Origin of the sequence: Rhodoferax ferrireducens (assembly GCF_049302455.1) — a bacterium.
GTDB classification, from domain to species: Bacteria; Pseudomonadota; Gammaproteobacteria; order Burkholderiales; family Burkholderiaceae_C; genus Rhodoferax; species Rhodoferax ferrireducens_B.
In genome coordinates this window covers 1-52,608 of sequence record NZ_JBAQMD010000057.1, presented here as the reverse complement: position 1 = coordinate 52,608, position 52,608 = coordinate 1, and the positions used below count along the sequence as shown (strand labels likewise).

Genomic DNA, 52,608 nt, shown 5'->3' with positions numbered 1-52,608 from the left:
GCCTTCATGATGAGCGTGATTGCGCTCTCCTTGCCCGAGATGATCATCCTGCGCAAGGTGCTCAAGGTGCGGCTGATTGCCACCTTTGTGGCGGTGGTGGCCAGCGGCATCCTGCTGGTGGGTTTTGTATTTAACGCGGTGCTGTAAAGCCACTGGCACGACGGCCTGTTTTTGACCTCGATTTCGTTTTAACTTCATGGCAACTTCAAGGAACTCTCATGGACATCAAAGTACTCGGCACCGGTTGTGCCAACTGCAAAGCCACCATCGCGCTCATCGACCAGATCGCCCAGGCCAAGGGCGTGACCGTCAAGCTTGAAAAGGTGGAAGAACTGCGTGACATCATGGCTTATGGCGTGATGAGCACCCCCGGCGTGGTGATCGACGGCAAAGTGGTGCATGCCGGCGGCATCCCCAGCCGTGACAAGATCGAGCACTGGCTGGCGGCAGCGTAATTTGACACAAGGAACAAGAACATGAATCCGCAAAAAAAATTTCATTTGGTGTTTTCACTGGTCATGGGCGCCATGATGATTTTCCTGATGACGCTGGTGATCACCTTCGTCAATGTCGGTTTGAATGAAAACTTTGTCCGGCTGTGGATGAAGGCCTTTGGCATTGCCTATGTGGTGGGTGTACCGGTGATCTTCTTCCTGGCACCGGTCGCGCGCAAAATGACCGGGCGGATGCTGGGTGTGCAGGGTTGATGCCCCGCTCTGGCCTCCAGCGCAGGCCGCGTTCCTGCGAGAATCACGCTGTCAAGATGCGCCATGGGCCGTACGGGCCGATCAACGGAATGCAGCCCTGCGCGGGCCAGAAGGAATAAAGTAATTGAGTAGCGGACACGACCACGACCATAGCCACGCTCCGGCCAACTTCAACCGCGCGTTTGCCATCGGCATCGTGCTCAATATCGTCTTTGTGGCCATTGAGGGCTTTTATGGCTGGCGCGTCAACTCGCTGGCCTTGCTGGCTGACGCCGGGCATAACCTGAGCGACGTGGCAGGCCTGGTGCTGGCCTGGGGCGGCGCGCTGGCGGGCAGACTGCGCCCGGATGCGCGCCACACCTACGGCTGGCAGCGGGCCTCGATTCTGGCCGCGTTTGCCAACGCCTTGCTGCTGCTGGTGGCGATGGGCGCGCTGGCGTGGGAGGCCATGGGGCGGCTGCTCTCATCCGAGGTTTCCCTGCAGGAACAAGGGGTCACCATCATGGCGGTGGCCGGCATTGGCATTGTCATCAACACGGCCACCGCGCTGCTGTTCATGCGCGGGCGTGAAAGTGACCTGAACATTCGTGGTGCCTTCCTGCACATGGCGGCCGACGCCCTGGTATCGGCTGGCGTGGTGGTGGCCGGTGCGCTGACACTCTGGATGGGCTGGAAATGGCTGGACCCGGTGGTGAGTCTGGGCATTGCCGCCGTCATTTTGTGGGGCACCTGGGATTTGTTCAAGCAGTCCCTGCACATGCTGTTTGATGGTGTACCGCGGGACATCGACCTGCTGGCGGTGCGCGACTGCCTGGCGGCCCTGCCCGGCGTGGCCCGGGTGCATGACCTGCACGTGTGGGCCATGGGCACGTCGCAAGTGGCGCTGACGGCGCAACTGGTCATGCCGCAAGGCCAGGCGGATGACGCGTTTCTGGCCGACGCCACCCGGCAGATGCATGACCGATTCGAGATCACGCACGTGACTTTGCAGGTCATGAAAGTACCGTTTACGCCACCCTGCTCGGACTTCTAGGCCGCAGCCGCCGCCACACGCGGCAGCTTGAGTGTGGCGCAGAGGCCGCCTTGCGCGCGGTTGGTCAGCACCAGGTCACCCCCGTGCAGCAGGGCAATGTCCTTGGCGATCGACAAGCCCAGCCCGACCCCACCGGTCGCACTGCTGCGCGACGCATCGGGACGGTAGTAGGGCTCGGTGACGCGGGCGAGTTCATGGGGCTCGATGCCCGGCCCCTCATCTTCGACCATGATGCGCAGTTCACCCGCATCATCGTCCACGCGCAGATGCGCACAAGTACCGTATTTGATGGCGTTGTCGATCAGGTTCTGCAGCGCGCGGCGCAAGGCCGACAGGCGCCCGGTGTAAGGCGCCAGCGCCTGGCCCTGGATGCTGATGCGCCGCCCGAGCACCAGCGCGTCTTCACTCATGCTGGCCAGCAGCGCATTGATGTCAATCGGGCGCACGGCCTCGCTGGTCTGCAAACCGCGCAGGTAATCCAGCGTGGCATCAATCATGGCGGCCATGGCATCCAGATCGGCGGCCATCTGGTCGCGCAGCGTTTCGTCGTCAACGAGCTCGGCACGCAGGCGCAGGCGGGTGAGCGGCGTGCGCAGGTCGTGCGACACCGCTGCCAGTGCGCGTGAGCGCTCGTTGACCAGGCGTTTGATACGTGCCTGCATCCGGTTAAAGGCCTGCGCGGCGCGGCGCGTCTCGGTCGGGCCCTCTTCCGCCAGGGCGGGCGCATCCAGGTCACGCCCGAGCGTGTCGGCGGCTTGGGCGAGTTGCTTGAGCGGCTGGGTCGCTTGCCGCACGGCCAGCATCACGACCGCCGTCACGATCATCAGCGTGACCGCCAGGCGCAGGATCAGATCGCGCGGCAAAGCGGGGGTGTCAAGCTGGCGTGCGCCCGAGAACCGCAGCCATTGACCGCCCTGCAAGCGCACATCAAAGCCGCGCGGCATATTGCCGTGCATCATGCCCATACCCATACCCGCGGCCCCACCCAGCGGGCGAACTTCACGCGCGCTGCCCAGGCGCGCGCTGAGCATGGCCCCAACCGGGCCGCGTGGCGGGTTTTGTGACACCTGGTTCTCGCTGATCAATGTCACTTGCCAATCGCCGTAGGGCAGCGTGGCGAGCGCAGCACTGCGCTCGGCGGGCGCAGTGGCCTCCAGCGCACGCACCACCTCCGCCATGCGATCGGCAAAATTTTGCCCGCGCGCCTGCGACACCACCGTGGCCCGCTCGCCCCATTGCAGCCAGAAGCTCAGCCCCTGCGCCACCAGCAGCCCCAGCAGCAGGATCAGCGCCATGCGCACGAACAGGCTGGACGGCCAGGCACGCCAACTCAAGCGCATGAAGCCTGCCTTTGCACGCTGGCGGCCAGCACATAGCCTTCGCCGCGCACGGTCTTGATCAGGTTCGGCTCGCGGCTGTCGTCGCGCAGGCGCTGGCGCAGCCGGCTGACCTGCACGTCAATCGCGCGGTCATAGGCCTCGGCTTCGCGGCCATGGATCATCTCGGTCAACTGGTCGCGGTTCAGCACCCGGTTCGGGTGGTCCAGCAAAATGTGCAACAGCCGGTATTCACCGCCCGACAAAGGCGTGGCAACACCGTCGGGCGCGGTCAGCAGGCGTTCCGCCGTATCCAGACACCAGCCGGCAAAGCACAGACAGCGCGCCGACTCGGGCCGCAGATTGGGTGGCAACGCGCGGGTGCGGCGCAAGACCGCTTTGATACGGGCCAGCAGTTCGCGCGGGCTGAAGGGCTTGACCAGGTAGTCGTCAGCGCCCATTTCGATCCCCACGATGCGGTCGGCTTCCTCGCCCAGGGCGGTCAACATCAGCACCGGCAGGTTGGACTTGGCGCGCAGCTCGCGGCACAGGCTCAAGCCATCGGTGTCGGGCAGCATCAGGTCCAGCACCACCAGGTCAATCGCGTGCCGGTCCAGCGCCTGCCACATCTCGCGGCCATCGCGAGCGGCCACGGCCTCGAAGTTGTTGCGCATCAGGTAGTCAACCAGCAGCCGACGAATTTCCGGCTCGTCATCAACAATCAGAATGCAATCACGTTTTTCCATGGGTTCGATCCTTGTGCGCGCGGTGCGCCGGTGCAAGCGGGCTCGAAGTCTATTTTCAGGGCGCGGGCGTTGTGCTTGTAACGCACTGTATCGCAAGGCCGATCTGCAACGCTGCGATGCAAATCAGCTCCGGCGCGCAACACGCTGCTTACATCCGCGCGCTCCAATCATTCTCAAGGGCGAAGGATTCGCCGACGTCCTGCCATCGTACAAAACCGAAGGAATCCATCATGAAAACGACAACCATCCTCAAGAGCATTTCCCTGGTCGCCGTGCTCGGCGCCGCCCTGGCCGCGCCGGTGCTGGCGCAGCCGGGCCCCGGCATGTGGGGGGGCATGGGCGGCATGGGCATGCAAAATGGTGGCCCCGGCGCTGGCCGCATGGGCCCCGGCATGGGCAACAGGGTCGGGGCAACGCTCATGACCGCTGAAGAGCGCACCGCCATGATGATCAAGATGCGTGCGGTCAAAACCTATGACGAATGCAAGCTGGTGCAGGACGAGCAGCACAAGGCTATGGAAGCACGCGCCAAAGAGAAAGGCATCACCCTGCCGGCACCGCGGCAAAACCGCTGCGACATGATGAAAGCCCGTGGTCTGATTAGCTGATCTGCCATGTCCACACCTTCCTTTAAAAACCGAAGGTGTGTTGCACTTCACTTTGAAGCGCACCCTGTCAATTGACAGGCAAGGTGCCGGCGCGTTTGACTTCCTTGAGCGAAAAGCTGGTGGAGATTTCTTTCACCCCCGGTAGGCTGCGAATTTTGACCCGCACCAGTTGCGAAAACGACTCCAGATCGGGGGCAATCGCCTCGATCTGGTAGTCATACCGGCCCGACAGGTTGTGGCAAGACAGCACTTGCGGCAACGCCACCACTTCACGCTCGAACGCAGCCATGATGTCGGGCGAGTGATTGTCCATTTGCAGATGCACAAAGCCGGTCACGCCGTAGCCCAGTTTTGCGCGACTCAGTTGCGCGTGGTAGCCCTCGATCACGCCGGCTTCTTCAAGCTGGCGCACGCGACGCCAGCAAGGCGAGGGTGAGAGCGACACCAATTGCGCCAGGTCTGCGACCGTCTGACGCGCATCGTGTTGCAGGGCATCGAGCAGTTTGCGGTCAGTGTTGTCGAGCGAATCAGAGCTCATGGATAAATTTACCCAATTTCTTGATGATCATAGATATATATTCCAATTCTAGCCAATATCAAATACTAAATAGCCAATTTTTTCCGCTGTGGTGGGCAAACAATTCCATGCATCGTCACCCGAAATCAACCCAGCAAGGAATCAAAATGAGCACGACAACAGCGGTCAAAGGCTTCAGCACCCGGGCCATTCACTTTGGCTACAACCCCGCCGACCATCTGGGTGCGCTGGTGCCGCCGATCTACACCTCGGCCACTTTTGCCTTTCCTGACGCGGCCTATGGCGCACGTTGTTTCACGGGTGAAGAAGCGGGCTACTTCTACACCCGCATTGCCAACCCCACGCTGGCTTTGCTGGAAGGCCGACTGGCCAGTCTGGAGCAAGGCGCGGGGGCGGTGGTGTTTGGTTCGGGCATGGGGGCCATCACGGCGACGTTGTGGTCGATGCTGGAGCCGGGTGATGAAGTGCTGGCCGACATGACACTGTACGGCTGCACCTACGCCTTCCTGACGCATGGCCTGAGCCGTTTCGGCGTGACCGTGCGCCATGTGGACATGACCGACCCGGCCAACGTGGCCCAGGCCATGGGTGCGAAGACCCGCGTGGTGTACTTCGAATCCCCGGCCAACCCCAATATGCGCCTGGTGGACATTGAAGCGGTCTCCCGCATCGCGCATCAGGGCGGTGCCAAAGTGGTGGTGGACAACACCTATTGCACGCCTTACCTGCAACAGCCCTTGCTGCTGGGGGCCGATGTCAGCGTGCACTCCATGACCAAGTACCTGGGCGGCCACGGCGACCTGACCGCCGGTGCCGCGATTTTTGCCGATGCCGAATTGGCCCAACGGGTGCGGCTGTTCGGTCTGAAAGACATGACGGGTGCGGTGATGTCGGCGCAGGATGCCCATCTGGTGATGCGCGGACTCAAGACACTGACCTTGCGCATGGACCGGCATTGCCAGAGCGCGCAAAAAGTGGCCGAGCTGCTGCAGCGCCACCCGGCGACCAGGGTGGTGCATTTCCCCGGCCTGCCCACCTTTGCCCAGCTTGCCCTGGCGAAGCGCCAGATGCGCCAGTTTGGCGGCATGATCGCATTCGAGCTCCATGGCGGGCTGACCGCGGGCATCTGCTTCATGGACGCCTTGCAACTGGTCACACGCGCCGTCAGCCTGGGCGATGCGGAATCACTGGCCCAGCACCCGGCCAGCATGACGCACTCCACCTACACGCCCGAGGAGCGCGCCAAGCATGGCATCAGCGACGGCCTGGTGCGCCTGTCGATCGGGCTGGAGGACATTGAAGATATCCTGGCTGACATTGCGCAGGCGCTCGATCAGGTGCAAGCTCCGGGCTATTCCCAACCGGCAGTCGCCGCCGCAAAACGCTGCCGTGAGCTGGCCTGAACACCTTGTTTCAAGGAACTTGTGATGAAGGACGATCTTCAACCCGACATGATGGCGCCCGATCCTGATCCGCTGGAAACGGCGGAATGGCGTGATGCTTTTTTGGCCCTGCTGCAACGCGAGGGTGCGCCGCGTGCGCGCCAGATGCTGGACCAGCTGGCCCAATTGGCACGCGGCCAGCGCGTGGGTTGGCAGCCCGAGCTGGCCACGCCCTACATCAACACCATTGGTGTGGATCAGCAACCGGTGTTTCCGGGCGATTTGGCGATGGAAGAGCGCCTGGCCTCCATGGTGCGCTGGAACGCCCTGGCGATGGTGGTGCGCGCCAATCAGGCTTACGGCGAGCTCGGTGGCCACATTGCCAGCTACGCCAGCGCGGCGGACTTGTTTGAGGTCGGGTTCAACCATTTCTTTCGCGCGCGCAGCGGGGAAGGTGCGGCGATCGACGCGTCTTTGGGCGACCTGGTGTTTTTCCAGCCGCACAGCGCGCCAGGGGTCTATGCGCGTGCCTTTCTGGAAGGGCGCCTCAGCGCCGAAGACTTGACGTATTACCGCCAGGAGTTGACGGCACCGGCGGCCAGCACCGGGCAAGGGGCGCGTGGCCTGTGCAGTTACCCGCACCCCTACCTGATGCCCGACTTCTGGCAGTTCCCGACCGGCTCCATGGGCATCGGCCCGATCAGCTCGATTTACCACGCGCGCTTCATGCGCTACCTGACGCACCGCCAGTTGCTGGACTGCTCGGCGCGCAAAGTGTGGGGCGTCTTCGGTGATGGCGAGATGGACGAGCCCGAGAGCATGTGCGCCCTCACACTGGCCGCGCGCGAGGGGCTGGACAACCTGGTGTGGGTGGTCAACTGCAACCTGCAGCGCCTTGATGGCCCGGTGCGCGGCAATGGCCGCATCATTGACGAGCTGGAAAAGCTCTTTGCCGGCGCCGGCTGGAACGTCATCAAACTGGTCTGGGGCAGCGATTGGGACGGCCTGTTTGCCCGCGACGTGACGGGAGCGCTGGTCAAGGCTTTTGCCAACACGGTCGACGGCCAGATGCAGACCTTTGCCGCCAAGGACGGGCGCTTTAACCGTGACACTTTTTTTGGCCAGAACGAAGAACTGGCGCGTCTGGCCCAGGGCATGACCGACGAACAGATCGACCGCCTCAAGCGCGGCGGCCACGACCTGGTGAAAATCCACGCCGCCTACGCCGCAGCCGCGCAGCACAAGGGCCAGCCGACCGTGATTCTGGCGCACACCAAGAAAGGCTTTGGCATGGGCAGCGCGGGTCAGGGCAAGATGACGACACACAGCCAGAAGACGTTTGATGCGGCTGACCTGATTGCGTTTCGCAACCGCTTTAACCTGCCCCTGACGGACGAACAAGTCAAAAGCCTGGCGTTCTACAGCCCCCCGGCCAGCAGCCCCGAGATGCAGTACCTGCAGGCGCAGCGCCAGCGCCTGGGCGGCTATTTGCCCCAACGTTATACGGACTGCGAAAAGGTGCCGGTGCCCGGCATCGAAACCTACGCCCAGTTTGCGCTCAAGGCCAATGGCAAGGTCATGAGCACCACGATGGCCGCTGTGCGCCTGCTGGGCAACCTGCTCAAGGACCGGGCGCTGAGCCCGCGCATCGTGCCGATCGTGGCGGACGAGGCCCGCACCTTCGGCATGGCCAGTCTGTTCATGCAAATCGGCATTTACTCCAGTGTCGGCCAGCGCTATGCGCCCGAAGACATTGGCTCGGTGCTGAGCTACCGTGAGGCGCTGGACGGTCAGATCATGGAAGAGGGCATTTCCGAAGCCGGTGCGCTGGCCAGCTGGACCGCCGCGGCCACCAGCTACAGCGTGCACGGCCTGGCCATGTTGCCCTTTTATATCTACTACTCGATGTTTGGCTTCCAGCGCGTGGGTGACCAGATCTGGGCGGCGGCCGATCAGCGGGCACGCGGTTTCTTGCTGGGCGCCACCTCGGGGCGCACCACGCTGGGCGGCGAGGGGCTGCAGCACCAGGACGGCAGCAGCCACCTGATGGCTGCCACCATCCCGAACTGCAAGGCGTACGACCCGGCGTTTGCGGGCGAGCTGGCCGTGATCATCGACCAGGGCATGCGCGAGATGTTGGTGGAGCAGAAGGACGTTTTCTACTACGTCACGCTGATGAACGAAAACTACGCCCAACCCGATCTGCCAGCCGGCGCGGCACCCGACGTGATTCGAGGTTGCTATAAATTTGCTAGCTACTCACGCATACCTGACGGGGACCAGAGCTCAAAAACATCAAAGCATGTGGCCCTGCTGGGTTCTGGCGCGATTTTGACCGAGGTTATTCAAGCGGCTGCGTTGCTGGCGCAGCAAGGCGTTGATGCAGAGGTATTCAGTGTGACCAGTTGGAGCGAGCTGGCGCGCGATGGTGCGGCGAATCCAGACGCGTTCATTGGGCGCCAATTGGCCCACAGCCAAGGTCCGATCATCGCTGCCACCGACTACGTGCGCGCAGTGCCTGAAAGTGTCCGGGCCTACCTGCCACCGGGGCGTCGCTACGTGACCCTGGGCACCGACGGTTTTGGTCGCAGTGACACGCGGGCTGCCTTGCGCGGCTTTTTTGGTGTGGATGCCGCCAGCATTGCGCGTGCAGCAATGCTCAGCCTGGACTGACCCCTTACGGCCAAGTCAGTCGCCCCGCTTGTCGTATGCTCATGTCATGAGCTCCAGCACACAAAATCCATTCACATCACCGAGCCAGCCGCCTGATTCAACGCCTGGCACAGCGCTTTTGCCGAGCCGCAGTGCGGCCGAGGCCCTGAACCAGGATTGCTTTTGCCGCACCCTGAACCAGGGCCGCTTGCGCGAGCAGATTGAGCGCGACCCCTGCCTCCAGGGTCTGATGCAAAGCATCACCCAAACGCGACCGCACCTGTTCTCGTCCACCGTTGTTTTTTTGGCCGGCGAGATGGCCAAAAAAATGGCAGCCACGATCGCCGCCATTGAGCGTGTGATCGACTTGCCGGGCTACCAGGCCCAGGCCCTGGCGCGTGCGCCGGCGATTGCCCAGCACGCTTTTGGTCCGATCGGGGCCTGCATGGGTTTTGACTTTCATCTGGGCGTGCAGGGGCCGCAGCTGATCGAGATCAACACCAATGCCGGTGGCGCCTTGCTCAATGTGGCACTGGCGCGGGCCCAGGAGGCTTGTTGCGAGGAAATGGACTGGGCCTTTGCCTCCAAGGCCTCGGCGGACAAGCTGGAGCAAACATTCTTTGACATGTTCGCGTCTGAGTGGCAGCACCAGCGCGGCAACGCTGCCTTGGGCTACGTCCTGATCGTGGACGACGACCCAGCCGCGCAGTACCTGGCGCCCGAGTTTGAGTTGTTCCGGCAATTGTTCATCCGCCACGGCGTGGCCGCCAGCGTGGCCGACCCGTCGGAACTGGCTTGGCGCGACGGCAAGCTCTGGCACGGGGATCGGGTGGTGGACCTGGTCTACAACCGCCTGACTGATTTCTACCTGGCCGAACCGGGACACCAGGCCCTGAAATGCGCCTATGAAGCGGGTGCCGTGGTATTGACGCCGCACCCGCGCTCGCACGCCCTGCATGCCGACAAGCGCAACCTGATCGCGCTCAGCCAGGATGATTTATTGGCCACCTGGGGCGCCTCCAGCGCCGACCGCCGCCTGCTGCAGGCGGGCGTGCCGCAGACCCAGCTGGTGACACCCGAGCGCGCCGATGCCTTGTGGGCCAGCCGCCGCCAGCTCTTTTTCAAGCCGGTTGGCAGCTTCGGCGGCAAGGCCGCTTACCGCGGCGACAAGCTGACGCGCCGGGTCTGGGGCGAGATTCTGGCCGGCGACTTTGTGGCGCAGGCCCTGGTGCCGCCCGGCCAGCGCCTGATTGAAGTCGATGGCGTGTTGACCGACCTGAAATTTGACCTTCGCGCCTACACCTACCAGGGGGCCGTCCAGTTGCTGGCGGCGCGCATGTACGCCGGGCAAACCACCAACTTCCGCACCGAGGGGGGCGGCTTTGCGCCGGTGATCGTGGTGCCGCCGCACAGCCAGGACGTGGAAGCGCGCTGATGTGCGGCATTTGCGGTGAGCTGCGTTTTGACGGCGCCGCACCGGATCTGGCAGCCATTGCGCGCATGTCAGAGCAACTGGCGCGCCGCGGGCCGGATGACGCGGGCACTTACCGGAATGGCCCGCTGGCGTTTGGCCACCGGCGCCTGTCCATCATTGACTTGTCAGCTGCGGCGCACCAGCCGATGGTGGACGCTGCGCTGCAGTTGGCGCTGGTTTTTAACGGCACGATTTACAACTACCGGGAGTTGCGCGACGAGTTGCTCACCCTGGGCTACACGTTTTTCTCGGATGGCGACAGCGAAGTCATCCTGAAGGCCTACCACGCCTGGGGCGACCAATGTGTCAAGCGCTTTATTGGCATGTTTGCCTTTGCCATCTGGGATCAGCGCAGCGGCCAGCTATTTCTGGCGCGGGACCGCTTTGGCATCAAACCCCTGTACCTGAACCAGACCGGTCAACGCCTGCGCTTTGCGTCGAGCCTGCCCGCGCTGCTGGCGGGCGGCGGGGTGGACACCACGCTGGATGCGGTGGCCTTGCACCACCATTTCACCCTGCACACGGTGGTGCCCGCGCCGCGCACAGTGCTCCAGGGCGTGCGCAAACTGCCACCCGCCTCGACCTTGCGGCTGGAGCCGGACGGCACCAGCACCCAGCAGGTTTACTGGACACTGGACGCCACGCGGCCTGAAAAAGCGCTGTCCGAGGCCCAATGGCTGGCCGCCACGCGCGAGCAACTCGCTCTTAGCGTCAAACGCCGCCTGCTGGCAGCGGACGTGCCGGTCGGTGTGCTGCTCTCGGGCGGGCTTGATTCCAGCCTGCTGGTGGGACTGCTGGCAACCCAAGTGCCTGATTTACGCACCTTCTCCATCGGTTTTGAAGACGTGGGCGCAGGTTCGGAAAAAGCCGACGAATTTGAATACTCCAACCAAATTGCCCGGCACTTTCACACCCGGCATCGCCAATTCAGCATTCCCAACCATGAGGTGATGCAGCGCCTGCCAGAAGCTGTTGCGCAAATGACCGAGCCGATGGTCAGCCATGACGTGATCGCGTTTTATCTGCTGGCGCAGCGCGTCTCCAAAGAAGTCAAAGTGGTGATGGCCGGCCAGGGCGCCGACGAGGTATTTGGCGGCTACTTCTGGTACCCCAAGATGGACGCGGCGCAAGGCTCGCCTTTGGCGCGCTTCAGCCAGCACTACTTTGACCGCGACCATGCTGAATATCTGCAAATGATCGCCCCGGCGTTTCAGGTCGGCGATGTCACATCCAAGCTGATTGCCGGCGAACTGAGCAAACCACAAGCCGACACTTTTCTGGACCAGGTCTGGCGGCTCGATGCCACCACGCTGATCGTGGACGACCCGGTCAAGCGTGTGGACAACATGCCGATGGCCTGGGGCCTGGAGGTGCGCGTGCCGTTTCTGGACCACGAACTGGTGGAACTGGCGGCGCACATGCCGCCCGAACTCAAACTCAGGGAAGGCGGCAAGTTTCCGCTCAAAGCGATCTCGCGCGGGCTGATTCCGGACGCGGTGATTGACCGGCCCAAAGGCTACTTTCCGGTGCCCGCGCTCAAATACGTGCGCGGACCCTTTCTGGAACTGATGCGCGGCATTCTGATGTCCGACGCCTGCATCCAGCGCGGGCTGTACCAGCGCGAGTACGTGGACAAACTGCTGGCCGATCCGGAAGCACCCGAGCACTTCACCCGCATCCAGGGCAGCAAGCTATGGCATCTGGCGCTGCTGGAGTGGTGGCTGCAGGTGCATGTGGACAATTTATAAGGATTTTTGGCCTCTAGCCCTTACAGAAAGGGCATAATACGCTATCTTATTAATAGCAATTGTGAGATTAAACACGCATGCACACGCCGCCGCCCGAGCCCGTTGACTGGCAAGACGACACCCCGCGCAGCCGCCGCTTTGATGATATTTACCGCGCCCGCTCAAACGCGCTGGCCCAATCTCGCTCGGTTTTTCTGGCCGGTTGCGGACTGCCCGAGCGCTGGCGCGACCGGGGTCAATTCACCGTGCTGGAGACCGGATTTGGCCTGGGGCTCAATTTTTTGACCACCTGGGCCACGTGGCTGGCTGACCCGCAAGCCTGCCACAGGCTCAACTTCGTCTCGGTTGAAGCCTATCCGGTCAGTTTTGAAGACATTTTGCGCAGCACTCGGGCGCTCGCAACGGCTGCTGACGCCGCCAGCGACCTGGCCGCACAAATGCCCTTGCTCGCGCAACAACTCGCTCTATTTTGGCCAGGCATCCAGCCCGGCCTGAACCAGTGCTCGTTGGCGCAAGGTCGCGTTCAATTGACGCTGTGTGTCGGCGACGTACTGGCCATGCTGCAGCAGTGGCCGGGTCAAGCCGATGCCGTCTATCTGGACGGCTTCAGCCCCGCGGTGAATCCTGACATGTGGTCAAGCACCACCCTGGGCGCGGTGGCGCAGCACTGCCACAGCGGCAGCCGGCTGGCCACCTACACGGTGGCGGCTCAGGTTCGCCGCCGCTTCATCGAGCTCGGTTTCAGCGTTGAAAAGTGCCCCGGCGTGCCACCCAAACGCGACCGGCTGCAGGTGCATGGGGGCAATGCGCGCTCCAAAACAGACTAAAATTTTCGGCTGCGGCAAATAAGAAATAAATCAGCCGTGCTCCAACCAGGCCTGTGAACCCTGTCTTATGTTGACAAGGGAGGAAAAAATCAAAAACACCGATGAGCCGCTCGCGCGCCTTGGCAGCCGTACGGACCCGCTGATTGCCGGAGCGCCGTCGCTGACGCTGGCAAAGTATGCCGTCGCTGCAGTGCTGATCGGCGCGGTGGCTTCCATGATGGCGCTGGGTGTCGTACTGCCAGAGACGAGTGTGCGTACGGTCGGGCCGCTGCTGCTGTTCCTGATTGCGGCCTTGGCTTGGTATCTTCTCTCTCGCGGCAGGATCAATACCGCTGTCTGTGTGCTGACCTTCGGCGTCTGGGCCGTGATGACAGGAATCGCCGTCTTTGCGGGGGGTGTGCGGGCACCCGTGGTCATCATCTATCCCGTGCTCATTTTGATGTCGGGCTGGCTGCTCAACGCACGCGCAGCGATGCTGCTGGCCGCCATGACCGTGCTGGCAACTGTTGGTTTGTTCCTGGCCGAATCCTGGGGTTTTCTGCCGCCGCCGCTGGCCTCACCCGTTGTGATTTACTTCGGTGATCAAATTTTGATGTATCTCCTGTCGGCGGCACTGGTGGTTTTTGTCTTGCGCGCCTACCAAAATCGCTTGCGCGAACTGCGCCAAGCCAGCAGCGATCTTGAGCATCGCACGCTTGCCCTGCAGGAGAGAAAAGCGGAACTGCACCGCGCGCAAGCGGTCGCCAAAGTAGGAAGCTGGGTTTACGACATCGCGCAGGAAACAATGAGTCTGTCGGCCGAGGCCTGCCGCATCTTCGGGCTGGCCGAGGGCAGCAGCGTCAGTCTTGCCACCTACCTGTCGCGGGTACATCCCGCTGACCGCAACGAGCTGGAGCACGCCTGGCAGCGCGCACTGCAAGGCGATGCCATTGACCACACACACCGCATCCTGGTCGGCAAAACGGTGCGCTGGGTTCGTCAAAAGGCCGAATCAGGATTTGCCCCCGATGGGCTGAAGCGACGCGCCGTGGGCATCACGCAAGACATCACCGAGCTTAAAGAGGCGCAGGCGGCGCTGCAGGAGAGCGAGGAGCGCTACCGCACCATGATCGAATGGACGCCCGAATCGATTCTGGTGCACCGGATGGGAAAAATTCTTTATGCCAACCCGTCGGCGATCAAGCTGTTTGGCGCACCGGATGCCGCCAGCTTGTTGCGCAAATCAACGTCCGAGCTGATTCACCCGGACGATTTGAAATCACAGACCGAGCGCATGAAGAACATCAAGAACCATGTGCCCATCACACCCATGGTGGCGGCCAGGTTTCTCAAGCTCGATGGCCGTGTGTTTGATGTTGAGGTGCAGGGCACAGCCATCGTCTACGACGGCGAGCCCGCGATTCACGTTTGTATCCGCGACATCAGCACGCGCAAGCAGATGGAGGATCAAATTCGTCAATTGGCCTTTTTTGACCACCTCACCCAACTGCCCAACCGGCGTCTGCTCACCGACCGTTTGGGCCAGGCGGTGGCCGCCAGCAAGCGCAGCAGCTGCTTTGCGGCCTTGCTGTTTCTGGATCTGGACAACTTCAAGCCGCTCAATGACCAGTATGGGCATGCGGTGGGTGATTTGCTCTTGATGGAGGCGGCCACACGGCTGATGAATTGCGTGCGGGGGGTTGACACGGTGGCGCGCTTTGGCGGTGACGAATTTGTGGTGCTGCTCACTGAACTGGATACGGGGCACGCTGAGTCAGCAGAGCAAGCCGGAGTCGTGGCGGAAAAGATTCGTAGCAGCCTCTCAATACCCTATCAATTGACAGTCAGGACCAAAGAGCAAGTTGCCACACAAGTCGAACACCACTGCACCATCAGTGTTGGCGCGGTGGTTTTCCGGGGTCCAGAGAGCGACCCGGACGACGTGCTCAAGTGGGCCGATACCGCCATGTACCAAGCCAAGCAGGCGGGCCGTAATTCGATCCGGTTCTATGCCAGTACCGAACAAGTGAGCGGCCACCGGTTTTAGGCGTCTCGTTCAGGCTCCGGCCGCAGCACAAAACGCATCACCATCGCGCCGCCCAAGGTCAAACGCGCACTGTACGGCTGTATCGTTGGTGTAGTCCCAGGCACCGACCGGCACCGGCTGCGATGGCTGCACATAGGTACGCCCGGGAATTGAGGGCAACTTGGTGAAGTGCCGGGTCAGCAGCACCAGCGTTTCACCCGCATTGTTCGCCACCCCTTCAATCGGCACGTTGCTCACCAGGCTCCCATCCAATAGCGCGATGCCGTTGCGCCTGGCCTGGGGTGTCAGGGGGGGCACGCAAGAGGAAGCAATGATCAGGTCGGCCAGGTCGCCGGGTGTGACACACTCTTGCACCGAAATAAAAAGCGGCCGGAAACCGACACGCTGCCCCGTCAAAGAGTGAACCGCATCCTTGTTGCATGCCTTGAGGCCGTAAGCCAGCATTCCCAGCAACATCGCCATGTGCGCGCAGGCCCAGGGCGGTGGATACGAAATGAGGACGCTGATCTTCGGCCCCTGGTGCAAACGTGACAGCGCCTGCTCGTCGATGCTGCCGAGTATGGCGTCGCGGTAGATGTCGCCATGCGGAAATATCGGTTGCTCCCGCAACAAATTGCGCAGATAGAGATTGTGGACATTCTCGGCAACCGCCCGCTTGTAGCCCATAAAGCAGGCCTCGAAGGTGCCCGCAAACAGCGCGCAGGCAATCGCCGAACCTGCGCTGACCGCCACCACCCCGGAAGGCGCCAATTTCAACGCTGCCGCCGCGACCGACCAGAACCCGGCCTGCCAGAAACAGCGGTTGCCGCCACCCGCGAAAACAACGTTTTCAAAATGCAGGGATCTTGTTGCCGCGCAAGCTCGGTTCGCTTGGTGTTGACTGACAGATTCAATCGGCACGGTGATTCCTTCAATTGGAAGATGTGGTCTGCTGCTTGGCGCACGGCTCAAGGCTTTGCGGCCCCTTCATTCCTCATCGGCATGACGTTCAGGTCTGTGCCCCGTTCGATCAAACACCCGCAGTGCGCAAGCCCGCTTGCGAAATCGCAAGCGGCCGGGATCGCTCACGTTTTAAGCTGAAAGTGTTGTCTCGGTTAGCGAGCAAGGGCGGCATCACCAGGCCCCCTGAAGCTGCCCATGTTTTGTGAGAACAAGGCGTTCTGAGTGCTTGGAAAACGACCCGTTGCACGTTGTATTCGGGCCGGATCTTTTGGCACTCAGGAAAGGCAGGCAGAGCATGAAATATTTGACAAAAATCGGCGCTTTGGGCGCCCTTGCTATGGCAGCGGCAGCACTGGTCGTTTCCTGTGGCGGCGGCGGTGGCGGCGGTGGCGACGCCCCTGCGGCAACGGCCACCGTCATCGACACCGCCAGCGTGACCAAGGGTATTGCAGCGGTGTCCGCACTCATCCCTATTTGCAGCAGCCCCAGCGCGGCCCAACTCGCGCCTATCCAGAGCAATCAGGCATCGAGCAAGACCGTGTGGCTGGCGAAAAAGTTCGCGCTGAGCCAAAGCCCGCAACGACGGATACTGGCACTGAGCAGCACCAAGCCGGCGGACACACTGGGCAGTTGCGGCGGTCGCATGACCTATCCGGATTATTCCCATGCCAACGGCGTGACGACGGCAACCTTCGCGTTCGACAACTACTGCACGGTTGACACCAATACCAGCGAGCGTTTGGTCCTGAATGGCAGCATTGCCTTGGTGGACACCGGCACCCCAAGCGCGAGCGGCCCGATCAGGAGCAAGCTCGAAGCCAGCAGTCCCGCCGGTGTCACGCTTGCCATCCAGGACGCGACTGGCCGGCCGCTCGACGCCGTGCTCATCAGCTTCAGCAACTTCCTCTACACGGTCGGCGTTCCGGGCGGTGTTCCCACATCGGCCAGTCCGGACCGGGTCACCCTCGGTGAACTCAGGGCCACCACACAGGCCACCGCCCAGACCCCCAGCCAAACCTACCGGGCAACGGGCTTCAGCGCGGAGACGTTTACCACGGCTTCTGGGGGCCAGCAGCTCAGCGCGAGCGCACGGGGCTACCGGACCAACGGCGAGTATTACGACGTCGCGACCTCCGTCCCGCTGGTCCTGGATGCGACCGGTACACCAACGGCCGGTGCGGTGACGTTTACCGGCGCCAACGGTTCGACGGCTGTTGCGACCTTGCTGCCCGGCAGCGTGCTGCAGGCCACGATGACGGTCAACGGGACGCCACTGGCGGGGATGCCGGCTTGCAATTGACCCCATCGAGACCCGCCGGCGCGGGGGCCGGCGGGCACATTCACGGCACGAGAAGGCGCCCGGCGTGATCTTCCTGCGCAATGTCCTGCGGGCTCCGGCGCGCAGTCTCATGACCGCTCTGGGCATTGCCGCCGGGCTGGCGCTGTTCGTCGCCATCACCGCCATCACACTCGACCTGCGTGAACAAATCCAGGGCGCTGCCAACACCTACAGGCTTGAAATTGTCGTGTACGAACGGCGCGCCAGCTCGCCGCTGTCCTCTCATATCGGCACGCCGCAGATGGCGGACCTGCGGGCTCGCTACGGTGCCGCGCTGTCGCCGCTGGTGATTGGGAGTCTGAACGAAAAATGGAACCCGTATGCCCTGGTGGTGGGCGTAACGCCTGAGTTTTTGCGCAGCATTCCGCTGACCGCTGGCGAACACTACGCCGAGGGCTCCGGCGACGCCATGGTCGGCGAGATCGCCAGCCAGAAGCTGACCGTGCAGCCGGGCCAGCAGGTGACGCTCGATGGTCGGCCGGTGCACATCAGCGGGGGTTTTCGCTCCGGCAGCCGGATGCTCGATGGCGGCATCATGACGGGTATTGCACAAGCCCAGGCCATGCTCACGCGCGAAGGCGCGGAGCGCCAGTACACGCTGGCCCTGCTGCGCTCCGGACAACCGGACACGGTAGCGGCCCTGATCAGCGAGATCAATCGTCTGTATCCATCGCTGAAGGCGATTGCAGGCACCGAGTTCTCGGGTTCACTGCGGCTGCTGCGCGTCATCGAGGCGTTCGTCACCACCATTTCGGTCGTCGCGCTGGTCGGCACCTGCCTGGTCGTCAGCAATACCCTGCTGATGGCGATCGCCGAGCGCACGCGCGAGATCGGCATTCTCATGACCGTGGGCTGGACGCCCTGGCTGGTGCTGCGCATGCTGTTGGCGGAAAGCCTGGTGCTGTGCGCCATCGGGGCTGCGGCGGGCAACGCCTTTGCGCTCGTTCTGCTTCGGGTGGTCAATGGCATGGAGTCCGTCGGTTTCGGCTGGATTCCGCTGCGCTACCCGCTGTCGCTGGCCGCCGTGTCGTTCGCCCTGGCACTCGGGGTGGCACTGATCTCGCTGATCTGGCCCGCCGCCGTGCTGTACCGTATGCAACCGCTAACCGCCCTGCGCCATGAGTGACGCAGTCCCGCTGCTCACGGTCGAAGAGCTCAGTCGGCACCACGACGGCGGCGCCGTGAAGGCACTCGATGGCGTCACATTTGCAGCGCGGGCCGGCGAGGTGGTGGCGCTCACCGGCCCCTCCGGTTGCGGCAAGAGCACCCTGCTGTCACTGATTGGCCTGCTGGACCAGCCCACCCGAGGGCGCGTCTGCGTCGCCGGGCAGAGCCTGGCCACAGTGCGCCAACCCGGCAACTTCCGGCTGCAGTACATCGGATTCGTCTTCCAGTTCCATCACATGGTGGCCACCATGACGCTGCTGGAAAACGTGGAGGCGCCCTTGATCGCACTGAGCCTGCACCGCGCCGAGCGCCGCGAACGTGCCAGCGACATGCTCGCGCAGATGAATCTGTCCTCCCGGGCCGGCTTCCTGCCCGCCAACGTGTCAGGCGGGGAGCGCCAGCGCGCTGCCGTGGCACGCGCCCTCATCAACCGCCCCTCCATCATCCTCGCCGACGAACCCACCGGCAACCTCGACAGTCACAACAACACCATCGTGCTTAACCTGCTCTTGGCGCATGCCCGCTCACAAGGCGCGCTGGTGCTGATCGCCACCCACAACCCCGAGATTGCCCGCGCCGCGGACCGGCACATCGAACTGTGCGACGGCCGCCTGCTTGCCTGACTCCACGCAAGACCGATTTCTTGCTGCGCGCTCTCGGTGCGTCAAACCCGCTCAGCGCTTGCGCAGCAAGTTGACGCGCATGGGTCGCACGAAGTCTGCGCCTTGTGCCGTCATGTGCGGCTCAAAGCGCTCACGCACCATCTGCACAGTGGTTTTATCAAGCTGATGATTCAGGAATGTTACGTTTAACATGCGCTGTTCGAACTCGGCAAAGTCGCGGTAGTGAACCGGCATTTCGAAGAATATCTCGGTTACCTGCTCCCACGCGCCGCCCGAAGACACGGCTTCCTGCACCGCGCGCAAGGCGGCAGCGCGCACCAGCTCCTCGTCGTGAAACACGCGCATCACCTCGTTCAGCGCTCCTGCAAAAACGGGCTCCGATATATAAAGAAAACCCTTTGGTCGCAGCACACGGTGCGTCTCAGCCAGCGCCTGGCCCAGTTGGTCCAGCGGGACGTGGTGCAAGGACTTCAGCATCAGCGCCAGGTCGAAACGTCCTGCCTCAAAGGGGATCGACTGTGCACCGGCTTGCAAGAAGTGCAAGCGCTGCTGTGGGTTGAGCAAGTTCTTGGCGTGCTGACGTTCGTCCACATCCAGCCCGACCACCTCGCAGGCTGGGCATCGAACCAGCAACTGGCGCGACAGTTGTGCGGCACCGCAGCCTAATTCGATGATTTGCGGGTGTTGCTTCAGGTCGACCAGCGATTGCAGCAAGTCGAGTTCGTCGGTTATCAATGGCGTGTTCATCGAGTTCATTCCTGAAAAACAAATTAATCCCATTGCGTGATGCAAAAGATGCTGTGAGCGGCCTACAGTTCAACTTTGAAGTTTAAGCACAATGCCTTGCATGCGGCGCCACAATCTAGGTCGATCGTGACAGAGGCCAGCGCATCCCGGAAGAGATAGCGGCGGATGCCGAGGCTTGGCCGGCAGACCTCATCGTCATATGCACACATGGCCGCAGCGGGCTGACCCACTTGTTGATGGGCAGTGTCGCCGAGGGCGTGGTGCGCATCGCTACGAAACCAGTGCTATTGATCCGCGGGAAATGACGGCTTCTATCGGCTAGCGCTGACTACTTGATCTAGCGCGCGCGATGCCAGCGCCCATCAAGATATCTGACACCGCAACCGCGTCTTTGCCGGCAACGCTCGCGGTGCTTGAGGTGAATCCCGAATTAAGATGGCGTGTCCCAGCAGCAGTGGCCTAGCGTCAAGCCTGCTCGTACCAGCCCTTGGATCGGTTCACGACGTTCACCACCAGCAGCATCACCGGCACCTCGATCAACACACCGACCACCGTGGCCAGTGCCGCACCGGAATTGAAACCAAACAGGCTGATAGCTGCCGCAACGGCCAGCTCGAAGAAATTGGAGGCCCCAATCAAGGCGGACGGGCAGGCGATATTGTGCTTCTCACCCAGCGCGCGATTGAGCAGATAAGCCAGGCCTGAGTTGAAAAACACCTGGATCAAAATCGGCACCGCCAGCAGGCCAATGATGAGCGGCTGCTTCAAAATGGCCTCGCCCTGAAACGCAAACAGCAGCACCAATGTAGCCAACAATGCGGCAATCGACCACGGGCCGATTTTTTCCATCGCCGCATCGAACGCCGCCTGACCCCGACCCAGCAGCGACCTGCGCACAAGCTGGGCAATGATGACCGGAATCACGATGTACAGCCCCACCGATATCAGCAGCGTGGCCCATGGCACGGTGATGGCCGAGAGCCCCAGCAAAAACGCCACCAGCGGCGCGTAAGCCACGATCATGATGCCGTCGTTCAAGGCCACTTGCGACAGGGTGAACAGCGGGTCGCCGTTGGTGAGGCGGCTCCAGACAAACACCATGGCGGTGCACGGCGCAGCGGCGAGCAAAATCAAACCGGCAATGTAGCTGTCGATCTGATCTGGCGGTAGCAGCGGCGCAAACAGGTGACGAATAAACAACCAGCCCAGAAAAGCCATGCTGAAGGGCTTGACCAGCCAATTCACAAACAGCGTGACACCGATGCCGCGCACGTGTTTGCCCACCTCGCGCATGGCGGAAAAATCGACCTTGAGCAGCATCGGGATGATCATCACCCAGATCAGAACGCCCACCGGCAAATTGACCTTGGCCACTTCCATGCGGCCAATCGCCTGAAACACGTCTGGCAGCACCTGGCCCAGCGCAATGCCCGCGACGATGCACAAAAACACCCACACCGTCAGATAGCGCTCAAACACACTCATCGGTGCGCCAGCCGCGCGTTTACCGGTCACTTCACATTGGGCACTCATGGTTCATGATCCTTGTTTTGACAAAAGTTGCAGCCGCTGCACACCAATCGGCTCGTCTTTCAAGAGCGGCACCAGCGCATAGCGACTGGCGTGGTGGGTCGCAACGGCCTCAATCTCACGCAGCTCGTTGTGAGCTCGTGCTTGTAGCAAAGGCGATGTCACGGCAGCTGCCGCGACACTGTTGTTGATGACCCAGGCCCAGGGCTCAATGCCGGCGCGGCGCAGGTCGGTTTGCAGATTGGCCGCCTCCAGCACCGGCGTGGTCTCGGCCAGCGTGACGATCAGCACCTTGGTTTGCTTGGGGTCTTGCAACTGCATCATGGGGGTGGTGAAGTGCCTGCCGCTGCTGCCCATCTGGCGCGCGACGTCGCGGTGGTAGGCGCCGGTGGCGTCGAGCAGCAGCAGCGTGTGCCCGGTAGGCGCGGTGTCCATCACCACAAATTTCTTGCCAGCCTCACGGATCACGCGCGAGAAGGCCTGGAACACCGCGATTTCTTCCGTGCAGGGCGAGCGCAGGTCTTCTTCCAGCACGGCGCGGCCAGCGGCATCGAGCTTGGCCCCTTTGCTGGCCAGCACGGCGGCGCGGTATTGTTCGGTGACTTCTTGCGGGTCGATGCGGCTGACCGTCAGGTGTTCCAGCGTGCCGTCCAGCGTTTCCATCAAGTGCGCGGCCGGGTCGGAGGTGGTCAGGTGCACGGGCAGGCCGCGCGTGGCCAGCTCCACCGCGACAGCCGCAGCGAGCGTGGTTTTACCGACACCGCCTTTGCCCATCAGCATGACCAGCCCGTGGCCCTCACACGCTATGGTCTCGACCAGGGAGGCCAAGCTGGGGGCGCTGATATGGGGTGCACCAGGTGGTACGTCCGCTGCCGTCGGCACTGCGGGTTCGGCCACCGCCAGCAACTGACGCAAGGCCGCCAGCCCAACCAGATTGAACGCCTTGAGTCCGATTTGATCGGTGGGCAAGTCGCGCAACGCGTCAGGCAAATTCGCCAACACGGCCTGCTCGCGGTCAAAAATAGCCTGTGCCAGCGCATCGTGGACGGTTTCGGACTCCGGGAACACACCGTTGATCACCAGATACTGCTTCGACAGGCCAATACCCGCCAGCTCGCCATGCGTGCGGGCTGCTTCATTTAAAGTAGCTGCTTGCGCCCGTGCCACCAGCACCAGGCGCGTGCGCGCCGGGTCAGCCAGGGCATCCACCGCCGCCTTGTACTGGGTGCGCTGCTTCTCCAGCCCGGCCAGGGGGCCCAGGCAGGAGGCGTCGCCCTTGCCGTCTTCCAGAAAACCGCTCCAGGCACCGGGCAACTGCAACATACGAATGGTGTGGCCGGTGGGGGCGGTGTCAAAAATGATGTGGTCAAAATTCTGCGTGAGCGCGCCATCCGTGAGCAGCGCAGTGAATTCGTCAAACGCGGCAATCTCGGTGGTGCAGGCGCCCGAGAGCTGCTCTTCAATGCCCTTGACCACGGCATCAGGCAGCACGCCGCGCACCGGGCCGACGATACGGTCGCGGTAGGCTTGGGCAGCCGCTTGTGGGTCGATCTCCAAGGCGCTCAAATTTGGCACCTCAGCCACGTTGGTGATCTGGTTGCCGATGCGGATGCCAAACACCTGCCCCACGTTGGAGGCCGGGTCGGTGCTGACCAGCAAGACGCGCTTGTTCAAGCGTGTGAGTTCCAGTGCGCTGGCGCAGGCGATGGATGTTTTGCCGACACCGCCCTTGCCGGTGAAGAACAAAAACCGAGGAGCTTGGTCGAGGAATTTCATCTTGTTCTCAACGCGAAATGCCGTTCGTGGTGAGCTTGGCCTGTCCTGAGCTTGCCGAAGGGTCGAACCACCCCTTCGACGGGCTCAGGGCGAACGGTTTCATCATTCGGGGCGGTCGTCGAGCCATGAGAGTCAGCAGCAAGCACCACCCGAGCAGCAGTTGCCCGAGGGCGCGGCTTGCGGGTCAGCAGTGGGCAATTCAGAAGCTGATGCCACGGCGCCCAGCCAGCGCGCCAAGTCATCACGCGTGGGATAACGCCCGGCAAAAGCCACTTCACCGTCGACCAGTGTGATCGGCAAAGCTGCCTCACCCGAGCGCTCCAGCAAGCCTTTGACGGCAGCGTTGTCGGCAAACGCCATGGGCTGTTGCGCCAGGTTGAAGCGCTCAACGGCCAACCCATTTTGTTTGGCCCAATCGACATCGGCTGAGAAAGTGACCAAGGCCTGGTCAACGTCGGTGCCGCAAACGCCGCTGCTGCAGCACAGGGCTGGGTCAAATACTTGCACTTTTTTCATGATGAATTCCTTGGGTATAAAAATGGACTCAACCCGGCATTACCGTGCCAATGCGATCCAGTTCGGCCTTGAGCTTTTGCGGGTAGTGCTGCAGCGCATCCAGCGGCAGCGCTAAAAAAGCTTCAATGCGCGCGCGCAAGATGCGGTAGGCCGTCATGAAGGCGGCATCAATTTCTGCGTCGGTGCCAACGGCGTGCACCGGGTCTTCGACACCCCAGTGGGTGCGCAACACCGGGCCCAGGTAAGCCGGGCAGACTTCACCGGCGGCATTGGCACACACGGTAACCACAATATCAGGCGTTTGCGGCAAGTTGTCCCACGACTTGCTGGTAGTGCCCGCAGTCGCAATGCCCTCATGCGCCAGCAAGGCCAACGAGCGCGGATGCACATAGCCGCTGGGGTGGCTGCCCGCGCTCATGGCTTGCCAACCCTTGGGGGCCAGGTGATTGAAGGTGGCCTCAGCCAGGATCGAGCGGCAGGAATTGCCGGTGCACAAAAAGAGAATGTTCATGGTTCAGACAGAAGTGAAGTTGGAGATTGAAGAACGCAGGCCGTCACAGCAATGGCCCTGGAAACCATCAGGCGCAAACCGGCGCCAGGCAAATCTCGGCGCACTGCTCGGGGTGGCCGGCGCAGCACTCTGCGGTCAGATACCCGATCAGCTCCTGCATCAACGCCAGGTTGGCGCGGTACCTTTGATAACGACCTTCCTGCACCACTGACACAAGCTGCGCGTGCGCCAAGGCCTTCAGGTGAAACGACAGATTGGTCGGTGGCACCTCCAGCGCGCTGCCAATTTCTCCCGCCACCAAACCCTGCGGCCCGGTTTTGACCAGCAGGCGGTAAATATCCAGGCGCACACCCGAGGCGAGCGATTCAAAAATGGTGGTGGCGAGTAATTTGTCCATAGTGCGATGATACAAGATTAATTGAAGCATTGAACAAATGCGGCGACCGGCACAATTATTTGTGCCAAATCAGGCTCTAGCCCCCGTCCAGTATGGGCTAGTCGCTATAAATTTATGAGTAAGCGCCAACCTGGACACAGGCGGCGCAAATACAAGCCTTGCGGCGCGCGTGCGCCGGGACGCTGGCGAGCAGATCGGCAGAGAACATGGCCTGGTTGCACCAGCACGGCGGCTGCTTGATGCCGGTCACACGTTCCAGTTGCCCGGCGCATTGGTTGGATTGCCCGCACAGCGGGCAGCGCGTGGGGTCAATGGGCTCGGTTTCTTGCATGGGGCCACTCCGGTGCTGGGCCTTGGCACCAGCACCAACGCTCAGGTCTAGAGCTTGGCGTCTTCGATCAGCACCTTGTAGCTATAACCGGAACCAAAATCCTTGTTGGTCCGCACCACGCCGGTCACGGTCACAACAGCGCCGAGTTTTGCCTCGGCGGCGGTGGTCACCAAAACGTCATTGGTCCCATCGGCTTCCAACCCGGTGCCGTCGCGCAGGTGGATCCAGTTTTTGCCCATGATGCCGCCGTTGTACTTGACCACCTTGCCGCTGACCCGCACCGGCTTGTCTTTCAGTTCAGTTGCCTTGGTGATCACTTCAGCCACGGTGCGTGCATTGGCGCCGCTGGCCTTGGCAACCTTGATCGGGCTGGTGTCCACCACTTTGGCAACAGCGGCAGGCGCGCCAGCCAATGCCTGGCCCGTGCCGCCCAGGGTGCCGAAAAGAATCTTCGGAAACGTCTTTTTGAGCGTTTTGCTCTCAAAATTAGTCATGGTTGTTGAATTTTCAATCGTGACCTTGGCGCCCACCTTGACCGGCGCCTTGCTGACCGCGGCCCAGATTTCACCGTCCTTGGTCTTGAGACGCAGGTAGGTATAAATTTCAACGTCCTTCACCTCAAGGACTTCGCCCGAGACACCGGCGGCCGCGGGCGCAACGGGGGCGGATTTATCAGCGGCCCAACTGGACGTCGCAAAGGGGGTGGCGGCAAGCAGACAGACCAGCAGCAGGTTCTTCATGGATTCATCCTTCGTTAACAAAGCAAAGACAAAAGCATACCAGCTATGCCCGCTGCGACGTTTGACGCGGATCAGCAAGAACTTGAGCTTCTGTCGCATCGGCACTCAAAGAGCGTGGCTGATCGACCCGTTCGCACGATGCCGGCAAACACAAATAGTGCTGCGCCAGCTCGGTGAACGCATCAACCTGCGGGTCGAGCCCGGTTTCCTGCAACAGAATGGCACCCACCTGCGCCGCCAGGGAGCTGGCCAGGCGGGCATCGAGAAACAGCAAGCGGGAACGGCGCGCCAGGACGTCTTCGACGGTGATCGCATACTCGTAACGCGCCGCGAAGCGCACCATGGCTTCGGTCAGGCCGTCGCACAACACGGATTGCGCGCCGGGCAGGCTCATCACCAGGGCCTGTTCGTTGCCATACGAATGCAGGCCCGGCGGCTGACTGATGGAGTGTGCTTCGCCCGGCGTCTCATCGGCGCCGACCAGTTTCAAATCGACGGTGACGCCGGCCGCACGCGCGTCGATCAGAGACTTGGCGGCGCACTGCGCCAGCACGTCTTCGGCCATGGCGCGGTAGGTGGTCCACTTGCCGCCGGTCACCGTGACCAGCCCACTGCGGCTGACCAGCACCGTGTGCTCGCGGCTCAAGCCCTTGGTGTTGTCGCCCTCGTCGTCTGGCGGCTTGACCAGCGGGCGCAAGCCGACCCAGATACTCTTGACATCCGAGCGTTTGGGCGCACGACGCAGATAACGCGCCGATTCGGTCAGAATGAAATCAACTTCTTCCTTGAACGCCAGCGGCTCGCGCGCCAGGTCATGGCGTGGCGTGTCGGTGGTGCCGAGAATCACCTTGCCCAGCCAGGGCACGGCAAACAAGACACGGCCATCGGCAGTTTTGGGCACCATCAAGGCGGTATCACCACCCAAAAATTCACGATCCACCACCATGTGCACGCCCTGACTGGGTGCCACCATCGGTTCGGTGGGCCGCCTGCCATCGGCACCATTGGCGGCGCCATCTTTCTGGCGCAGCTCATCGACCCAGACCCCAGCGGCGTTAACGACGCAGCGCGACTGGATGCGGTAGGTCTGGCCGCTGAGCGTGTCTTGACAGACCAGTCCGGCGACTTTGCCCTCCTGGTAAAACAAATCAAGCGCGCGGCAGTAGTTCACCAGCAGCGCGCCACGCGCCGCCGCCGTGCGGCCCAGCGCCAGTGCCAGGCGTGCGTCGTTGAACTGGCCGTCCCAGTACTTGACGCCGCCCTTGAGCCCCTGTGGCTGCGCCGCGGGCAACAGCGCCAGTGTCTTGGCGCGGCTTAAAAATTCGGTACGTCCCAGGCCGGCTTTGCCCGCCAACGCGTCATACAGGGTGAGCCCAATGCCATAAAAAGGCATCTCCCACCACTTGTACGAGGGCATCACAAACGCCAGCGGCTGTGCCAGATAAGGCGCGTTGTGCAGCAGCGTGGTGCGCTCGCGCAATGCCTCGCGCACCAGTCCAATATTGCCCTGCGCCAGGTAGCGCACGCCGCCATGCACCAGCTTGGTGGCGCGCGAGGAGGTGCCTTTGGCAAAGTCATGCGACTCGACCAGCACCACGCTAAAGCCGCGCGCCGCTGCGTCCAGCGCCACGCCCAGGCCGGTCGCGCCACCGCCCACAATGGTGATGTCATAGTGGCGCGGCGCGGCCAGACGGCTGATCAATTCGGCCCGATGGGTCAATAAGGGCTGCGTTGGGGTGACCATGAATCAAGGTTCTCGGCTATTCGAAAAATCTTGCTGGCGTCTGCGTTATGCGCATCACCAGCCGGAAAAAAGGCCGTGTGATGTTGTTGCTCACACGGCCGCACTTTAGAGCATTGAAAGTCTCAAGACGCTGGTTAACGGACCTTGCCGTTCTTCCAGGCGGTCAACAACGTGTCATAGGCAATGGTTTCACCCTTGGGCTTTTCGTTGGCCAGTTTCTTCCAGGGTGCGCCCTTGTCGCTTAGCCACTTGTTGGGATCGCCCTTGGGGTTGAGCTTGGGTGCGCATTGCGCCATGCCCGCGCGCTCCAGCCGAGCCATGACACTGTCCATTTCGTCAGCCAGGTTGTCCATCGCTTGTTGCGGCGTTTTTTCACCCGTTACCGCCACCGCCACGTTCTTCCACCACAGTTGTGCCAGTTTCGGATAGTCGGGCACGTTGGTGCCGGTCGGTGTCCAGGCCACGCGCGCCGGGCTGCGGTAGAACTCCACCAGACCGCCGAGCTTGGGCGCCATGTCGGTCATGGCCTTGCTCTGAATGTCGGACTCACGAATCGGCGTCAGACCCACGATGGTTTTCTTCAGCGACACCGTCTTGGCCGTCACAAATTGCGCATAGAGCCAGGCGGCGGCCGTCTTGTTGGCATCGTGGTCCTTGAAGAAGGTCCACGAACCCACGTCCTGGTAGCCGTTTTGCATGCCTTGCTTCCAATACGGGCCGTTCGGGCCGGGTGCCATGCGCCACTTCGGCGTGCCGTCAGCATTCACCACGGGCAAACCGGGCTTGATCATGTCAGCGGTGAAGGCGGTGTACCAGAAAATTTGCTGCGCAATCTGGCCTTGTGCGGGCACCGGACCGGACTCCCCAAAGGTCATGCCACTGGCCTCCTTGGGTGCGTATTTCTTCATCCAGTCCACGTACTTGGTCAATGCATAGACGGCTGCGGGCGAGTTGGTGGCCCCGCCGCGCGACACCGAGGCCCCCACCGGTGTGCACTTGTCCGCGCCAACCCGAATGCCCCACTCATCAACCGGCATGCCATTGGGGATGCCAATATCTGCCGTACCGGCCATCGACAGCCACGCATCGGTAAAGCGCCAGCCCAGCGATGGGTCTTTTTTGCCGTAGTCCATGTGGCCATAAATCGGCTTACCATCAATGGTCTTGACATCTTCGCTGAAGAAGGCGGCGATGTCTTCGTAGGCGCTCCAGTTCAGCGGCACCCCCAGGTCGTAACCATATTTGGCCTTGAACTTGTCCTTCAGGTCGGCCCGCGCAAACAGGTCAGCGCGGAACCAGTACAGATTGGCAAACTGCTGGTCCGGCAGCTGGTACATTTTTTTGTCCGGCGCCGTGGTGAAGCTGGTGCCAATGTAGTCTTTCAGGTCCAGACCCGGGTTGGTATATTCCTTGCCCGCACCGGTCATGTAATCGGTCAGATTCATGATCTTGCCGTAGCGGTAGTGGGTGCCAATCAGGTCCGAGTCTGAAATCCAGCCGTCGTAAATCGACTTGCCAGATTGCATGGAAGTTTGCAGTTTTTCGACCACATCACCTTCCTGGATGATGTCGTGCTTGACCGTGATGCCCGTGATCTCGGTAAACGCCTTGGCCAGCGTCTTGGACTCGTATTCGTGTGTGGTGATGGTCTCGGAGACGACAGCGATTTCATTCACGCCTTTGGCCTTGAGCTTTTTGGCTGCGTCAATAAACCACTTCATTTCAGCGGCTTGTTTGTCTTTGGACAGGGTGGACGGCTGAAACTCAGCGTCAATCCACTTCTTGGCCGCAGCCTCATCAGCCCAACCTTGACTGGACATTGCGCTGCAGGCTACCGCCACTGCCAACGCGCTAAAACGCAACTTCATAATCGATCTCCTCAGATGTGTATGCCCCTGATTCAAAGGCTGCTTCGGCTCCAGGGGACAACAAGCCGATCCTTGAAACACTCGCCACTACCCTTTGCGCATGATCAATGCCAACACGCCCATGGACGCCACGAAGCTGATCCAGATCGAGGGCTCTGACTCCAGACTCAGCCAGAGCACCAGACGACCGCTGAGGCCGACAAACGCCAGATTGATGTAGGCGGCGCTCAACAATCCAATGAACAAGCGGTCTCCGCGCGTGGTCGCGATCGGCAGAAAGCCGCGCCGCATAACCGTGGGTGACTTGATCTCCCACACCGTCATGCCAACCAGCATGAGCGCAATACAACTGAAAAAAACGGCGACGGGTGTCGTCCAGGCCATCCATTCAAACATTCATTTCTCCTAATCAGACTCTGCCCATCGCGAAACCCTTGGCGATGTAGTTGCGCACAAACCAGATCACAATCGCGCCCGGCACAATCGTCAACACACCGGCGGCGGCCAGCGTGGCCCAGTCCATGCCGGAGGCCGACACGGTGCGTGTCATGATGGCCACAATCGGCTTGGCATTCACGCTGGTCAGGGTGCGTGCCAGCAGCAGCTCGACCCAACTGAACATGAAGCAGAAGAACGCCGCCACACCGACACCGGCCTTGATCAGCGGCAGGAATATCTTGACAAAAAACGCGGGGAACGTGTAGCCGTCGATGTACGCGGTTTCATCAATTTCACGCGGAATGCCGCTCATGAACCCTTCCAGAATCCAGACCGCCAAGGGCACGTTGAACAGCAGGTGTGCCAAAGCGACGGCCAGGTGCGTGTCCATCAAACCCACGGTGGAATAGAGCTGAAAGAAGGGCAGCAAAAACACGGCAGGCGGTGTCATGCGGTTGGTCAGCAACCAGAAGAACACATGTTTGTCACCCAAAAAGCTGTAGCGTGAAAACGCGTAGGCGGCAGGCAAGGCCACCGTGATCGAAATCACGGTGTTGATGACGACATAAATCAAGCTGTTGATGTAGCCCGAGTACCACGAAGCATCGGTCAGGATGGTCTTGTAATTGTCCCAGGTGAAGTGCTGCGGAAACAGCGAAAAACTGGCCAATATTTCTCCGTTGGTCTTGAATGACATATTGATCATCCAGTACACCGGCAGCAAGGCAAACACGATGTACACAAGCAGGAACAAAGTCCGCTTTTGAAACGCCGGCTTATTCATGGCCACCCTCCTTTTCCTGCGTGCCTACGCGCTGCATCCAGTTGTACAAAATAAAACACAGCAGCAGGATGATCAGGAAATAGATCAACGAGAAAGCCGCCGCCGGGCCAATGTCAAACTGGCCGACCGCCTTGATGGTCAGGAACTGCGACAGAAAGGTGGTGGAGTTGCCAGGGCCGCCGCCGGTCAGCACAAAAGGCTCGGTATAAATCATGAAGCTGTCCATGAAGCGCAACAGCACGGCAATCATCAAAACACCGCGCATCTTGGGCAACTGCACATACCGAAACACCGCCAACTTGCTGGCGCCGTCAATGCGGGCCGCCTGGTAATAGGCGTCCGGAATGGAGCGCAGGCCGGCATAACCCAGCAAACCAACCAGCGGTGTCCAGTGCCAGACATCCATCAACAACACCGTCAGCCAGGCGTGGGTGGCGTTGCCGGTGTAGCTGTATTCGATGCCCAGCCCCTGCAACGCAGCGCCCATCAAGCCAATGTCGGTACGCCCGAAAATCTGCCAGATGGTGCCCACCACATTCCATGGAATCAGCAGGGAGAGCGACACGATCACCAGCACGGCGGATGACTTCCAGCCCTGCGCTGGCATTGACAGCGCCAGCAGAATGCCCAGCGGCAGCTCTACCGCCAGCACCGAGAGCGAGAACGTCAATTGCCGCAGGAGCGCACCATGCAACTCTTCATCGCGCATGATGGCGGCAAACCATTCGGTGCCCACAAACACGCGCCGCTCGGGCGAGATGATGTCCTGCACCGAATAGTTGACCACCGTCATCAGCGGCACGATGGCCGAGAAGGCCACGCAAATCAACACGGGCAGGATCAGGAACCAGGCTTTCTGGTTGACCGGCTTGATGGTCGTACTCATGCGACGATCTCCTCATTTTGATAAAAGCAGGTGTGCTCGCCCAGGACTTGCAGCCAGACCGTGTCGCCGTGGCTCAAGTGACCGGCATCCGACGACAAGCGCGCCTTGACGGTCTGGCCGGCAAAACTGGTGCTCAACATGACGTGGGTGCCCACGTCCTGCACCTGCGCTACCGTCATCGGCAGGGCGCCGGGTGTGTGCGGCGCCACCAGCACCACGTACTCGGGCCGCACGCCCAACTTGATGACACCGGGCGGCAGCGCTTGCCCTGGCCGCGGCACCAGGACAGCATCCGCAACGTGAAAACCAGTCTGATCGGCTTGGCCACTCAAAAAGTTCATGCCCGGCGAGCCGATGAAATGCCCGACAAAGGTATGACTGGGGCGTTCAAACAGCTCGGCCGCCGAGCCCACCTGCACCGCACGGCCGCGCGCCATCACCACCACGTGATCGGCAAAGGTCAGCGCTTCCACTTGATCGTGCGTGACGTAGATCATGGTCAGCTTGAGCTCGTGGTGAATCTGCTTGATCTTGCGCCGCAGTTGCCATTTCAGATGCGGATCAATCACCGTCAGCGGCTCATCGAACAACACCGCCGACACATCGGGGCGCACCAGGCCACGGCCCAAGGATATTTTTTGTTTTTCATCTGCCGCCAGATTGGCGGCAAGCTGGTTCAACTGGCCGCTCATTTCCAGCATCTCGGCAATCTCGCCCACCCGTTTTTTGATCTGCTCTTTGGGCACCTGTCGATTGCGCAAGGGAAAGGCCAGGTTTTCTGCCACCGTCATGGTGTCGTAAATCACCGGGAACTGGAACACCTGGGCAATGTTGCGCGCCTGCGGCGAGGCGCGCGTGACATCGACCCCATCAAAACGCACGCTGCCCTGCGACGGAGCCAGCAAGCCCGACATGATGTTGAGCAGGGTGGTCTTGCCACAGCCTGAGGGGCCCAGCAGCGCGTAGGCGCCGCCGTCTTCAAATGTCATCCTCAAGGGCAGGAGCGCGTAGTCGCTGTCCTGTTTGGGATTGGGCGCGTAGGCATGCGCCAGATCGAGTTCAATGCGTGCCATGTCAGCGCCCTCCGCCGCGTACGGGCGCCAGCAGCAGCATCCCTTGTTCATCAAAAATATAGACCTGTGCCGGACTGAGGTACAGGGTGACTTGCGCACCCAATTCAAAGTAGTGCACACCGGTCAATTGCGCCACCACCTCGCCCACCAGGGTGGCCACATGCACAAAAGTGTCCGACCCCGAAATCTCAGCCAGTTCGACCTTGCCGGGCAGGTCCACATCACCGTCTTGCGCCTGCCCCCGCAAGGCACTGGCGCGCAAGCCCACGGTGAATTTGCGCGATGTCGTGGCGGGCAAAGCCAAAGGCAGCAACGGTCCCCCGTTCAACTGCACGCCCGTCGCCGCGGCACTGGCGGCCAACAAATTCATCGGCGGATCACTGAAGGCCCGCGCCACGCGCAGCGACTTAGGCTTGTGAAAGACTTCTGCTGTGGGGCCATACTGCAGCAGTTCACCCTCATCCATCACCGCGGTGTAACCACCCAGCAAGAGCGCTTCACCGGGTTCGGTGGTGGCATAAATCACGGTGGAGTTGCCCTCCGCAAACAGGGCGCTGAGCTCGTCACGCAACTCCTCGCGCAGCTTGTAATCGAGATTGACCAGCGGCTCATCGAGCAGCATCAAGGGCGCACCTTTGGCCAGGGCACGGGCCAGCGCCACCCGCTGCTGCTGGCCGCCCGAGAGCTCTGCCGGGTAGCGCTCCAGGAACATCTCGATGTGCAGTTTTTCAGCCAGTGCGTTGACACGCTGCTCAATGTTTTTTTCGCCGCTCAACTTCAAGGGCGAAGCAATGTTGTCGCGCACTTTCAAAGACGGGTAGTTGATGAACTGCTGGTACACCATGGCCACATTGCGCTTGCGCACCGGCACACCGACCACACTTTCCCCGTTGACCAGCACGTTGCCGTGGCTGGGCACATCAAGCCCGGCCATGATGCGCATCAAGCTGGTCTTGCCCGCCTGGGTGGCCCCCAGCAACACCGTCACCGCACCGCTGCACGGTTGCAGGCTCATGTCGTAAAGCCAGGTCTGGCTGCCGACTTTTTTACCGATGCCCTCAAGCGTCAAATGCATCACACGACCTTTACAGATGAAGTTTTAACTGAATCGACTATTGAATGCCGCGAATTATTGTTCGTTCTTATTCCTTTTGTATCGGTATTTACCCTATAAATGTTCTTTTCGTTTCGTTTTAGAGTTAGCACATCTGCCAATTCAAGACAAAATACAAACATGAAACCCAACCCCAGACAGCTCACCTTGCTCGCCCTGCTGCAGACCCAGGGCTCGGTCACGGTAGAACAACTGGCCGACAAATTGGGCGTGACGCTGCAAACCGTGCGCCGTGACGTGCAGCGCCTGGACGACGAGGGTTTGCTGACGCGTTTTCACGGCGGCGTGCGTGTGCCCAGCTCAACGGTCGAAAACATTGCACACCAGCAGCGTGAAAACCTTCATGCCGACGGCAAAAATCGCATCGCGCGCGCGGTTGCTGCTGCGGTGCCCAGTGACTGCTCGCTGATCCTGAACATTGGTACCACGACGGAGGCGATTGCGCGTGCGCTCTTGCATCACAGCGGGCTGCGCGTGATCACCAACAACCTCAACGTCGCCACCATCCTCAGCGTCAACCCCAAGTGCGAAGTGATTGTGGTCGGCGGCGTGGTCCGCGGACGGGACCAGGGCATCGTCGGTGAGGCCGCGGTGGACTTCATACGCCAATTCAAGGTGGACATCGCCATCATCGGCATCTCGGGCATAGAGGCCGACGGCTCGTTGCGCGACTATGACTTTCGCGAGGTGAAGGTGTCGCAAACCATCCTCTCGCATGCGCGCGAGGTCTGGCTGGCCGCGGATAGCAGCAAGTTCAACCGCCCGGCCATGGTGGAGGTGGGCACCCTGGCCCAGATTGACCGGCTGTTTACCGATGCACCGCCGCCCGAGCCGTTTCCAGCCCTGCTGGCTGAGGCACAAGTTCGTTTTGAGGTAACCCTATGACTTATTTGCTCGCTCTTGACCAGGGCACCTCCAGCTCGCGCAGCATTGTGTTCAATGCCCAGGGGCAAGTGGTGGCCCAGGCGCAGCAGGAACTCACGCAAATCTACCCGCAACCCGGCTGGGTCGAGCACGATCCGCTTGAAATCTGGCGTACCCAGCTGGCCACCGCACGTGAGGTGCTGGCCAAGGCCGGCATTGAGGCCCGTGAGGTGCGCGCCTTGGGCATCACCAACCAGCGCGAAACCACCGTGGTGTGGAACCGCAAAACCGGTGCACCGATTCACAACGCCATCGTCTGGCAAGACCGGCGGGCCGAGCCGACCTGCGTTGACTTGCGCGCACGCGGCCTGACGCCCACGGTCCAGGCCAAAACCGGCTTGCTGGTTGACGCCTATTTCTCCGGCACCAAGCTTAAATGGATTCTGGACCACGTCCCTGGCGCGCGCCAGCAGGCCGAAAACGGCGAACTGGCCTTTGGCACGGTGGACAGTTGGCTGATCTGGCAGCTCACCCACGGCACCGTTCACGCCACCGATGTCAGCAACGCATCGCGCACCATGCTGTTCAATGTACACAGCAACCAGTGGGACGATGAACTGCTGCAGGCGCTCGATATTCCGGCCAACTTGCTGCCCGTTATCAAGCCCTCCAGCGCGCTGTTTGGCGAGGTCAGCCCAGATTTATTGGGTGCTGCCATCCCGATCGGCGGCGTGGCAGGCGACCAGCAAAGCGCCTTGTTCGGCCAGGCCTGCTTCAAACCCGGGATGGTGAAGAACACCTATGGCACCGGCTGCTTCATGCTGATGCACACCGGCCACAGCTTCCAGACCTCGACCAACGGCCTGATCACCACCAGCGCGGCACAAACCACGGCGCAGCCTGAATTTGCCATGGAAGGCAGCGTGTTTGTCGGTGGCGCCGTGGTGCAGTGGTTGCGCGACGGCTTGCGCGCTATTCCGAGCAGCTCCGAAGTGCAGGCGCTGGCCGAGAGCGTGCCTGACGCGGGCGGCGTGATGGTGGTGCCCGCCTTCACCGGGCTGGGAGCGCCCTACTGGAAGCCTGACGCGCGCGGCACCATCACGGGCTTGAGCCGTGGCAGCACGCTGGCGCACATCGCCCGCGCGGCGCTGGAGAGCATTGCTTTTCAAAGCGCCGCCCTTCTGCAGGCCATGAGCCGCGACGCCGTGCACGCTGGCGGCAGCGCGGTGGCGGAGTTGCGCGTCGATGGCGGCGCTTGCGTCAACGACCTGCTGATGCAATTTCAGGCCGACTTGTTGGGCATTGCGGTGGTGCGCCCGGCGGTGATTGAAACCACCGCACTCGGGGCCGCTTACTTGGCCGGGCTGGCCACCGGCGTTTACCGAAGTACGGACGAAATCAGTACATTGTGGCAAGCCGAGCGACGCTTTTTGCCCACGCTGGCACCTGAGCGTGCGGCTGAACTGATGGAGCACTGGGAACATGCGGTGCGGCAAACCGTGCTTTGATTAAACTCCCCCACTTGAATCTCGCGGGACAGACCGCAGCGACACGCAGTGCGCAAGCTCTGTCCTCAACCAATTAAGGATATTCATGACCCAACGCATCGCATTCATTGGCGGCGGCAACATGGCCAGCGCCATCATCGGCGGCTTGATCAAGCAAGGTTTGGCCCCCAGTCAGATTGACGTGGTGGAGCCCCTGGCTGAAGCGCGCGACAAGCTCGCCAGCAGTTATGGCCTGCAGCCCCACGCCGAGGCGGGGGCATTTTTAGCCCAGGCCGACTTGGTGATCTGGGCCGTCAAGCCACAAAGCTTCAAGGACGCCGCACTGGCCGTGGCGCCCCACACCCCAGGCGCCTTGCACCTGAGCGTCGCCGCCGGCATTCCCAGCGACAGCATCGCGCGCTGGCTCGGCACCGAGCGCGTGGTTCGCGCCATGCCCAACACACCGGCGCTGATCGGCAAAGGTATCAGCGGCCTGTTTGCCCGCCCGGCAGTGTCAAGCGCGGACAAGGACTGGATCGGCCAGGTGATGGCCAGCACCGGCGAGTTTCTCTGGCTTGACGCCGAAGGGCAACTGAACGCGGTCACTGCCCTGTCGGGCTCCGGCCCCGCCTACGTTTTTTACTTCATGGAAGCGATGACCACCGCCGGTTGTGAAATGGGATTGAGTCGCGAGCAGGCGCACCAGCTGACGGTGGCCACCTTTGTCGGAGCCAGTGAACTGGCCCGCACTTCGAGCGAGCCGCCCAAAGTCTTGCGCCAGCGCGTCACCTCCAAGGGCGGCACCACCTTTGCGGCCATTTCTTCGATGGAAGACGGCGACCTGCAGGCCGAATTCATCAACGCCATCTACGCCGCCCGGCAACGAGCCCAGGAGTTGGGCGACGAATTGGGCGGTGAGTAGCACTTCAGCAACCGACCAGATGCGCGCCTTTTGTTGAACGTCGTTGGTTTTTGAACTGAGCACCAAGCTTTGAAAGCTGTCTTTTTCAACGCCTTGTTGAGGGGCATCGGGCGGGCGTGGATACTGATTGTTTCTTTGGTTGTAGCACTGTCATTGGTGCGTCTGGGGCAATTGGCGTATTTTTGGCCAGCGGGCTATCAAGTGCCCACCTCGGACGTGGCGGCGGTCATCTTGCAGGGGTTGCGGTTTGACCTGAAGGTCAGTGCTGCTGCGGGTTTTTTGCTGCTGCTGGTCTTACCCTGGGTAACAGGTCGCGTCAACGTGCGTATTGGCACAGCGGTCGCGTTCGGCTACATCATGATGTCTTTGATCAACCTGCACTATTTTGGTTTTTACAAGACACCCATCGATTCGCTGGTGTTTGGGCTGATGGAGGATGACACCGTTGCCGTATTACAAACCATTTGGCGCGACTTCCCGGTTATTCTGACCATGTTGTTAGGCATCGCCCTCACTGCGGGCACGGTTGCTGGTCACGGCTGGTTGCTTCGTCACATGAAGCCGGACACCCTGCTGCAGGCCAGTCCTGTTGTCCTGAAACTCGCCGTGATCGTGGTGGCACTTTTTGCCATCTTGTTGGCCGGCAAAGGCACTCTGCGCGCGATGGCGCTGCAACGCCAACACCTGACGATCACCACCTCCCAGTTTTTGAATGACATGGTGCCCAACGGCGTGATTGCGCTGAAATACGCTTGGGACAGCAGGGGTATGTCTCAAAATCTTAAAAACCCCTTGGTTGGGCTGAAATCCTTGGGGTTTGATTCACCGCTGGCTGCGGCTGAGGTGCTGGGGCTGCCACACGACAGCGAGGCTGCGTTGAAAGCGGCCCTGCGCACCCATGAACCGGTGCCAGACGGGGCCAAGAAGAACCTGGTTTTTTTCTTGATGGAGTCCTGGAGCGCAGAGCCCCTGCTGTACCAAAGCCCCCGTTTCGATGTGATGGGGCGCATGACCCCGACGTTGGACAAAGCCTGCCATTTCAGCAACTTTGACTCTGCGAACGGCGGCACCCACCCGTCTTTGGAAGCCATCTTGTTTTCAACACCGATCACGCCCCTGACGCTGGGTGATGTGGGGCGCAAGCCCATCGCCTGGTCGATTCCGCTGGTGGTTCGCCAAGCCGGGTACCAAACGCTGTTTGTGACATCCAGCCGGGCGGGTTGGCGCGATCTCAACCGTGTGCTCAAGGTACAGGGCTTTGACGAGGTGGTGGACGCCAACACACTCAAAGCAGCCTATCCGGAAGCCAATTTGGGTATTTGGGGCGTCTGGGATGGTTATATCTTCAAGTACCTGAAAAAACGGCTCGCTGCGCAGCCTGCCGACCGGCCCATTTTTATATTTGTACTGTCCTCCACCAACCATCCGCCCTACGACCTGCCTGCCGACTACAAGCGTGTGCCCCGTGACATGGCGCTGTGGCGCGGCGAGACCAACTCGGACACGCTGGAGTTGAACCTGGACTCCTACCACTACGCCACCGACCTTCTGGGTGAGTTTGTGCAAGATGTCCAGCATGGACCGCACTACGGCAACACGATCCTGGCCGCCACGGGGGACCACAATGTGCGGTCCTTTGGCGTGTACGCCGAGGCGCGGCGGCGCTATCTGATGCGCCAGGTTCCCTTCGTGATTTGGGGCAAGGATTTGTCCTGCGGCAACCAGCAGACCTTGCCTGCCAGTCACCGGGACATGTTCAGCACGCTGCTGCCCTTGGTGGGTGTGGCGGGACCTTACATCAATGCCGGGCGAAATCTGCTGCAACCGCTGGCAGACAAGCCCAACCCGATCAACGCGCCGCGCGCATTGTTCTTTACCGGCGAAGCCCGCAACGCCCAAGGCATGTGGCAGTTGGGTAACAAAGATTCTTTTTCCTGCAGTTCAGTTGAGACGCCGACCGAAGACTGCCGCTTCAATCCGCTAGACGACCTTCAGGAGCGCGCGCGTTATGGCCTGCTTGACTGGAACGTACGCACCTCGCTGGGAAAGTAAGGCCCGATCGAAGGGCCGACCCTGGGTCAGGCGAACAGCAAAACGAGCCACACGGCGGCAATGTTCACCAGACTGACAAACTGGGCCGCACTACCCAAGTCTTTGGCGCGTTTGGCCAAAGGGTGTTCGTTCAATGAGGTGTGATCAACTGCCGCCTCGACGGCAGAGTTGATGAGTTCGACAACGATGCTAAACAGATGCGCGAAAAGAAGGATCATCCTGGAGACGCTTGGCAGCGGGAGCCACAGCATCACGCCAGCACCCACAACAGCCAACAGGCAAACCTGCCGGAAAGCGGCTTCGTGTGTCCAGGCCGCTTTTAAACCGTCCATCGAGTAGCCGAGGGCGTTCGCTATCCTGCCCATTCCCGTTTTCCCCTTGAAGGGGCTTTTCTCAGTTTCTTGCATGAGGATAAGTGATGTGTACGTCTGCATATTCGGGAACAGCAGACAGCTGAAACATGAAAATGTGACCGGTTGACGGGCTGCTTCTGCTTTGGCTGGCTATTGAACAGCGTAGCTGCCCGCAATACCCACAAACAAGGTAAAGCCGAGCCAGTGGTTCAGGCGAAAGGCCTTGAAACAACCCTCACGCGAACGGCTGCGAATCAGGGTGTAATGCCACGCCACTTGGCCGAAGGCGAGCGCAAATGCTATGGTAAAAAGAGCGCCTTGCACATACGGCATCAGGGCCACATCCCAAATGACTATAAATGCAAGGTAGCAGAGCAGGATCACCGGCACATCCAGGCGCCCCAAGGTAATGGCTGAGGTTTTCAGGCCCAGCCGAATATCATCGTCGCGGTCCACCATGGCGTACTCGGTGTCATAGGCCAGCACCCAAAACAGGTTACCCAGCATGAGCAGCCAGGCCAGGCGCGGCACCTCGCCCAGCACGGCGGCAAAAGCCATCGGAATCCCCATGCCAAAAGCCACGCCCAGCACCGCTTGCGGCATGGAGACATAACGTTTGGCATAGGGGTAAGCCAGCGTGATGGCCAGCGCGGCACCGGATATGCCAATGGTGATGGCGTTGGTGGTGAGCACCAGCGCAAAGGCCAGCAACGCCAGCACCGCGCCCAGCCCCAGCGCCTCTTTCACCGACACGGCGCCGGTGGTCACGGGCCGCGCCGCGGTGCGCTTGACGTGGCGGTCAAAGTCACGGTCGGCCACGTCGTTGATGCAACAACCGGCGCTGCGCATCAGGATCGTGCCGAGCGTGAACACACTCAAGAGATGCCAGCCCGGGAAGCCACCCGACGCAACCCACAAGGCGCTCAAGGTGGGCCACAGCAGCAGCAGCCAGCCGGCCGGGCGGTTCCAGCGAATGAGATCCAGGTAGAGGGCGAGTCGAGATTGCAGCGGCGAGCGCAGGCGGGATGAAGCGGGTTTCACAGGAATTTTTCAGGCTAGAAGAAACACGGGTATGCTATATATTTAATAGCTATACACCTAATGAATACGGTGGCTAAATGCCAATTTATCATAAACAAATGATCAGGATAGACGCTGTACGCCCGGCAGTTCGCAGGCGTAGATGGCATTGCGCAGGGCGGCGATCGCCTCATAACGCGTGAAGCTGCGCCGCCACGCCAGCACCACCCGGCGCTTGGGCGGGTCGCCCTCAAACGGCAGGTATTTCACATACGGATCTTCATCGCGTTTGCGCCGGGGTTTGAGTGCCAGCGCCTCTTTGGGCACGCTCAGACGCGGCACCAGCGTAACGCCCATGCCGGCCGCGACCATGTGCTTGATGGTCTCCAGGGAGGAGCCTTCAAAACTCCGGCGGATACCCTCGGCATTGGTAGAAAAACGCGCAAACTCCGGGCAAACCTCCAGCACATGGTCGCGAAAACAGTGTCCACTGCCCAGCAACAGCATCGTCTCTTGTTTGAGTTGTTCGGTCGTGACCTGAGTCTGCGCGGCCAAGGGATGATTGGCCGGCACCACCGCCAGAAAGGGCTCGTCATACAGCGGCGCAATCGCCAGCCCGGCATCCGGGAACGGCTCGGCCAGAATGGCGCAGTCAATTTCACCCGTGCGCAGCATCTCCAGCAGTTTGACGGTGAAGTTTTCTTGCAGCATCAGCGGCATTTGCGGTGTGTGGCTGATCATCTGGCGCACCAGATCAGGCAATAGATACGGGCCAATGGTGTAAATGATGCCCAGCGTCAGCGGTCCGGCCAACGGGTCTTTGCCACGCTTGGCAATCTCCTTGATGGCGCTAGCCTGCTCCAGCACGCTTTGCGCCTGGCGCACAATTTCTTCACCCAGATGCGTTACCGTGACTTCATTGGCGCTGCGCTCAAAGAGCTTGACATCGAGCTCTTCTTCGAGCTTCTTGACAGCCACCGAGAGCGTTGGCTGCGACACATAGCAGGCCTCCGCCGCCTTGCCAAAGTGGCGCTCACGCGCCACGGCCACAATGTATTTGAGTTCGGTCAGGGTCATGGCGCTATTGTCCTACCAGTGAGCCTCAAACACAGCACAGGGGTCAACGCACGACTCAGCGCGGCATCCAGGCGCCACACGCCCAGCACTGCTCGAAGCCGCCCTCGACCAGTTCGCCGCAGTTGCACTGCCAGCGGTGCTGTGGCACGTGCTGCAGGTGGTACAGCAGCTCGCGCGCCCGCGGCTCTTGCGCCGCGTCCTGAATCCAGACCTCGGGCAAGCACTGGTCGGGCGGCAGCTCACCGGCCACGCTGCTCAGATATTGGCGCTGCACGCTGGCGGCAATGCCTTCCACCTGAAGCGCATCAGCCCACAGCGTGGCAATAGCAAGGTTGGGGGCTTGGGTCAGACGCAGCATGGAGCCTTGAGCATAAGGGATTCACGACGCGCCTTCCTGAAAGCGGCGCAAAGCCTCAAGGCAGCTCGATCACCAGGTCAGGCCGAAAGGCCGCTTGTTCATTCTTGCTGGCGTAGCCCAGGGGGTTGGCCACCACGCGACAGGCAAACGCCCGCCCCTCTGCCTGACCCTCGACAACATAGTCGTTGGCGCAATGCAGGTGGCCGTGCAGCCAGAGCTGCGCACAGGGCAGCAGGTCATCGAGCCCATTGCAGAAACCGGCCGTGCCAGGCGTCAAGCCATAGCGGGCGTCGGCACTGCGCAGACTCGGTGCAAAGTGCGTCACCACGACGGTGCTGCCGTCAAACGGCTGGCGCAGGGCCTGGCGCAGCCAGTCCTGGGATGCAAGCGACAACTCCCGAATGGCGTCGGCCAACATCGGCATGCCCTGGTGCAGGGTGGTGTTCTTGCGCAGGTAGTAATCTGCCGCGCGGTACGCCTTTTGGCGCAGTTGCATCTGCCGGGTCAGATCAGTTTCAGCGCCTGCGAACGCGTCAAAATCGCTCCACAGCGTCGAGCCGATGAAGCGCACCGGGCCCAGGGTCAGCACTTCACGCTCCAACCAGATGATGCCAAGCTGGTCGCAGGTGTCACGCAGCCTGGCATAAGTCTGTTCATAGTCCAATCCGTCATATTCGTGATTGCCAGGAACATAGAGAACTTTGGGCCAGGGCGAGCCCGGCTGCAGCGGCGAGAAGCGCCTCAAGCCGAAATCGGTCCCGGTCAAATGGGAGCCGGCCTGGTAGGAGCCGATATCGCCCGCCAGTACCAACACGTCAACGTCTGGCGCCGGTGTGACCACAAAGTCGGGGCAGCGCTCCAGATGAAGATCAGAAATTAACTGTAGTCGCATGATGGGGAGTCTAAGGGCGAGGCCCCTTGCGTCAACACGGGCCAGCGGGCGCGCCTCAGGCGGCGGGCAACACGATGTCCAGCTGGGCGCCCCCCGCCTGCGCCCGCGACAGCGTCAATTCGCCTTGATGGCTGGCCACCAGATCGCTGACCACCGCGAGACCAATGCCGTGTCCCGGCACTTGTTCGTCAAGCCGCACGCGCCGCTGCAGCACCGCTTGTCGGTCACCAAAACCGGGGCCATCATCGGTCACGCGAACGCTCAGGCGCCCGGCCTGCAGCCAGAGCCGTACCGACACCGTGTGACGGGCCCACTTGGCCGCGTTGTCCAGCACATTGCCCAGCATCTCGAAGGCGTCGCCTTCGTCAATGCGCCAACTCAGCTCGGGTGGGCAGTCGAGTTCAAAAACCAGCTGCTTGTCGACGTAAACCTTGGCCAGCGAGTCGCAAACCCGCTGCAGAATCGGCGCCAGCGCCAGCCGTGGTGCAAAGCGCGCGGCCCCGCTGGCGCCGGCTCGCCCCAACTGGTGCCCAACAATGTCGTCCATGCGGCTCACCTGCTCTGCCACCAGCGTGGGCAACTGGCTGGGCTCCGGCAAGGCGGCCCGCAACACCGCCAGCGGCGTCTTCAGGCTGTGCGCCAGGTCATCGAGCGCATGCTTGTAGCGTGTTTGCCGCGCCCGTTCCTGATCGATCAAGGTGTTGAGGTTGTGGGTCAGGCCGGCCAGCTCACGCGGGTAGCGCCCCTGCACCCTGGTCTGTTCGCCACGCTCAATATGCTGGATTTCCCGCGTCATGCGCGCCAGCGGCGCCAGCCCCCAGCGCAGCAGCAGGGTCTGGGTGAGTAACAACAACAACCCGGTGCCCCCGAGCCAACGCCACAGCGTGCCCTCGAAGGCTGCCAACTCGCGATCCAGCACCGTTTTGTCTTCCAGCACCGAAAAAACCAGTGTCGCCGTATGCGCTTTATCCGACCACTTGACTGCGTAAGTAGCGGCCAGAAACGCCGCGGCGGTTTCTGACTTGTCGCCACGCTGCGCCGGCGGTGCCACCAGCGTCTCAAAGCGCCACTCACCCGTGGCCAACCGGCGCTGAAACGGCGGATTGAGTCCCAGGGTCGACGCCGATTGCCACTCTTCCCCCCGATCCGCATTGGCAATGTTGGCGTACAAGCCCGATGCGGGCACCGACAGACGCGGCTCGGCCAGCGCGGCGGGCATCAGCAATGCGCCCTGGGCATTGAGTTCGGCGCCCGCCATCAGCAGATAAATAGTGGCTTGCAGACGGGCAAAGCGGGCGGCGCGCACGCTGTCGGCATGCGCTTGTTGCACCGCCCAAGCAGCCCCGGCCAGAAAGGCCAGCAACACCAGGGCGGCACCCCACACCAGGCGCGCGCGAATGGAGAGTCTGGAGAGCGGCGCCATCACTGCAGCGCAAAGCGGTAGCCGCGCCCGCGCAGGGTCTCGATCGGGAGCAGCGTGCCGTCCGGATCCAATTTGCGCCGAAGCCGCCCGATCAGAACCTCCAGCACATTGCTGTCACGGTCTTCATCGTGCGGATACAGGTAGTCCGACAGCTCTTGCTTGGGCACCACCCGGGCGCGCTCGCGCACCAGATATTCCAGCACCCGGTATTCAAAGGTCGTCAATTGCAGTGGCACATCGTGCAGGCGAGCGCTCTGACCCGAAAAGTCGATACACAACGCGCCCAGCGTGAGCACGTCTGACGCCGCTTTGAGCGAGCGGCGCAGCAGTGCTTTGACGCGTGCAGCGAGCTCCGGGTATTCAAAGGGTTTGACCAGATAGTCATCGGCGCCGGCTTCGAGCCCCTGCACCTTGTCTTGCCAACTGCCGCGTGCAGTCAGGATCAAAATGGGCAGGGTGCGGCCTTCGGCGCGCAGCGTTTGCACCACCGTCAGGCCGTTTACCTTGGGCAAGCCCAGATCGACAATCGCCAGATCCAGCGGATACTCGCGCGCCTGAAACAAGCCATCAGCACCGTCGGCCGCCTGGTCCACGCGGTAGCCATCGGCTTCCAGCTGGCGCTTCAGACCCAGTCGCAATACCGCATCGTCCTCGATCAACAGCAGGCGCATGAAAACTTATCGTTCAATATGGCCTACAGCACGCGCCCGCTGGCGGCGTCGATCAGGATCACCTTGACTTCACCCCGAGCGCTGAGCACTTTCACGCGCCAGACCGGTCGCCCGCCGCGCTCGGTCATTTCCACCGCCAGAACGCGAGCGCCACTGGCTTGCTGCGCCACCGCCGCTGCCTGATCGCGGCTGACGTCGGCCCAGGCCGCAGGGCCCAAGGCCATCAGCAAAACGCAGAGCAGGGTAGAAAACGATTTCATGGTGAAAAGAAGTTACAGGTGACAGACCCCGGCCATGGTACTACCGCCGAAGACGGCTGGCCACGGCTGATGATTCCCGCGGCGCTTCCTTATTGCTCAATCGGCTGCACCGTCACATGCACCGGCAGGCTGTTGCCCGGGTTGCTGCGCATCACCGTGGTGTATTGCTGGCCGCGGTATTCATAGGTCACGCGGTAACCGGTGATGCGTGTTTGCGGGTCATACACGGTGCGGCAGCGCTTCACTTCGCGTTGCCCATCTTCATACTGCGAATACTGTGGGCCTTGGTCCCGATTTTCAAGCCGGTCGCCGGTGATGGCGCCCAGCACCACGCCAAGAGCCGTGGCCGCGTCTTTGCCACTGCCACCGCCGATCTGGTGCCCAATCACACCACCGGCCAGGCCACCAACAATGGCGCCGCCATATTGACGATCTTGTGATTGGTAAACGCCGCGGCGGGGTTCGTTGATCCATTGACTGCTGCACTCATTGCGCGGCACATTGATACTTTCGTATTGCGGCTCTGCGCTTCGAACACGCGCGTTGTCGGTGAAGCTCTGCGCCTGGGCGCCGAGCAAGGTGGTAGCAAACAAACTGGCAATGACAAGACGTTTCATGGAAAGCTCCTGGGGTTGGTATGGAGCGTAGTTTGCTTGCGCGTGTATGAACACAAGCTGAACAGGTTCAAGAAAGCTGGGATCTGCCAGTGTCACTTGCATCCCGCCAGCCGGGGCACACCGGCCGCCACCGGGGCGGTTACGCCTTCAAAAACTCCGCCTTGCCTCCAAGCCAGCGCAGCAGGTGTTTCTCTGCCAGCGCCGGATGTTGATCGAGCATGACGGGCGCCAGTTGGCGCGCCCACTGCAGCAGCGCGGTGTCGGTTGCCAGATCGGCAAAACGCAGCATGGCAGCACCGGATTGGCGTGCCCCCAGAAACTCGCCGGGGCCGCGAATCTCCAGGTCGCGCCGTGCAATCTCGAAGCCATCGTGGGTCTCGGCCATGGCTTTGAGACGGGCCCGCGCCGCCTCGCTCAGACGCAGTGCGTCACCGGTGGAGTACAACAGCACGCAGGCCGATGCCGCCGCCCCGCGCCCGACCCGGCCACGCAACTGGTGCAGTTGCGAAAGGCCAAAGCGCTCAGCATGCTCGATCACCATCAGACTGGCATTGGGCACATCGACACCGACCTCGATCACCGTGGTGCTGACCAGCAGCCCCATCTGGCCGCTGGTAAAAAGACTCATCACTGCTTTTTTCTCCGCCACCGGCATGCGCGAGTGCAGCAGGCCAACCATGGCGCCGGGCAAGGCGGCGCTCAACTGGGCGTGGGTCTCGGTGGCGTTGCTCAGGTCCAGCGCTTCACTCTCTTCAATCAGCGGACAGACCCAGTAGACCTGCCGTCCGGCATCGAGCTGGGCGCGGATGCGCGCAATCACCTCCTCACGCCGCGCGTCGTTCACCACCTTGGTGATGATGGGGGTGCGTCCGGGCGGCAGCTCGTCAATGGTGGAGACATCAAGATCGGCGTAGTAGCTCATCGCCAGCGTACGCGGAATCGGGGTGGCGGTCATCATCAGCAGATGGGGTTCCAAACCGGTCGTTCGGGCGGAGCTCGACCGGTCCTGCGCTTGACGAAGGCTTGAGGCCGCAGCCAGCCCTTCGACCAGCTGAGGGTGATCGGTTTGCGTCGACAACTTGCTGCGCAAGGCCAGCCGCTGTGCCACACCAAATCGGTGCTGCTCGTCGATGATGGCCAGTGCCAGGTTTTTGAACTGCACTTTGTCCTGAATAACAGCATGGGTGCCAATCACCAGACCCGCTTCGCCGCTGGCAATCAGCGCCAGCATCTCGCGCCGTTCTTTGGCTTTCTGGCTGCCGGTGAGCCAGGCGACTCTGATGCCCAACGGTTCCAGCCAACTCACCAGCTTGGCAAAGTGCTGGGTGGCCAGAATTTCGGTCGGTGCCATCAGCGCGCATTGCCAACCAGCGTCGATGCAAATTGCCGCCGCCAGCGCGGCCACCACCGTCTTGCCAGAACCGACATCGCCTTGTAATAGCCGATGCATCGGCACCGGCCGCGCCAGGTCGTGCGCGATTTCTGCACTGACGCGGTGCTGGGCGGCCGTGAGTTGAAACGGCAAGGTTGCCAGCAGGCGATTGCGCAGCGACCCAGGTAGGCCAGGCTTCAGCCTGGCATCTCGGCGGCTCGCCGCATGAGCGTCGTCCACAACGTCATCCAGCGCCTCCGAGTGCAGCACCGGCGCGCGCAGCCGCGCCCGTTCGCGCTTGGCCTGCAATTGCGACAACTGCTGCGCCAGCAGCTCCTCGGCTTTGAGCCGTTGCCAGGCCGGGTGGCTGTGGTCTTGCAGCGTGGCGAGCGCCACTTCAGGCGTCGGATTATGCAAAAATAATAGCGCATTACGCATATTCCACGCCGGCTGCAGGCCGATTTCACATAAATTCTCCAAGGGCACGGTGTCGGACAGCTCCGCCCGCGCCACCCCGCCCTGCACCGCCCGACGCAGGTACGCCTGTGGCAAACCGGCTACCGTGGGGTAGATCGGCGTTAGCGCCACTGCCAACTCGCCTCCAGCCGATTTAAACGCCGGATGCATCATCGTCAGGCCGCCAAAGCCACCCTTGACCTCGCCACGCACCCGGATGCGGTTGCCCACCGCCAACGCCTTTTGGATTGAGGGATAAAAGGTGAAGAAACGCAGCAAGCAGGTGCCAGTGCCGTCATCGAGCGTCACCAGCAATTGGCGGTGTCCGGAAAGCTTGACCTCGCAATGGGTCACCACACCTTCGACCTGCGCCACCTCGCCCTCACGCACCTCGCTCAAACGCACGATGCGAGTCTCATCCTCGTAGCGCAGCGGCAGGTGCAACGCCAGATCAATAGCGCGCTCCAAGCCGAGCTTGCGCAGGGCTTTTTGCGGGCCGGTCAGTGGCCTAGGTAATTGCGGGACAGTGGGCAGAGACATCCGTCGATTTTGCACAAGAAAGACCTGTCAAGCCTTGCCCCTGCCATTTTTGATGGCCAGGCGGTCCACACTACACACCTAAGCCGGACGAGCCGGAACCAAACAAGTAATACCATGCCACTTCATAGCTAACGGGGCACGATCATGGAAACACAACTGCTCAATCGTTACGCGGTCAACATGCACGGTGTGCTGTCGTGCTACGACCGCATCGTGATCACCGGCACCCTGCCTGGGGCGTGCTACGCGGCGGGGATGAGCAGTTTTTTGTACAGCAAAGGTGTTCGTATTTTTGACTACGCGCAGTTCGCGGAACCTTTGCGCGAGCGCATCCGGGTTCGAACTCAAGAGGTCTGCGCGGCTGCCGGGCTTGAGGTGGCGCATGTCAGCAAGAGCCGCATCCGCAAGGAAGAACTGGTGCAGCGCGTGCTGGCCACACGGGGCGATGCCCCTGGCTTGGTGCACGTAATATCGGCCATGGAGGCCTGCCCGAGCTACCGGCCCTGGCACGACAAAGTCAGCGGCAAGACTTACTTGCGAGGTGACACAGGCAAGTGCCTGCACTACTACTTTTACTTCATCGACGAGGCGCTGGGCCTGTGCTACCTGCGTGTTCCCACCTGGGCGCCCTTTGGCCTGCAGTTTTACTGCAATGGCCACAGCGTGCTGGCCCAATCGCTCAAGCGCGAAGGCATTGACTTTGTGCCGGCCGACAACGCCTTTTTGCGCATTGACAATCTGCCTCGCGCCCAAGCGCTGGCCGACGCCTTGAGCCCGGACATGCTGCACCAACGCCTGGACGTCTATGCCCAATGGCTGTGCCCGGTACTCGATGTATTTGGGCAAAGCTACCACTGGAGCATTCGGCAAATCGAATATTCCACCGACCTGATGTTCAAAAGCTCGGAGATTCTGACGCCTTTGTACGATAGTTTGAGCCGCCAGTCGGTGCTGGCGGCCGATGCGCCACGGGTAGCGGGGTTTCTGGGCAAGAAGATCACGCCCGCGCTGGCGCAAGAAATTGGCTCTCGCCTGTCCACCCGCATCGAGGGGCGCTGCATCAAGCACTGCATGGGTTCGGCCAGCGTGAAGGTCTACGACAAATTCAGCCGTGTGCTGCGCATTGAAACCACCGTCAATGACGTCTCTTTCTTCAAGCACCACCGCAGGGTGGAACACCGCGACGGGCACAGCACGCGCGAGCTCGCTGGCCTGAAAAAATCGATCTACAGCCTGATTGACTTGCGCGATATCTTGCTCGGCTGCAACCAGCGCTACCTGGCCTTTCTGGGCAGCCTGGATGACCCGAGCTCGGGTCAGCGGGACTTGGCAAGGCTGAGCCAGTCCCGGGTGCAGGCCAACACGCAGCACCGCGTCAAGGGACTGAACTTCTTCAACCCTGCCGAGCAAAGGCTCTTGCAGACCTTGCAGCATGGCGAGTTCAACATCCACGGCTGGCGCCGCGCCGACTTGGTGGCACTCGTGCCGCTGTCGGCCTCGGCACTGTCGCGCCAGTTGGCTCGTCTGAGAACGCTTGGCCTGATCAAAAAAGTGGCTCATACCTATCGCTATTACCTCACCTGTTTGGGTCGCGCCGCCATCGCCGCCGCTTGCTCTCTCACCCGCTTCAACATCATTCCAGCCATGGCCGGTTTGCATTGAATTCTTCTCACAAAATGCAAAGACATAGCTTGTTAGTGACTAACGGGGATGTGCTGGTGGCTGAGACCAATGCGCCGCCCAAGCCCGAAGACGCCAAGGGCATCAAGGGCTGGCTGACCGGCTTGGTGATGAAGCGGGCCGGGGCTGCTGTGCTCAGCGCCAACCGCATCACCTTGCTGCGCGATACCGATGGCGACGGGCTAGCGGACCAGCGCTCGGCGCTGCTGGAGGGGCTGAACTCGCCTTTTGGCATGGCGCTGGTGGGCAACGTGCTTTACGTGGCCACCTCCGACGCTGTGCTGCGCTTTGCATACACAACCGGCGACACACGCATCAGCGTGCCTGGCGACAAGCTGATCGACTTGCCTGCGGGTCCGATCAACCACCACTGGACCAAGAACCTCATCGCCAGCCCGGACGGCAGCAAGCTCTATGTCACCGTGGGCTCGAACAGCAACGTGGCTGAACGAGGCATGGCGGTAGAGACGGGGCGCGCCGCCATCTGGGAGGTGGACATCAAGAGTGGTACGCACCGGATTTTTGCATCCGGCCTGCGCAACCCGAATGGACTGGCATGGGAGCCTCACAGCGGCGCGTTATGGACGGTGGTGAACGAGCGCGACGAGCTTGGCAGCGACCTGGTTCCCGACTACATGACCTCGGTGCGCGACGGTGCCTTCTACGGTTGGCCTTACAGCTACTTCGGCCAACACCTCGATGAGCGGGTGACACCACAGCGGCCCGATCTGGTCGCCACGGCGATTGCACCTGACTACGCCTTGGGGCCTCACACCGCCTCGCTCGGCCTGGCGTCCTCGGTCGGTACCACGCTGCCGCCAGCCTTTTCCAATGGCATGTTCATTGGCCAGCACGGCTCATGGAACCGTCGGCCCCACAGCGGCTACAAGGTGATATTTGTACCCTTTCAAAGCGGCCAGCCCGTCGGTGCACCGATTGACGTGCTAACGGGCTTCCTCAGTGAGCAAGGCACTGCCTTCGGCCGCCCCGTGGGTGTGGCGCTTGACAGGCAGGGCGCACTGCTGGTGGCCGATGATGTGGGCAATGTGGTCTGGCGTGTGAGGGCAGAGCGTTAGCGGTCAAAAATGCTCGAATTTCAGGTCGACTGGCGAAACGCCATGATGGCCTGATTGCGCAGTGTTCTGAGCAAGGCCAGCTCTTTTTCATCGAGCACCAGCCCGCCCTTGTCTGCCTTGTCGGCGTAAATCAGGCCAAAGGGTCGGCCCTTGATGTTCACCGGCAACAGCAAGAAGGTCGGCGCGTTGAACAGTTCACGATACCAGGCCGGCAGACGAGAGGTGATGGTCGCTTCGCTTGCGTCCCGGATCATGGTGTCAATACCCTTGCTGCACACCAGCGCAAACAAATCGGGCGGCGTGGTTTTGAGCGACACGTTAAATTGTTTAACCAGGTGCTCGACACCCTGTCCCAAACCAAAGCGACCGGACAGTGTCTCGGTTTTTGGATCACGCATGCAAAAGATGATGCGCTGAAAGCCCATGGCCCGGAACATGGTTTCCAGGATCATGCGCAAGACATCACTCAGTTGGAAGTCCTCCACCAGCGTGTTGGTGATGTCTTGAATGCCCGCCGCCAGAATCTGCGCCACCTGTTGGGTATCGCGCGCCTCAACTTCGTTCGCTTGCGCAAGGACCGCCTGGGTGGCTTGCAAGGCCATCGGATACAGCGAATCAGACGCTTGGTCGCCTGAATTCGGGTACGGGCCGTCAGGCTCTGCGGGCGCCTTCAGCAGTTTGGCGGCAGCCGAGCCGGGCAGCACCTTGATGTCCATGACGCTGGCCATCTCGATCAATTTTTTGCGTGCCACGATTGTTGCCACCTGCACCTCGCTGTTGCTCACACCCAGGGCTCTGGCATAGCGCTTGCCGAGCTGCGCCAGTTGCCCGTCGACCGCCTGAGGATCGGCGTGCAGCATCACGTCGGCCATGTCATTGGCGGCCAGGGCCAGCCAGCGCTGACGTTCCACCCCGTCCACCAGCGTGCGCGTGGGTGGCTCGCCGCTGGGCTTGTGCATGCAGCGCTGCAGGTCCTCGGGCAAACCCCAGGCTTTGGCGACCCCGACACCCAGCGCCTCAAAACTCAAGCCCAGCACGCTGACGGACGCGGTCGTCTCGCTTACCGGCTGGTGGCTGGTTTCGGTAAGGCCGCGTATGGTGCGCGCTTCTTCCGGAAAATAGAACGCTGCCAGCAAGCGCCCCAAGTTATGAAACATGGCGCCAAGAAAGGCTTCCTCCGTGCCCCGCATCCCCGGGCAAAGCTCACTGGCGATCGAGCCGGCCATCAGGGAACGCAAAAATTCTTCTCTCAGCACATGGGCATGGGCTTTGTCCTGCATGTGTTCCAACAGCACCAGGCTAAGCGCCATGTTGCGAATGCCGTTAAAACCCACCAGGCTGACCGCCCGTGACACCGTGCCGATGCTGCTGCCGCGGGCGTAATGCGCGCTGTTGACCAGACGCAGCAGTTTGTTGGTCAGGGCCACGTCCTTCAGGATTTCATTGGTGACACTGTTGATGCTCTCTTTTTCTGAACTTGCCATGTTCTGGATGCGCAGCACCGCATCCGACAGCGCCGGAAAATCGCTCTTGTGGCGCATGCGCCGCAACAAAAACGCTAGCGTGCTGTTGTTGCTGGCAGCGCCCGCCCCGGCGTTTTGTCCGGCTTTGGCGGCCGCCACGCCCGACCAGTTGGCCAACTCGTCACGAAACACCTGCGCGCTGGAATAACGTTGCATAGGATCACGCGCCAGAGCCCGCATGACCACCGCACGCAGCTGATCGTCAACATCGCCGCTCAAGTCGGGCGACAGCGTGAACTGCTCGTGCAGCACCCGGTAAATCCAATAGGTAATCCCCCGGCTGTGCCGGGGTGACAGTAGAAGTTTGACATTTGCATTGGTATGGATGTCCATCGCAGAAACTTCCAATCGTGAGCCGCCAAGCAAACGAAAGGAAAAAACT

At 61.5% G+C, this 52,608-nt stretch carries 51 protein-coding genes and 1 pseudogene; 22 read left to right on the top strand and 30 right to left on the bottom strand.

Annotation, left to right across the window (positions count from 1 at the left end; all coding sequences use genetic code 11):
- From WA157_RS10300 to WA157_RS10280, 5 genes and pseudogenes are all read left to right on the top strand, one after another.
- A pseudogene (locus WA157_RS10300) lies at nt 1-147 on the top strand (permease); the annotation flags it as partial.
- Between the two features lie 71 nt (nt 148-218).
- Nucleotides 219-455: a thioredoxin family protein gene (locus WA157_RS10295; RefSeq protein WP_422620861.1), complete on the top strand. Its 237-nt coding sequence runs from the start codon at nt 219-221 to the stop codon at nt 453-455.
- Nucleotides 456-476: 21 nt separating this feature from the next.
- Nucleotides 477-707 (top strand): DUF2798 domain-containing protein, encoded by a 231-nt coding sequence (locus WA157_RS10290; RefSeq protein ID WP_011465908.1) that lies wholly within the window; start codon nt 477-479, stop codon nt 705-707.
- Nucleotides 694-831 carry a DUF2789 family protein gene (locus WA157_RS10285; protein ID WP_422620860.1) on the top strand — a complete coding sequence of 46 codons (138 nt, stop codon included), beginning with the start codon at nt 694-696 and terminating at the stop codon, nt 829-831. The genes WA157_RS10290 and WA157_RS10285 overlap by 14 nt, the downstream gene beginning before the upstream one ends.
- The gene (locus WA157_RS10280) at nt 832-1,740 is read left to right on the top strand and encodes a cation diffusion facilitator family transporter (protein WP_422620859.1); all 909 of its coding nucleotides are present in this window, start codon (nt 832-834) and stop codon (nt 1,738-1,740) included.
- On the opposite strand, the gene WA157_RS10275 is transcribed toward WA157_RS10280, so the two are convergent.
- Nucleotides 1,737-3,080, bottom strand: a complete 1,344-nt coding sequence (locus WA157_RS10275) for an ATP-binding protein (protein ID WP_422620858.1) — start codon at nt 3,078-3,080, stop codon at nt 1,737-1,739. The genes WA157_RS10280 and WA157_RS10275 overlap by 4 nt on opposite strands.
- Nucleotides 3,071-3,802 carry a response regulator gene (locus tag WA157_RS10270; RefSeq protein ID WP_422620857.1) on the bottom strand — a complete coding sequence of 244 codons (732 nt, stop codon included), beginning with the start codon at nt 3,800-3,802 and terminating at the stop codon, nt 3,071-3,073. The genes WA157_RS10275 and WA157_RS10270 overlap by 10 nt, the downstream gene beginning before the upstream one ends.
- Nucleotides 3,803-4,032: 230 nt before the next feature.
- Between WA157_RS10270 and WA157_RS10265 the strand changes: the two genes are divergently transcribed.
- On the top strand, nt 4,033-4,410 hold the full coding sequence (locus tag WA157_RS10265; protein ID WP_422620856.1) for a hypothetical protein: 378 nt from the start codon (nt 4,033-4,035) through the stop codon (nt 4,408-4,410).
- Between the two features lie 67 nt (nt 4,411-4,477).
- Here WA157_RS10265 and WA157_RS10260 read toward each other — a convergent pair whose 3' ends face one another.
- Nucleotides 4,478-4,948, bottom strand: a complete 471-nt coding sequence (locus WA157_RS10260) for an Lrp/AsnC family transcriptional regulator (protein ID WP_422620855.1) — start codon at nt 4,946-4,948, stop codon at nt 4,478-4,480.
- Between the two features lie 146 nt (nt 4,949-5,094).
- Here WA157_RS10260 and WA157_RS10255 point away from each other — a divergent pair, with 146 nt between their 5' ends.
- From WA157_RS10255 to WA157_RS10230, 6 genes are all read left to right on the top strand, one after another.
- Nucleotides 5,095-6,351 carry a methionine gamma-lyase gene (locus WA157_RS10255; protein ID WP_422620854.1) on the top strand — a complete coding sequence of 419 codons (1,257 nt, stop codon included), beginning with the start codon at nt 5,095-5,097 and terminating at the stop codon, nt 6,349-6,351.
- Between the two features lie 24 nt (nt 6,352-6,375).
- Complete coding sequence (gene mdeB / locus WA157_RS10250) at nt 6,376-9,003, top strand: alpha-ketoglutarate dehydrogenase (protein WP_422620853.1); 2,628 nt, start codon at nt 6,376-6,378, stop codon at nt 9,001-9,003.
- Between the two features lie 46 nt (nt 9,004-9,049).
- A complete protein-coding gene (locus WA157_RS10245; RefSeq protein ID WP_422620852.1) occupies nt 9,050-10,417 on the top strand; it encodes a hypothetical protein in 1,368 nt (455 codons plus the stop codon).
- The gene (locus WA157_RS10240; protein WP_422620851.1) at nt 10,417-12,204 is read left to right on the top strand and encodes an N-acetylglutaminylglutamine amidotransferase; all 1,788 of its coding nucleotides are present in this window, start codon (nt 10,417-10,419) and stop codon (nt 12,202-12,204) included. The genes WA157_RS10245 and WA157_RS10240 overlap by 1 nt, the downstream gene beginning before the upstream one ends.
- 77 nt (nt 12,205-12,281) lie before the next feature.
- The gene (gene mnmD / locus WA157_RS10235; RefSeq protein ID WP_422620850.1) at nt 12,282-13,031 is read left to right on the top strand and encodes a tRNA (5-methylaminomethyl-2-thiouridine)(34)-methyltransferase MnmD; all 750 of its coding nucleotides are present in this window, start codon (nt 12,282-12,284) and stop codon (nt 13,029-13,031) included.
- Nucleotides 13,032-13,098: 67 nt separating this feature from the next.
- Nucleotides 13,099-15,057 (top strand): diguanylate cyclase domain-containing protein, encoded by a 1,959-nt coding sequence (locus tag WA157_RS10230; protein ID WP_422620849.1) that lies wholly within the window; start codon nt 13,099-13,101, stop codon nt 15,055-15,057.
- A 9-nt stretch (nt 15,058-15,066) separates the two neighbouring features.
- On the opposite strand, the gene WA157_RS10225 is transcribed toward WA157_RS10230, so the two are convergent.
- Nucleotides 15,067-15,957, bottom strand: coding sequence for a patatin-like phospholipase family protein (locus tag WA157_RS10225; RefSeq protein ID WP_422620848.1), 891 nt, complete (start codon nt 15,955-15,957; stop codon nt 15,067-15,069).
- Between the two features lie 337 nt (nt 15,958-16,294).
- Between WA157_RS10225 and WA157_RS10220 the strand changes: the two genes are divergently transcribed.
- The 3 genes from WA157_RS10220 (at nt 16,295) to WA157_RS10210 (ending at nt 19,128) form a co-directional block, all read left to right on the top strand.
- On the top strand, nt 16,295-17,299 hold the full coding sequence (locus tag WA157_RS10220; RefSeq protein ID WP_422620847.1) for a hypothetical protein: 1,005 nt from the start codon (nt 16,295-16,297) through the stop codon (nt 17,297-17,299).
- Between the two features lie 64 nt (nt 17,300-17,363).
- Nucleotides 17,364-18,464 (top strand): ABC transporter permease, encoded by a 1,101-nt coding sequence (locus WA157_RS10215; RefSeq protein ID WP_422620846.1) that lies wholly within the window; start codon nt 17,364-17,366, stop codon nt 18,462-18,464.
- Nucleotides 18,457-19,128: an ABC transporter ATP-binding protein gene (locus WA157_RS10210; RefSeq protein WP_422620845.1), complete on the top strand. Its 672-nt coding sequence runs from the start codon at nt 18,457-18,459 to the stop codon at nt 19,126-19,128. Before WA157_RS10215 ends, WA157_RS10210 begins: the two co-directional genes overlap by 8 nt.
- A 51-nt stretch (nt 19,129-19,179) precedes the next feature.
- On the opposite strand, the gene WA157_RS10205 is transcribed toward WA157_RS10210, so the two are convergent.
- A complete protein-coding gene (locus tag WA157_RS10205) occupies nt 19,180-19,875 on the bottom strand; it encodes a methyltransferase domain-containing protein (protein WP_422620844.1) in 696 nt (231 codons plus the stop codon).
- Nucleotides 19,876-20,018: 143 nt separating this feature from the next.
- Between WA157_RS10205 and WA157_RS10200 the strand changes: the two genes are divergently transcribed.
- A complete protein-coding gene (locus WA157_RS10200) occupies nt 20,019-20,180 on the top strand; it encodes a universal stress protein (protein WP_422620862.1) in 162 nt (53 codons plus the stop codon).
- A 160-nt stretch (nt 20,181-20,340) separates the two neighbouring features.
- On the opposite strand, the gene arsB is transcribed toward WA157_RS10200, so the two are convergent.
- From arsB to WA157_RS10130, 14 genes are all read right to left on the bottom strand, one after another.
- Nucleotides 20,341-21,408 carry an ACR3 family arsenite efflux transporter gene (arsB, locus tag WA157_RS10195; RefSeq protein ID WP_422620843.1) on the bottom strand — a complete coding sequence of 356 codons (1,068 nt, stop codon included), beginning with the start codon at nt 21,406-21,408 and terminating at the stop codon, nt 20,341-20,343.
- A gap of 3 nt (nt 21,409-21,411) precedes the next feature.
- Nucleotides 21,412-23,181 carry an arsenical pump-driving ATPase gene (gene arsA / locus WA157_RS10190; protein ID WP_422620842.1) on the bottom strand — a complete coding sequence of 590 codons (1,770 nt, stop codon included), beginning with the start codon at nt 23,179-23,181 and terminating at the stop codon, nt 21,412-21,414.
- A gap of 132 nt (nt 23,182-23,313) precedes the next feature.
- Nucleotides 23,314-23,697: an arsenite efflux transporter metallochaperone ArsD gene (gene arsD / locus WA157_RS10185; protein WP_422620841.1), complete on the bottom strand. Its 384-nt coding sequence runs from the start codon at nt 23,695-23,697 to the stop codon at nt 23,314-23,316.
- 28 nt (nt 23,698-23,725) lie between these two features.
- On the bottom strand, nt 23,726-24,208 hold the full coding sequence (locus WA157_RS10180; RefSeq protein ID WP_422620840.1) for an arsenate reductase ArsC: 483 nt from the start codon (nt 24,206-24,208) through the stop codon (nt 23,726-23,728).
- 67 nt (nt 24,209-24,275) lie between these two features.
- Nucleotides 24,276-24,605 (bottom strand): ArsR/SmtB family transcription factor, encoded by a 330-nt coding sequence (locus WA157_RS10175; RefSeq protein WP_422620839.1) that lies wholly within the window; start codon nt 24,603-24,605, stop codon nt 24,276-24,278.
- Nucleotides 24,606-24,717: 112 nt separating this feature from the next.
- Nucleotides 24,718-24,936 (bottom strand): cysteine-rich CWC family protein, encoded by a 219-nt coding sequence (locus tag WA157_RS10170; protein WP_422620838.1) that lies wholly within the window; start codon nt 24,934-24,936, stop codon nt 24,718-24,720.
- Nucleotides 24,937-24,983: 47 nt separating this feature from the next.
- Nucleotides 24,984-25,676: a nucleotide-binding protein gene (locus WA157_RS10165; protein ID WP_422620837.1), complete on the bottom strand. Its 693-nt coding sequence runs from the start codon at nt 25,674-25,676 to the stop codon at nt 24,984-24,986.
- Between the two features lie 43 nt (nt 25,677-25,719).
- Nucleotides 25,720-27,420, bottom strand: a complete 1,701-nt coding sequence (locus WA157_RS10160; RefSeq protein WP_422620836.1) for an FAD-dependent oxidoreductase — start codon at nt 27,418-27,420, stop codon at nt 25,720-25,722.
- A 134-nt stretch (nt 27,421-27,554) separates the two neighbouring features.
- Nucleotides 27,555-29,288: an ABC transporter substrate-binding protein gene (locus WA157_RS10155; RefSeq protein ID WP_422620835.1), complete on the bottom strand. Its 1,734-nt coding sequence runs from the start codon at nt 29,286-29,288 to the stop codon at nt 27,555-27,557.
- Between the two features lie 87 nt (nt 29,289-29,375).
- Nucleotides 29,376-29,684, bottom strand: coding sequence for a DUF2160 domain-containing protein (locus tag WA157_RS10150; protein ID WP_422620834.1), 309 nt, complete (start codon nt 29,682-29,684; stop codon nt 29,376-29,378).
- A gap of 13 nt (nt 29,685-29,697) precedes the next feature.
- Nucleotides 29,698-30,510 (bottom strand): carbohydrate ABC transporter permease, encoded by an 813-nt coding sequence (locus WA157_RS10145; protein WP_422620833.1) that lies wholly within the window; start codon nt 30,508-30,510, stop codon nt 29,698-29,700.
- Nucleotides 30,503-31,396, bottom strand: coding sequence for a carbohydrate ABC transporter permease (locus WA157_RS10140; RefSeq protein ID WP_422620832.1), 894 nt, complete (start codon nt 31,394-31,396; stop codon nt 30,503-30,505). The genes WA157_RS10145 and WA157_RS10140 overlap by 8 nt, the downstream gene beginning before the upstream one ends.
- On the bottom strand, nt 31,393-32,469 hold the full coding sequence (locus WA157_RS10135) for an ABC transporter ATP-binding protein (protein ID WP_422620831.1): 1,077 nt from the start codon (nt 32,467-32,469) through the stop codon (nt 31,393-31,395). The genes WA157_RS10140 and WA157_RS10135 overlap by 4 nt, the downstream gene beginning before the upstream one ends.
- A 1-nt stretch (nt 32,470) precedes the next feature.
- A complete protein-coding gene (locus WA157_RS10130; RefSeq protein WP_422620830.1) occupies nt 32,471-33,544 on the bottom strand; it encodes an ABC transporter ATP-binding protein in 1,074 nt (357 codons plus the stop codon).
- A gap of 159 nt (nt 33,545-33,703) precedes the next feature.
- On the opposite strand from WA157_RS10130, the gene WA157_RS10125 reads away from it, so the two are divergent.
- From WA157_RS10125 to WA157_RS10110, 4 genes are all read left to right on the top strand, one after another.
- On the top strand, nt 33,704-34,468 hold the full coding sequence (locus WA157_RS10125; protein WP_422620829.1) for a DeoR/GlpR family DNA-binding transcription regulator: 765 nt from the start codon (nt 33,704-33,706) through the stop codon (nt 34,466-34,468).
- Nucleotides 34,465-35,955 (top strand): glycerol kinase GlpK, encoded by a 1,491-nt coding sequence (gene glpK / locus WA157_RS10120; RefSeq protein WP_422620828.1) that lies wholly within the window; start codon nt 34,465-34,467, stop codon nt 35,953-35,955. Before WA157_RS10125 ends, glpK begins: the two co-directional genes overlap by 4 nt.
- An 85-nt stretch (nt 35,956-36,040) precedes the next feature.
- Nucleotides 36,041-36,856, top strand: coding sequence for a pyrroline-5-carboxylate reductase (gene proC / locus WA157_RS10115; RefSeq protein WP_422620827.1), 816 nt, complete (start codon nt 36,041-36,043; stop codon nt 36,854-36,856).
- A gap of 69 nt (nt 36,857-36,925) precedes the next feature.
- Nucleotides 36,926-38,908, top strand: a complete 1,983-nt coding sequence (locus WA157_RS10110) for an LTA synthase family protein (RefSeq protein WP_422620826.1) — start codon at nt 36,926-36,928, stop codon at nt 38,906-38,908.
- Nucleotides 38,909-38,934: 26 nt separating this feature from the next.
- Here the strand turns inward: WA157_RS10110 and WA157_RS10105 are convergent, their stop codons facing one another.
- The 10 genes from WA157_RS10105 to recG all read right to left on the bottom strand — a co-directional run bounded on the left by WA157_RS10105 (nt 38,935) and on the right by recG (nt 47,947).
- Nucleotides 38,935-39,315, bottom strand: a complete 381-nt coding sequence (locus tag WA157_RS10105) for a diacylglycerol kinase (protein WP_422620825.1) — start codon at nt 39,313-39,315, stop codon at nt 38,935-38,937.
- Between the two features lie 96 nt (nt 39,316-39,411).
- Nucleotides 39,412-40,302: a 4-hydroxybenzoate octaprenyltransferase gene (ubiA, locus tag WA157_RS10100; protein ID WP_422620824.1), complete on the bottom strand. Its 891-nt coding sequence runs from the start codon at nt 40,300-40,302 to the stop codon at nt 39,412-39,414.
- A 102-nt stretch (nt 40,303-40,404) separates the two neighbouring features.
- On the bottom strand, nt 40,405-41,358 hold the full coding sequence (locus WA157_RS10095; RefSeq protein WP_318666066.1) for a LysR substrate-binding domain-containing protein: 954 nt from the start codon (nt 41,356-41,358) through the stop codon (nt 40,405-40,407).
- 55 nt (nt 41,359-41,413) lie between these two features.
- On the bottom strand, nt 41,414-41,716 hold the full coding sequence (locus WA157_RS10090) for a putative signal transducing protein (RefSeq protein WP_422620823.1): 303 nt from the start codon (nt 41,714-41,716) through the stop codon (nt 41,414-41,416).
- Nucleotides 41,717-41,771: 55 nt separating this feature from the next.
- Nucleotides 41,772-42,608 carry a metallophosphoesterase gene (locus tag WA157_RS10085; protein ID WP_422620822.1) on the bottom strand — a complete coding sequence of 279 codons (837 nt, stop codon included), beginning with the start codon at nt 42,606-42,608 and terminating at the stop codon, nt 41,772-41,774.
- A gap of 55 nt (nt 42,609-42,663) precedes the next feature.
- Nucleotides 42,664-44,031 carry an ATP-binding protein gene (locus tag WA157_RS10080; protein ID WP_422620821.1) on the bottom strand — a complete coding sequence of 456 codons (1,368 nt, stop codon included), beginning with the start codon at nt 44,029-44,031 and terminating at the stop codon, nt 42,664-42,666.
- Nucleotides 44,031-44,702, bottom strand: a complete 672-nt coding sequence (locus tag WA157_RS10075) for a response regulator transcription factor (RefSeq protein ID WP_422620820.1) — start codon at nt 44,700-44,702, stop codon at nt 44,031-44,033. The genes WA157_RS10080 and WA157_RS10075 overlap by 1 nt, the downstream gene beginning before the upstream one ends.
- 23 nt (nt 44,703-44,725) lie before the next feature.
- Nucleotides 44,726-44,962, bottom strand: coding sequence for a PepSY domain-containing protein (locus WA157_RS10070; RefSeq protein WP_422620819.1), 237 nt, complete (start codon nt 44,960-44,962; stop codon nt 44,726-44,728).
- A gap of 89 nt (nt 44,963-45,051) precedes the next feature.
- Nucleotides 45,052-45,579, bottom strand: a complete 528-nt coding sequence (locus tag WA157_RS10065; protein ID WP_422620818.1) for a glycine zipper 2TM domain-containing protein — start codon at nt 45,577-45,579, stop codon at nt 45,052-45,054.
- A gap of 139 nt (nt 45,580-45,718) precedes the next feature.
- Nucleotides 45,719-47,947 carry an ATP-dependent DNA helicase RecG gene (gene recG / locus WA157_RS10060; protein WP_422620817.1) on the bottom strand — a complete coding sequence of 743 codons (2,229 nt, stop codon included), beginning with the start codon at nt 47,945-47,947 and terminating at the stop codon, nt 45,719-45,721.
- Nucleotides 47,948-48,091: 144 nt separating this feature from the next.
- Between recG and WA157_RS10055 the strand changes: the two genes are divergently transcribed.
- Together WA157_RS10055 and WA157_RS10050 are read left to right on the top strand one after the other, a co-directional pair.
- Nucleotides 48,092-49,609, top strand: coding sequence for a MarR family transcriptional regulator (locus tag WA157_RS10055; RefSeq protein ID WP_422620816.1), 1,518 nt, complete (start codon nt 48,092-48,094; stop codon nt 49,607-49,609).
- Nucleotides 49,610-49,623: 14 nt separating this feature from the next.
- Entirely contained in the window at nt 49,624-50,703 is a 1,080-nt protein-coding gene (locus WA157_RS10050) for a PQQ-dependent sugar dehydrogenase (protein ID WP_422620815.1), read from the top strand.
- A 20-nt stretch (nt 50,704-50,723) separates the two neighbouring features.
- Here the strand turns inward: WA157_RS10050 and WA157_RS10045 are convergent.
- Nucleotides 50,724-52,608: HDOD domain-containing protein (locus WA157_RS10045; RefSeq protein WP_422620814.1), on the bottom strand; the 1,885-nt coding region annotated here is incomplete at its 5' end.

Excerpts from the sequence above, each read along its gene's own strand:
- WA157_RS10295 (WP_422620861.1), top strand. The coding sequence starts at position 219 with ATGGACATCAAAGTACTCGGCACCGGTTGTGCCAACTGCAAAGCCACC.
- WA157_RS10290 (WP_011465908.1), top strand. The coding sequence starts at position 477 with ATGAATCCGCAAAAAAAATTTCATTTGGTGTTTTCACTGGTCATGGGC.
- WA157_RS10275 (WP_422620858.1), bottom strand. The coding sequence starts at position 3,080 with ATGCGCTTGAGTTGGCGTGCCTGGCCGTCCAGCCTGTTCGTGCGCATG.
- WA157_RS10270 (WP_422620857.1), bottom strand. The coding sequence starts at position 3,802 with ATGGAAAAACGTGATTGCATTCTGATTGTTGATGACGAGCCGGAAATT.
- WA157_RS10265 (WP_422620856.1), top strand. The coding sequence starts at position 4,033 with ATGAAAACGACAACCATCCTCAAGAGCATTTCCCTGGTCGCCGTGCTC.
- WA157_RS10260 (WP_422620855.1), bottom strand. The coding sequence starts at position 4,948 with ATGAGCTCTGATTCGCTCGACAACACTGACCGCAAACTGCTCGATGCC.
- WA157_RS10255 (WP_422620854.1), top strand. The coding sequence starts at position 5,095 with ATGAGCACGACAACAGCGGTCAAAGGCTTCAGCACCCGGGCCATTCAC.
- mdeB (WP_422620853.1), top strand. The coding sequence starts at position 6,376 with ATGAAGGACGATCTTCAACCCGACATGATGGCGCCCGATCCTGATCCG.
- WA157_RS10245 (WP_422620852.1), top strand. The coding sequence starts at position 9,050 with ATGAGCTCCAGCACACAAAATCCATTCACATCACCGAGCCAGCCGCCT.
- WA157_RS10240 (WP_422620851.1), top strand. The coding sequence starts at position 10,417 with ATGTGCGGCATTTGCGGTGAGCTGCGTTTTGACGGCGCCGCACCGGAT.
- mnmD (WP_422620850.1), top strand. The coding sequence starts at position 12,282 with ATGCACACGCCGCCGCCCGAGCCCGTTGACTGGCAAGACGACACCCCG.
- WA157_RS10230 (WP_422620849.1), top strand. The coding sequence starts at position 13,099 with ATGTTGACAAGGGAGGAAAAAATCAAAAACACCGATGAGCCGCTCGCG.
- WA157_RS10220 (WP_422620847.1), top strand. The coding sequence starts at position 16,295 with ATGAAATATTTGACAAAAATCGGCGCTTTGGGCGCCCTTGCTATGGCA.
- WA157_RS10210 (WP_422620845.1), top strand. The coding sequence starts at position 18,457 with ATGAGTGACGCAGTCCCGCTGCTCACGGTCGAAGAGCTCAGTCGGCAC.
- WA157_RS10205 (WP_422620844.1), bottom strand. The coding sequence starts at position 19,875 with ATGAACACGCCATTGATAACCGACGAACTCGACTTGCTGCAATCGCTG.
- arsB (WP_422620843.1), bottom strand. The coding sequence starts at position 21,408 with ATGAGTGCCCAATGTGAAGTGACCGGTAAACGCGCGGCTGGCGCACCG.
- arsA (WP_422620842.1), bottom strand. The coding sequence starts at position 23,181 with ATGAAATTCCTCGACCAAGCTCCTCGGTTTTTGTTCTTCACCGGCAAG.
- arsD (WP_422620841.1), bottom strand. The coding sequence starts at position 23,697 with ATGAAAAAAGTGCAAGTATTTGACCCAGCCCTGTGCTGCAGCAGCGGC.
- WA157_RS10180 (WP_422620840.1), bottom strand. The coding sequence starts at position 24,208 with ATGAACATTCTCTTTTTGTGCACCGGCAATTCCTGCCGCTCGATCCTG.
- WA157_RS10175 (WP_422620839.1), bottom strand. The coding sequence starts at position 24,605 with ATGGACAAATTACTCGCCACCACCATTTTTGAATCGCTCGCCTCGGGT.
- WA157_RS10170 (WP_422620838.1), bottom strand. The coding sequence starts at position 24,936 with ATGCAAGAAACCGAGCCCATTGACCCCACGCGCTGCCCGCTGTGCGGG.
- WA157_RS10165 (WP_422620837.1), bottom strand. The coding sequence starts at position 25,676 with ATGAAGAACCTGCTGCTGGTCTGTCTGCTTGCCGCCACCCCCTTTGCG.
- WA157_RS10160 (WP_422620836.1), bottom strand. The coding sequence starts at position 27,420 with ATGGTCACCCCAACGCAGCCCTTATTGACCCATCGGGCCGAATTGATC.
- WA157_RS10155 (WP_422620835.1), bottom strand. The coding sequence starts at position 29,288 with ATGAAGTTGCGTTTTAGCGCGTTGGCAGTGGCGGTAGCCTGCAGCGCA.
- WA157_RS10150 (WP_422620834.1), bottom strand. The coding sequence starts at position 29,684 with ATGTTTGAATGGATGGCCTGGACGACACCCGTCGCCGTTTTTTTCAGT.
- WA157_RS10145 (WP_422620833.1), bottom strand. The coding sequence starts at position 30,510 with ATGAATAAGCCGGCGTTTCAAAAGCGGACTTTGTTCCTGCTTGTGTAC.
- WA157_RS10140 (WP_422620832.1), bottom strand. The coding sequence starts at position 31,396 with ATGAGTACGACCATCAAGCCGGTCAACCAGAAAGCCTGGTTCCTGATC.
- WA157_RS10135 (WP_422620831.1), bottom strand. The coding sequence starts at position 32,469 with ATGGCACGCATTGAACTCGATCTGGCGCATGCCTACGCGCCCAATCCC.
- WA157_RS10130 (WP_422620830.1), bottom strand. The coding sequence starts at position 33,544 with ATGCATTTGACGCTTGAGGGCATCGGTAAAAAAGTCGGCAGCCAGACC.
- WA157_RS10125 (WP_422620829.1), top strand. The coding sequence starts at position 33,704 with ATGAAACCCAACCCCAGACAGCTCACCTTGCTCGCCCTGCTGCAGACC.
- glpK (WP_422620828.1), top strand. The coding sequence starts at position 34,465 with ATGACTTATTTGCTCGCTCTTGACCAGGGCACCTCCAGCTCGCGCAGC.
- proC (WP_422620827.1), top strand. The coding sequence starts at position 36,041 with ATGACCCAACGCATCGCATTCATTGGCGGCGGCAACATGGCCAGCGCC.
- WA157_RS10105 (WP_422620825.1), bottom strand. The coding sequence starts at position 39,315 with ATGCAAGAAACTGAGAAAAGCCCCTTCAAGGGGAAAACGGGAATGGGC.
- WA157_RS10095 (WP_318666066.1), bottom strand. The coding sequence starts at position 41,358 with ATGACCCTGACCGAACTCAAATACATTGTGGCCGTGGCGCGTGAGCGC.
- WA157_RS10090 (WP_422620823.1), bottom strand. The coding sequence starts at position 41,716 with ATGCTGCGTCTGACCCAAGCCCCCAACCTTGCTATTGCCACGCTGTGG.
- WA157_RS10085 (WP_422620822.1), bottom strand. The coding sequence starts at position 42,608 with ATGCGACTACAGTTAATTTCTGATCTTCATCTGGAGCGCTGCCCCGAC.
- WA157_RS10080 (WP_422620821.1), bottom strand. The coding sequence starts at position 44,031 with ATGGCGCCGCTCTCCAGACTCTCCATTCGCGCGCGCCTGGTGTGGGGT.
- WA157_RS10075 (WP_422620820.1), bottom strand. The coding sequence starts at position 44,702 with ATGCGCCTGCTGTTGATCGAGGACGATGCGGTATTGCGACTGGGTCTG.
- WA157_RS10070 (WP_422620819.1), bottom strand. The coding sequence starts at position 44,962 with ATGAAATCGTTTTCTACCCTGCTCTGCGTTTTGCTGATGGCCTTGGGC.
- WA157_RS10065 (WP_422620818.1), bottom strand. The coding sequence starts at position 45,579 with ATGAAACGTCTTGTCATTGCCAGTTTGTTTGCTACCACCTTGCTCGGC.
- recG (WP_422620817.1), bottom strand. The coding sequence starts at position 47,947 with ATGTCTCTGCCCACTGTCCCGCAATTACCTAGGCCACTGACCGGCCCG.
- WA157_RS10055 (WP_422620816.1), top strand. The coding sequence starts at position 48,092 with ATGGAAACACAACTGCTCAATCGTTACGCGGTCAACATGCACGGTGTG.
- WA157_RS10050 (WP_422620815.1), top strand. The coding sequence starts at position 49,624 with ATGCAAAGACATAGCTTGTTAGTGACTAACGGGGATGTGCTGGTGGCT.